The 56716-nt window shown below is 71.8% G+C and carries 55 protein-coding genes, 2 tRNA genes and 1 pseudogene (1 of these 58 cut by a window edge); 31 read left to right on the top strand and 27 right to left on the bottom strand.

Annotated features, from left to right (window positions below):
• The 3 genes in view from E1212_RS17420 to E1212_RS17410 are tightly spaced (at most 2 nt apart) and all read right to left on the bottom strand, a layout consistent with a single transcriptional unit that may run on beyond the window.
• Positions 1-387: the start of a choice-of-anchor M domain-containing protein gene (locus E1212_RS17420; RefSeq protein ID WP_131984695.1), read on the bottom strand. 585 nt of this gene lie to the left of the window's left edge; 387 of the gene's 972 nt are visible here — the first part of the coding sequence; the start codon lies at positions 385-387; the stop codon falls past the left edge of the window.
• Complete coding sequence (locus tag E1212_RS17415; protein ID WP_131984693.1) at positions 384-2006, bottom strand: anchored repeat ABC transporter, substrate-binding protein; 1623 nt, start codon at positions 2004-2006, stop codon at positions 384-386. The genes E1212_RS17420 and E1212_RS17415 overlap by 4 nt, the downstream gene beginning before the upstream one ends.
• A gap of 2 nt (positions 2007-2008) precedes the next feature.
• Positions 2009-5245: a choice-of-anchor M domain-containing protein gene (locus E1212_RS17410; RefSeq protein WP_131984691.1), complete on the bottom strand. Its 3237-nt coding sequence runs from the start codon at positions 5243-5245 to the stop codon at positions 2009-2011.
• Positions 5246-5371: 126 nt separating this feature from the next.
• On the opposite strand from E1212_RS17410, the pseudogene E1212_RS31140 reads away from it, so the two are divergent.
• Positions 5372-5570 (top strand): annotated as a pseudogene (locus E1212_RS31140) (50S ribosomal protein L31); the annotation flags it as partial.
• Between the two features lie 186 nt (positions 5571-5756).
• Positions 5757-5954: a hypothetical protein gene (locus E1212_RS30455; protein ID WP_131984689.1), complete on the top strand. Its 198-nt coding sequence runs from the start codon at positions 5757-5759 to the stop codon at positions 5952-5954.
• 99 nt (positions 5955-6053) lie between these two features.
• Here the strand turns inward: E1212_RS30455 and rpsN are convergent, their stop codons facing one another.
• From rpsN to E1212_RS17370, 6 genes are read right to left on the bottom strand one after another with little or no spacing between them, the layout of a single operon-like run.
• Positions 6054-6359, bottom strand: coding sequence for a 30S ribosomal protein S14 (rpsN, locus tag E1212_RS17395; RefSeq protein WP_131984687.1), 306 nt, complete (start codon positions 6357-6359; stop codon positions 6054-6056).
• Positions 6360-6362: 3 nt separating this feature from the next.
• Positions 6363-6527 (bottom strand): 50S ribosomal protein L33, encoded by a 165-nt coding sequence (gene rpmG / locus E1212_RS17390; protein WP_131984685.1) that lies wholly within the window; start codon positions 6525-6527, stop codon positions 6363-6365.
• Positions 6528-6764 carry a 50S ribosomal protein L28 gene (gene rpmB / locus E1212_RS17385; protein WP_131984683.1) on the bottom strand — a complete coding sequence of 79 codons (237 nt, stop codon included), beginning with the start codon at positions 6762-6764 and terminating at the stop codon, positions 6528-6530.
• 18 nt (positions 6765-6782) lie between these two features.
• The gene (gene rpsR, locus E1212_RS17380) at positions 6783-7022 is read right to left on the bottom strand and encodes a 30S ribosomal protein S18 (protein ID WP_131984681.1); all 240 of its coding nucleotides are present in this window, start codon (positions 7020-7022) and stop codon (positions 6783-6785) included.
• Between the two features lie 5 nt (positions 7023-7027).
• The gene (gene ykgO / locus E1212_RS17375) at positions 7028-7150 is read right to left on the bottom strand and encodes a type B 50S ribosomal protein L36 (RefSeq protein WP_131984679.1); all 123 of its coding nucleotides are present in this window, start codon (positions 7148-7150) and stop codon (positions 7028-7030) included.
• Between the two features lie 22 nt (positions 7151-7172).
• Positions 7173-8249: a CobW family GTP-binding protein gene (locus E1212_RS17370; protein ID WP_131984677.1), complete on the bottom strand. Its 1077-nt coding sequence runs from the start codon at positions 8247-8249 to the stop codon at positions 7173-7175.
• A gap of 120 nt (positions 8250-8369) precedes the next feature.
• Between E1212_RS17370 and E1212_RS17365 the strand changes: the two genes are divergently transcribed.
• From E1212_RS17365 to E1212_RS17335, 7 genes are all read left to right on the top strand, one after another.
• Positions 8370-8813 (top strand): TetR/AcrR family transcriptional regulator C-terminal domain-containing protein, encoded by a 444-nt coding sequence (locus E1212_RS17365; RefSeq protein WP_131984675.1) that lies wholly within the window; start codon positions 8370-8372, stop codon positions 8811-8813.
• 407 nt (positions 8814-9220) lie between these two features.
• The gene (locus E1212_RS17360; protein ID WP_131984673.1) at positions 9221-10048 is read left to right on the top strand and encodes a carbohydrate ABC transporter permease; all 828 of its coding nucleotides are present in this window, start codon (positions 9221-9223) and stop codon (positions 10046-10048) included.
• Positions 10045-11346 (top strand): ABC transporter substrate-binding protein, encoded by a 1302-nt coding sequence (locus E1212_RS17355; protein ID WP_131984671.1) that lies wholly within the window; start codon positions 10045-10047, stop codon positions 11344-11346. The genes E1212_RS17360 and E1212_RS17355 overlap by 4 nt, the downstream gene beginning before the upstream one ends.
• A 2-nt stretch (positions 11347-11348) precedes the next feature.
• The gene (locus E1212_RS17350) at positions 11349-12356 is read left to right on the top strand and encodes an ABC transporter ATP-binding protein (RefSeq protein WP_131984669.1); all 1008 of its coding nucleotides are present in this window, start codon (positions 11349-11351) and stop codon (positions 12354-12356) included.
• Positions 12353-13234: a carbohydrate ABC transporter permease gene (locus tag E1212_RS17345; RefSeq protein ID WP_131984667.1), complete on the top strand. Its 882-nt coding sequence runs from the start codon at positions 12353-12355 to the stop codon at positions 13232-13234. The genes E1212_RS17350 and E1212_RS17345 overlap by 4 nt, the downstream gene beginning before the upstream one ends.
• Before the next feature lie 23 nt (positions 13235-13257).
• A complete protein-coding gene (locus tag E1212_RS17340) occupies positions 13258-13752 on the top strand; it encodes a hypothetical protein (RefSeq protein ID WP_131984665.1) in 495 nt (164 codons plus the stop codon).
• Between the two features lie 132 nt (positions 13753-13884).
• A complete protein-coding gene (locus tag E1212_RS17335) occupies positions 13885-16272 on the top strand; it encodes a WD40/YVTN/BNR-like repeat-containing protein (RefSeq protein ID WP_203416947.1) in 2388 nt (795 codons plus the stop codon).
• Positions 16273-16507: 235 nt separating this feature from the next.
• Here the strand turns inward: E1212_RS17335 and E1212_RS17330 are convergent, their stop codons facing one another.
• On the bottom strand, positions 16508-17260 hold the full coding sequence (locus E1212_RS17330) for a class I SAM-dependent methyltransferase (protein WP_203416946.1): 753 nt from the start codon (positions 17258-17260) through the stop codon (positions 16508-16510).
• Positions 17257-17508: a type B 50S ribosomal protein L31 gene (locus tag E1212_RS17325; protein WP_131984663.1), complete on the bottom strand. Its 252-nt coding sequence runs from the start codon at positions 17506-17508 to the stop codon at positions 17257-17259. Before E1212_RS17325 ends, E1212_RS17330 begins: the two co-directional genes overlap by 4 nt.
• Before the next feature lie 363 nt (positions 17509-17871).
• On the opposite strand from E1212_RS17325, the gene E1212_RS17320 reads away from it, so the two are divergent.
• The 3 genes from E1212_RS17320 to E1212_RS17310 are packed head-to-tail and all read left to right on the top strand — an operon-like array spanning position 17872 to position 22470.
• Complete coding sequence (locus E1212_RS17320) at positions 17872-20706, top strand: M14 family metallopeptidase (protein WP_131984661.1); 2835 nt, start codon at positions 17872-17874, stop codon at positions 20704-20706.
• Between the two features lie 7 nt (positions 20707-20713).
• A complete protein-coding gene (locus tag E1212_RS17315; protein WP_131984659.1) occupies positions 20714-21733 on the top strand; it encodes a permease in 1020 nt (339 codons plus the stop codon).
• The gene (locus E1212_RS17310; RefSeq protein WP_162605522.1) at positions 21730-22470 is read left to right on the top strand and encodes a TIGR03943 family putative permease subunit; all 741 of its coding nucleotides are present in this window, start codon (positions 21730-21732) and stop codon (positions 22468-22470) included. The genes E1212_RS17315 and E1212_RS17310 overlap by 4 nt, the downstream gene beginning before the upstream one ends.
• A gap of 823 nt (positions 22471-23293) precedes the next feature.
• Here E1212_RS17310 and E1212_RS17305 read toward each other — a convergent pair.
• Positions 23294-23500 carry a hypothetical protein gene (locus E1212_RS17305; protein ID WP_131984655.1) on the bottom strand — a complete coding sequence of 69 codons (207 nt, stop codon included), beginning with the start codon at positions 23498-23500 and terminating at the stop codon, positions 23294-23296.
• A gap of 258 nt (positions 23501-23758) precedes the next feature.
• On the opposite strand from E1212_RS17305, the gene E1212_RS17300 reads away from it, so the two are divergent.
• The gene (locus tag E1212_RS17300) at positions 23759-24226 is read left to right on the top strand and encodes a site-specific integrase (RefSeq protein ID WP_131984653.1); all 468 of its coding nucleotides are present in this window, start codon (positions 23759-23761) and stop codon (positions 24224-24226) included.
• Here the strand turns inward: E1212_RS17300 and E1212_RS17295 are convergent.
• The 4 genes from E1212_RS17295 to E1212_RS17280 all read right to left on the bottom strand — a co-directional run bounded on the left by E1212_RS17295 (position 24224) and on the right by E1212_RS17280 (position 26930).
• Positions 24224-24296, bottom strand: a tRNA-Glu gene (locus tag E1212_RS17295). The two genes, E1212_RS17300 and E1212_RS17295, sit on opposite strands and share 3 nt — an antisense overlap.
• An 89-nt stretch (positions 24297-24385) precedes the next feature.
• Positions 24386-24457: transfer RNA gene (locus E1212_RS17290), tRNA-Gln, on the bottom strand.
• 96 nt (positions 24458-24553) lie between these two features.
• A complete protein-coding gene (gene gltX, locus E1212_RS17285) occupies positions 24554-26083 on the bottom strand; it encodes a glutamate--tRNA ligase (protein WP_238992385.1) in 1530 nt (509 codons plus the stop codon).
• Between the two features lie 64 nt (positions 26084-26147).
• Complete coding sequence (locus E1212_RS17280; RefSeq protein WP_131984651.1) at positions 26148-26930, bottom strand: fumarylacetoacetate hydrolase family protein; 783 nt, start codon at positions 26928-26930, stop codon at positions 26148-26150.
• A gap of 102 nt (positions 26931-27032) precedes the next feature.
• Between E1212_RS17280 and E1212_RS17275 the strand changes: the two genes are divergently transcribed.
• Both E1212_RS17275 and E1212_RS17270 read left to right on the top strand, forming a co-directional pair.
• Positions 27033-29150 carry a TRAP transporter permease gene (locus E1212_RS17275; RefSeq protein WP_131984649.1) on the top strand — a complete coding sequence of 706 codons (2118 nt, stop codon included), beginning with the start codon at positions 27033-27035 and terminating at the stop codon, positions 29148-29150.
• Entirely contained in the window at positions 29147-30151 is a 1005-nt protein-coding gene (locus E1212_RS17270; protein ID WP_131984647.1) for a TAXI family TRAP transporter solute-binding subunit, read from the top strand. The genes E1212_RS17275 and E1212_RS17270 overlap by 4 nt, the downstream gene beginning before the upstream one ends.
• A gap of 90 nt (positions 30152-30241) precedes the next feature.
• Here E1212_RS17270 and E1212_RS17265 read toward each other — a convergent pair whose 3' ends face one another.
• From E1212_RS17265 to E1212_RS17250, 4 genes are read right to left on the bottom strand one after another with little or no spacing between them, the layout of a single operon-like run.
• A complete protein-coding gene (locus E1212_RS17265; RefSeq protein WP_131984645.1) occupies positions 30242-31279 on the bottom strand; it encodes an NAD-dependent epimerase/dehydratase family protein in 1038 nt (345 codons plus the stop codon).
• 16 nt (positions 31280-31295) lie between these two features.
• Positions 31296-32621 (bottom strand): hypothetical protein, encoded by a 1326-nt coding sequence (locus E1212_RS17260; protein ID WP_131984643.1) that lies wholly within the window; start codon positions 32619-32621, stop codon positions 31296-31298.
• On the bottom strand, positions 32618-33814 hold the full coding sequence (locus E1212_RS17255; RefSeq protein WP_131984641.1) for a sensor histidine kinase: 1197 nt from the start codon (positions 33812-33814) through the stop codon (positions 32618-32620). The genes E1212_RS17260 and E1212_RS17255 overlap by 4 nt, the downstream gene beginning before the upstream one ends.
• Positions 33811-34512, bottom strand: a complete 702-nt coding sequence (locus E1212_RS17250; protein WP_131984639.1) for a response regulator transcription factor — start codon at positions 34510-34512, stop codon at positions 33811-33813. Before E1212_RS17250 ends, E1212_RS17255 begins: the two co-directional genes overlap by 4 nt.
• 113 nt (positions 34513-34625) lie before the next feature.
• Here E1212_RS17250 and E1212_RS17245 point away from each other — a divergent pair, with 113 nt between their 5' ends.
• The 9 genes from E1212_RS17245 to E1212_RS17205 all read left to right on the top strand — a co-directional run bounded on the left by E1212_RS17245 (position 34626) and on the right by E1212_RS17205 (position 41312).
• Entirely contained in the window at positions 34626-35267 is a 642-nt protein-coding gene (locus E1212_RS17245; RefSeq protein WP_131984637.1) for a TIGR04282 family arsenosugar biosynthesis glycosyltransferase, read from the top strand.
• A 23-nt stretch (positions 35268-35290) separates the two neighbouring features.
• Positions 35291-36439 carry a molybdopterin-dependent oxidoreductase gene (locus E1212_RS17240; protein ID WP_203416945.1) on the top strand — a complete coding sequence of 383 codons (1149 nt, stop codon included), beginning with the start codon at positions 35291-35293 and terminating at the stop codon, positions 36437-36439.
• Complete coding sequence (locus E1212_RS17235) at positions 36436-36858, top strand: hypothetical protein (protein ID WP_131984635.1); 423 nt, start codon at positions 36436-36438, stop codon at positions 36856-36858. Before E1212_RS17240 ends, E1212_RS17235 begins: the two co-directional genes overlap by 4 nt.
• Positions 36855-37445, top strand: coding sequence for a methyltransferase domain-containing protein (locus tag E1212_RS17230; RefSeq protein WP_131984633.1), 591 nt, complete (start codon positions 36855-36857; stop codon positions 37443-37445). The genes E1212_RS17235 and E1212_RS17230 overlap by 4 nt, the downstream gene beginning before the upstream one ends.
• The gene (locus tag E1212_RS17225) at positions 37445-38110 is read left to right on the top strand and encodes a glycosyltransferase family 2 protein (RefSeq protein ID WP_420814390.1); all 666 of its coding nucleotides are present in this window, start codon (positions 37445-37447) and stop codon (positions 38108-38110) included. The genes E1212_RS17230 and E1212_RS17225 overlap by 1 nt, the downstream gene beginning before the upstream one ends.
• Complete coding sequence (locus tag E1212_RS17220) at positions 38107-38865, top strand: S-methyl-5'-thioadenosine phosphorylase (RefSeq protein WP_131984631.1); 759 nt, start codon at positions 38107-38109, stop codon at positions 38863-38865. The genes E1212_RS17225 and E1212_RS17220 overlap by 4 nt, the downstream gene beginning before the upstream one ends.
• A complete protein-coding gene (locus E1212_RS17215) occupies positions 38865-39500 on the top strand; it encodes a redoxin domain-containing protein (RefSeq protein WP_131984629.1) in 636 nt (211 codons plus the stop codon). Before E1212_RS17220 ends, E1212_RS17215 begins: the two co-directional genes overlap by 1 nt.
• Positions 39497-40387, top strand: a complete 891-nt coding sequence (locus tag E1212_RS17210; RefSeq protein ID WP_131984627.1) for a cytochrome c biogenesis CcdA family protein — start codon at positions 39497-39499, stop codon at positions 40385-40387. Before E1212_RS17215 ends, E1212_RS17210 begins: the two co-directional genes overlap by 4 nt.
• 61 nt (positions 40388-40448) lie before the next feature.
• Positions 40449-41312 (top strand): 3-methyladenine DNA glycosylase, encoded by an 864-nt coding sequence (locus E1212_RS17205; RefSeq protein WP_131984625.1) that lies wholly within the window; start codon positions 40449-40451, stop codon positions 41310-41312.
• A 219-nt stretch (positions 41313-41531) separates the two neighbouring features.
• Here the strand turns inward: E1212_RS17205 and E1212_RS17200 are convergent, their stop codons facing one another.
• Entirely contained in the window at positions 41532-42581 is a 1050-nt protein-coding gene (locus E1212_RS17200) for a lipoate-protein ligase LplAB (RefSeq protein ID WP_131984623.1), read from the bottom strand.
• Positions 42582-42680: 99 nt separating this feature from the next.
• Between E1212_RS17200 and E1212_RS17195 the strand changes: the two genes are divergently transcribed.
• Both E1212_RS17195 and E1212_RS17190 read left to right on the top strand, forming a co-directional pair.
• Positions 42681-43331 carry a Pr6Pr family membrane protein gene (locus E1212_RS17195; RefSeq protein WP_131984621.1) on the top strand — a complete coding sequence of 217 codons (651 nt, stop codon included), beginning with the start codon at positions 42681-42683 and terminating at the stop codon, positions 43329-43331.
• The gene (locus tag E1212_RS17190) at positions 43288-45825 is read left to right on the top strand and encodes a DEAD/DEAH box helicase (protein ID WP_203416943.1); all 2538 of its coding nucleotides are present in this window, start codon (positions 43288-43290) and stop codon (positions 45823-45825) included. The genes E1212_RS17195 and E1212_RS17190 overlap by 44 nt, the downstream gene beginning before the upstream one ends.
• Here the strand turns inward: E1212_RS17190 and E1212_RS17185 are convergent.
• Positions 45803-46162 (bottom strand): hypothetical protein, encoded by a 360-nt coding sequence (locus E1212_RS17185; RefSeq protein WP_131984619.1) that lies wholly within the window; start codon positions 46160-46162, stop codon positions 45803-45805. The two genes, E1212_RS17190 and E1212_RS17185, sit on opposite strands and share 23 nt — an antisense overlap.
• A 123-nt stretch (positions 46163-46285) precedes the next feature.
• On the opposite strand from E1212_RS17185, the gene E1212_RS17180 reads away from it, so the two are divergent.
• The 4 genes from E1212_RS17180 (at position 46286) to E1212_RS29540 (ending at position 48280) form a co-directional block, all read left to right on the top strand.
• The gene (locus E1212_RS17180) at positions 46286-46603 is read left to right on the top strand and encodes an ArsR/SmtB family transcription factor (protein WP_203416942.1); all 318 of its coding nucleotides are present in this window, start codon (positions 46286-46288) and stop codon (positions 46601-46603) included.
• The gene (locus E1212_RS17175; RefSeq protein ID WP_131984615.1) at positions 46600-47118 is read left to right on the top strand and encodes an SRPBCC domain-containing protein; all 519 of its coding nucleotides are present in this window, start codon (positions 46600-46602) and stop codon (positions 47116-47118) included. Before E1212_RS17180 ends, E1212_RS17175 begins: the two co-directional genes overlap by 4 nt.
• 34 nt (positions 47119-47152) lie before the next feature.
• The gene (locus E1212_RS17170; RefSeq protein WP_131984613.1) at positions 47153-47965 is read left to right on the top strand and encodes an alpha/beta fold hydrolase; all 813 of its coding nucleotides are present in this window, start codon (positions 47153-47155) and stop codon (positions 47963-47965) included.
• 159 nt (positions 47966-48124) lie between these two features.
• Positions 48125-48280: a hypothetical protein gene (locus E1212_RS29540; protein WP_162605521.1), complete on the top strand. Its 156-nt coding sequence runs from the start codon at positions 48125-48127 to the stop codon at positions 48278-48280.
• Here the strand turns inward: E1212_RS29540 and cimA are convergent.
• The gene (gene cimA / locus E1212_RS17165) at positions 48273-49865 is read right to left on the bottom strand and encodes a citramalate synthase (RefSeq protein WP_131984611.1); all 1593 of its coding nucleotides are present in this window, start codon (positions 49863-49865) and stop codon (positions 48273-48275) included. The two genes, E1212_RS29540 and cimA, sit on opposite strands and share 8 nt — an antisense overlap.
• Positions 49866-50048: 183 nt before the next feature.
• Between cimA and E1212_RS17160 the strand changes: the two genes are divergently transcribed.
• Positions 50049-50531 (top strand): GNAT family N-acetyltransferase, encoded by a 483-nt coding sequence (locus tag E1212_RS17160; protein ID WP_131984609.1) that lies wholly within the window; start codon positions 50049-50051, stop codon positions 50529-50531.
• 152 nt (positions 50532-50683) lie between these two features.
• On the opposite strand, the gene E1212_RS17155 is transcribed toward E1212_RS17160, so the two are convergent.
• The 4 genes from E1212_RS17155 to E1212_RS17140 form a co-directional block, all read right to left on the bottom strand.
• Positions 50684-51778 (bottom strand): branched-chain amino acid aminotransferase, encoded by a 1095-nt coding sequence (locus E1212_RS17155; RefSeq protein WP_131984607.1) that lies wholly within the window; start codon positions 51776-51778, stop codon positions 50684-50686.
• A gap of 46 nt (positions 51779-51824) precedes the next feature.
• Positions 51825-52619, bottom strand: a complete 795-nt coding sequence (locus tag E1212_RS17150; RefSeq protein ID WP_131984605.1) for a glycerophosphodiester phosphodiesterase family protein — start codon at positions 52617-52619, stop codon at positions 51825-51827.
• A 162-nt stretch (positions 52620-52781) separates the two neighbouring features.
• Positions 52782-54686 carry a CocE/NonD family hydrolase gene (locus E1212_RS17145; RefSeq protein WP_203416941.1) on the bottom strand — a complete coding sequence of 635 codons (1905 nt, stop codon included), beginning with the start codon at positions 54684-54686 and terminating at the stop codon, positions 52782-52784.
• A 186-nt stretch (positions 54687-54872) separates the two neighbouring features.
• The gene (locus E1212_RS17140) at positions 54873-55916 is read right to left on the bottom strand and encodes a 3-isopropylmalate dehydrogenase (RefSeq protein WP_131984603.1); all 1044 of its coding nucleotides are present in this window, start codon (positions 55914-55916) and stop codon (positions 54873-54875) included.
• Positions 55917-56716 lie beyond the last annotated feature (800 nt).

Here is a 56716-nt window from a genome sequence, read left to right as displayed (position 1 = left end):
CACGCCCGGCTGCTCGGCCTGCGGCACGACGTGGACGTCGGCGCCCGGCTCAGCCGGGAGGAAGGCATAGTCCGGATTGTCGGGCACGGTGGTGAGGGAGGCGTCCGTGACCTGGAACACGGTGTTCGGCATCGCGCGCCAGACCGGCGGCTCGGCGTGGTCGTCGTGGACCAGCAGCGTCCACTGGCCGTCGACGTAGCGCGGGCCGATGTCGACGTGGCCCTCGCTGAGCACTGCTTGTTCCGTCACGATCGCCTGGTCGGGATCGATCTGCTGGTCCAGGTCGGGGTCGTCCGTGGCGACGGCGGACGCCGCGCTCAGGGACACCGTCAAGACGGTCAGAACGGCACCGGCCGCCGCGCGGGTAGCCCGGGTTCGTAGCGTCATCCGATTCTCTCCACTGGTTCGGACAGGCAGGAGCGCAGCGACTCGGCGTTGAATCGCATCATCTCCACGTAGCTGGTGACCTCGTCGTCGAACGTGTCGCCGTAGATCTCGCAGACGGCGACGCCGAGGTCCTCGGCGACCTCCGTGAGCGTCGACGACCGGGTCACCAGGTTCGGCTCGAGGAAGACCGCCGGGATGCGCAGGTTGCGGATCGTCTCGGCCAGCTTCCGCCGGTCGGCCAGGCTCGGCTCGGTGGCCGGGTTGGGCGTGACGAACCCCGAGATCTGCACGTCGTAGGCCGCACCCAGGTAGCCGAACGCGTCGTGGGTGGTGACCAGGTGCCGTCGCGACTCCGGGATCGTCGCGATCGTGCCGCGGACGTCGGCATCGAGCCGCTCGAGCTCGCCGATGTAGCGCGTGGCGTTGTCGCGGTACTCGCGGGCGCCGTCCGGGTCCACCTGGATCAGCGTGTCGCGCATCAGCTCGACGTAGGAGATCGCGTTGCCGACGTCCTGCCACAGGTGCGGGTCGATCTCGCCGTGCACGTGCCGGCCGAGGACTGCCTGGGGCAGCTGGAAGATCGGGTCCCCGGGCCGGCCGAGGAACCGGAACCCCTCGTCGGCCGGGATCTCGTGCAGCGCCTTGTTCGGCACCTCGATCACGGTCGTGGCCGGGTCGAAGACCTCGGCGTGCGCATGACCGTCACCGCCGTGCGGATCGACCAACAGGTACAGCTCACCGGTGTCGATGTCGACCGTCACGTCGGCATGACCGCCGTTCAGCACCTCCGCGCCCTCCATGCCGGGGACGGAGTGGGGGTCGACGCCGACGGCGAACGTGAAGGTCTGCTTCCCGAGGTCGACGGTGCGAGCATCCGGCTCGGGGGCCAGCGCGGCCCGCATCGTCAGCCGGTATATCCCGGGCTCGGTGAACGCCCAGCTCATGTGCGTGTGCGCGTCGGGCGGCAGGGTCGCGGTGTCGTCGCGGTATCCGTCGGAGGCGTCGAACCCGTCGGTGGAGTTCACGTAGAACTCAGGGTTGCCGAACGACTCCGTCAGGTACGCGACCAGGTCTCCGGGCCCGTCGACGCCGGTGCCGCTGACGTAGACGTCCGAGGCGCGGCTCGCGCCGTACTGCTCCCCCGTCCCGCGCACCCGCATGCCGAGCCAGATCGTGTCGAGGGCGACGTTCTCGACCAGCGGGATGATCTCGGCCGCGTACTTCACCGCCCCCTCGGCCAGGGAGATGTTCGGCACCTCGTCCGGCAGGTTGGCGTCGAGCGCCTTGATGATCGCCTGCTGCTCCAGCAGCAGGTAGTTGCTGAACGCGACGTCGGCGTAGACCACGTTGCGGATGTCGCGCAGGCTCGGCTCGTACGAGTGCGGGTCCGCCTGGTCGGGCACCAGTGAGCTGACGTTCACCCGGTCACCGCCCACGTTGCGTACCAGGTCGGCCAGCAGCCCCGTCGTGGTGACCACCTGCACCCGGTCGTCGCTCGCGCTGAGCGTCGACGGCGCCGCGCACCCGGTCAAGGCGAGCGCCGCCGCGGCGAGCGTGGCGGTGATGGCGGCCGGCCCGGCTCCGCGTCGACCGGGCCGGCCGCTACTGCGCACGTCCATCCCTAACCGCGAGCCACACGACGATCGCGCAGGTACGCCGCGGTCGCGACCGCGCCGGCCGCGACAAGCAGACCACCCAGAACCGTCAGCCCGGGCAGGCCCGACGAGCCGGTGCTCGCCAGGTCGCAGTCCTCGCCGGCAGCCAGAGTGGTCGCCGACGGCGACGGGGTCGGTGTCGCGGTGGAGGTGGGCGTTGGCGTCGGTGTCGTGTCGACCTGCGTCACCGCCGGCGCGGCACGGTTCACCGCCGGCGCGATCACGCCGCCCGTCCCGGCGGCCGAGGCGTTGCGCGCCCCACTCAGGTCCCCGACGGTGAACGAGTACTCCACCGGGCCGGTGGTGACGGCCTCGCCGCCGGCCAGCGTCCCGGCGGCCTCGAATGTCAGCGTGTAGTCGCCCTCCGCCGAGAACGCCCAGTTGGCATGCACGTGCTGGCCGACGCTCTGCTGCCGCGCCGGCAGCGACTCCTCGGAGCTGAAGATCCGGGTGACGCCGCCGAAGCCCGCGCTCTGGAACACCTCCACCGTCCCCGGCCCCTCGGCGCCCACCAGCGTGAAGTCGACGGTGTCGCCGGCGAACGCGCCGGCTGCCAGTTGCTCCGTCGACCAGCCGGCCCAGACCACGTCCGGGTTCTGCGTCTCAGGGATCAGCCACAACGGCGCGCCGGCCGCGCCGAGGAACGCATACGTGTCCCCGTCCGGCACGGTGCTCGCCGCCGCCGGACCGACGTGCACCAGCACGTCCGCCGGGTCGTAGAACGTATGGTCGTTCGCCGATCCCACCTTCGCCTCGAGCGACAGTGCCGACCCTTCCAATCGCGGCGACAGCAGATCGACGTGCTCGGTGCTGAGCACGACCGGGTCACCGGACTGGCCGCCGCCGGGGGTCTGTGACCCGCCGCCCGGCGTGTTCGACGCCCCAGGCGACGCGCTCGTACTGGGCGTGCGCGGCACACAGACCGCGCCGCTCGGCTTGGTCGTCGGCCTCGGCCCGTTGCCGGCGTCACCACCGGCATCCGAGCCGTCACCACCGGAGTCTGCGCCGCCGTCACCAGAGTCGGCACCGTCGTCGCCGCCGTTCGCGTCGCCGTCGTCCGCTCCACCGGAGTCGGTCCCGTCGTCGCCGCCGTTCGCGTCGCCGTCGTCCGCTCCACCGGTCTCAGTACCGTCGTCGCCGCCGTTCGCGTCGCCACCGCTCGCGTCACCTCCGCCGTCGGTCCCGTCCTCGTCGCCCGGATCGCCCGGGTCGCACTCCAGGTCACCGACGACCACGGCGTAGTCCACCTCCCCCGTCGCGACAGTCGTCCCATCCGGGAGGGCGCCGCTCACCTCGAAGGTGAGCGTGTACTCGCCCAGCTCGGTGAACGCCCAGTTCGCGTGCACGTGCTGGCCCACGCTCTGCCGTCGTGGCTCCAGGACGTCGGTCGAGCTGAAGATCCGTGTCGGCGCCGCACCCAGGCCGGCGGTCTGGAACACCTCGACCTCGCCCGGCCCCTCGGCGTCGATCAGCGTCATCTCGACCGCATCGCCCTGCAGCGAGCCCGGCGTGAGCTCCTCCGTGGACCAGCCCGCCCAGACGATTTCCGGGTTCTGTGTCTGCGGGATCATCCACAGCGGGTCGCCGGCCTCGCCGAGGAACGCGAAGCCCTCGCCGGCCGGAACCTCGATCGCCGCCTCCGGGTCCTTCACCTGCACCATGAGATCGGCGGGGTCATGGAACGTGTGGTCGGCCGACGTTCCGACCCGGGCGCGCAGGTCCAGTCGCGACCCCTCCAAGACCGGCGAGAGAAGATCGACGTGCTCGTCGGTCAGTACCGTCCGTGGGTCTTCACACTGGCCCGGCGGGTCCTCGCCCGGATCCTCGGTGCCGTCCTCCGCGCCCGGCTCCTCCGTCCCGTCCTCCGCGCCCGGATCCTCCGTCCCGTCCTCCGCGCCCGGATCCTCCGCGGTGACCGTCAGGGTGTGCGGGGCGGACTGCGCGACGAACCGGCCGTCGCCGGTGTAGAGCGCCGCCCGGTACTGCCGGCCGCCGTCGGCTGCGGCGGCGACGAAGGTCAGCGTGTCAGTGGTCGCGCCGCCGATCGGCTCGAAGTTTAGCGCACCCGGCGCCCGGGTGGACCACCGGTACGCGCTCAGTTCGGTCGCCGGGTCCTGGCTCACGGTCAGGGTGACCTCGTCGCCCGCCGCGACCGCGCCCGGCCCGGTGACCGTCAGGGTCGGCGTGGGCGGATCCTCACCGGGATCACCGACGGTCAGCGTGGCCGGCGCGGAGGTCGAGCTGGCATAGAACTGGGGCTCCTGCGACACGTACGTGGCCGTGATCCCATGGTCGCCGGGCGCGTCGAACGTGACGGGCAAGGTGGCGCGGCCGTCAGCCAGTGCCGCCCACCCGAGCGACGTCTCCCCGTCGTGGAACTCGACGTACCCGCCCGGTGCGGGCGGCGCGTGGTCGCCGGTGTCGGTGGCCACCGCGGCCTCGAGGACGACCTCGTCGCCGGCCGCCGCCTCCGCGGGCACCTCGAGCGTCGTCGCCGTCGTCGCGGGCTCTGGCAGCGTGCCGTTGCTCCCTCCGACGACCCACGTGTACTCGACCGGCTCCGACGTCACCGCCTGGCCGCCGACCGTCGCTCCGGCCGTGAAGGTCAGCGTGTAGACGCCTGGCTGGGTGAACGCCCAGTTCGCGTGCACGTGCGCGTTGACGGCCTGGCGCAACGTCTTGTGGTCCTCGTCGGAGCTGAAGATCCGGATGGGCTCTCCGAACGGGCCGGTCTGGAAGACCTCGACATCGCCGGGTCCGCGCGCGTCGGTCAGCATGATGTCGACCGCGTCGCCGTCGACGATCCCGGTGCCGATCTCCTCAGTGCTCCAGCCGGCCCAGAGGACGTCCGGGTTCTGGGTCTGCATGATGACCCACGCGGCGTCGGCGCCGATGAACTCCACGTACTGCTCCGGAAGTCCCTCCACGCGACCGAGGTCGGAGAGCTGGTACACCAGGTCATCCACCTCGACGTGCTCGACCGGCGGGCTGATCTTCGAGTTGACGGTCAGACGTTCGCCGTCGAACCCGACGTTGATCGCATCGACGTGCTCCGTCGTGAGCACCCTGCGCTCGTCGGCGGGCGGCGGCGGACCCGGCTCCGCGCCGGCCTGGTGTGCCGCCACCCCGGACGCGACGACGAGTGCGGCCGCGCCGGCCGCAGCCGTGATCTTCCGGGCCATGAACCGTTGCATGACGGACATCGACTCCCAAACAGGTCATGAGTGAGTTGGCGCTACTATAGATAACGATTCTCAGTTTTGTCATCCTCGGCGCGATCCTTGTGATCCGGGCGCAGCCGTTACGATAACTGTTATCGTTACCGAGCAGTGCGCCGACGTCAATTCCCCAGGAAGCAGGGGTCTCATGAAGGAGGGATCCACCCCGAGTACGGGCCGGTCGTGTTCCGCCACACCAGCGCCGGGGTGGCCTTCCTGACCCGCTCGACCATCACCTCGGACAAGACCGTCGTCTGGGAGGACGGCCGGACGTACCCCCGTCGTCGACGTCGACATCTTCTCGGCCAGCCAGTTCCGCCGCCGCTACACCACACCTCGCCGCAGTTACCCGACCGGTATGGGGCGGTCCTCGCCCTGAACAGCATCGGCCATCTCGACCCCTTGCCCGCGCCGGATTCTGGGCGATGCACGCCCAGCGCCTCGCGCCCGACGCGAGGCGCTGGTCAACCTCCAGCCCCCGCCGGAGGCCGTCGAGGTGCCCGCCACCGCTTTCGCGACCGTCACGCTCGGGCGGCTCACCTACCCAGGCTCGGGACGCGCCGAGCCCGCGGGAGCCGGCCAGGTCATGTGGTACATGACCTACCGCACGGTCGACGACGAAGGGACCGTGAGCGAGGAGCACGTCTCCTACGGTGGTGGGTGTTCTCCGAAGCCGGCCTGCAAGACGAAGTGACCGCCGCCGGCCTGCTCGCGGAGCCCGTCGGCCCTGAGGCGATGGCGATGTTCGTCCTGCGTCGAAGCGCCTGACCGGCTTTGGTTCGGCCCCGTCAGGTCACCAGCTGGACTTGGTGACGCCAGGCAGCTCGCCGCGGTGCGCCATGTCGCGCAACCGGATGCGGGACAGCCCGAACTTCCGGTAGACCGCGCGGGGCCGGCCGTCGACCTGGTCGCGGTTGCGCAGCCGGGTGGCGCTGGCGTCGCGGGGCTGACGGGTCAGCGCCCGCCGGGCGGCGGCGCGCTCGTCGTCGGTGCTGTCGGGGTCGGCGATGATGCGTTTGAGCTCGGCCCGGCGCTCGGCGTACCGGGCGACGACCTCGCGGCGGCGTTCGTTCTGGACGATCTTGCTCTTCTTCGCCACGGATCAGCGCTCCTCGCGGAAGTCGACGTGCCGGCGGACGACGGGGTCGTACTTGCGCAGCACCATGCGGTCGGGGTCGTTGCGGCGACTCTTCCGAGTCACGTAGGTGTAGCCCGTGCCCGCGGTGGAACGCAGCTTGATGATCGGCCGGATGTCGTTGCGGGCCATCTACAGCCGCTCCCCTCGGGCGATGATCTCGGCGACGACGGCCTCGATGCCGCGCTTGTCGATGGTCTTGATGCCCCGCGCGCTCACCGTGAGCGTGACGGTGCGTCCCAGCGACGGCACCCAGTAGCGCTTGCGCTGGATGTTCGGGTCGAACCGGCGCTTGGTGCGCCGATGCGAGTGTGAGATGGAGTGACCGAAGCCCGGCTGCGCTCCGGTCACCTGGCATCGTGCGGACATGCAGGGTCCCTTCTGTGGTCAGCGTCCCGACGGGTACGGCAGCAGGGCCATCTCCCGGGCGTTCTTGATCGCCTTGGCCACCGCTCGCTGCTGCTCCGGCGTCAGCCCGGTGACCCGGCGGGAGCGGATCTTGCCGCGCTCGGAGACGAACGCCTTCAACAGCTTCACGTCCTTGTAGTCGACGTAGGTGACCTCGGCGGCGAGCAGCGGTTTGGGGCGCTTGCGGCGGCCTGACGGCGGCGGCTTCCTGGTCGCCATCGCGGTCAGCCCTGCCGGGCCTTGAACCGCGGGTTCAGCTTGTTGATCACGTAGACGCGGCCACGGCGTCGGACCACCTGCGAGCCGGGCTTGTTCTTGAGCGACTTGAGCGAGTTGCGAACCTTCATCTCCTGCCTTCCGTTGGATTCGTCAGAGCGGGCTGCGGATGTCGCCCAGCCAGGCCTCGAAGCCGTCACCGGCGGCCTCCCAGTACATGCCGCGGCCGCGGGCCTCGTCGTCGGTGAGCAGGCAGCGCTCGAACGCCGCGGCGACCTCGTCGCGGCCGTCGTCCATCCCGGTCACGACGATGCGAGTGAACGGCCGGCGGCGGCCCCACGGTTCAGCCACACCGATGCTCAACTGACCACCGGCGCCGTCCCACACGCACGCGACCGTCGCCCGCGTCGGCAGCCAGAAGCAGCCGCGCGACCTGCGCGGGCCGCCACCGATCGCCTCGATGTCCTCGTACAGCCGGTCCGGGTGGAACGGCCGGCCCGACCGCAGATCCAGCCTCCACACGTGCGCGCCATCGAACGCCGGCAGCGGCCCGTTCCGCACCTGGGCCGCCCAGGCCTCGGCGGCGGCGTGCTCGTGGATGCCGCCCAGCAGCCGGGCCGGCTCCAGCACGTCGCCGTCGGCGAGCACCGCCGCGCCGGGCCGGGCGAGCGCACGGACCAGCTCCAGCTCCGCGTCATCGGCGGCGCCGACGATGGTGACGGCGTCGGCGTACTCCAGCTGGGCCGCGCCGACCTCGGCCACGCCGCGGCGGTCGTCCGCGGCGGTGTGCGTGCCGCGCTCGCACAGCAGTTCGTCGCCCAGCAGGTCGTCAACCAGCCGATCGCCGTCGACGGCACACAGGACGCCGGCGATGCGCACGTGCCGCAGCCGCACGTCACCGGCGACGACGCGGCAGACCTGCTGCGCCTCGGCGCCGGCCGGCAGGTGCGCGACGATGACGCCCCACCGCCCGGCGTGCGCCAGCCGGGCCACGGTCGGCGCGACGTCCTCGCGCACGGCGCAACTGACGCACGCGTGCTCGAGGTCCACCTCCTCCTGCTCGACCACGCCGGTCACGTCGCTCACGGTTCTGAGCAGCCGACTCCGCTCGACGTCGATGCGATGGTGCACGACGACGGCGTCGGGCAGATCCCACTGCAGCGTGATGGTCGCCGACGCCATCGCGTCCGGATCGACACCGGTCACCAGGACTACGGGTGTGATGCGCATCCGCAACTCTTTCTAACGATAATCAACCTCATTAAGTGAAAATGCTAGCACCCTTGAAGACGACACCGGGCCGAACCGCGTCAGGCCTCGCGCGGCAGGGTGCGCCCGACGAGCCCATCGATGAGGGTGACTCGGCAACACTCAGCGTCGAGCGCATCGTCACCGCGGACGCTGCGCCAGTACCCCGGCATGGCGGCGTGGCTGATGTCGAACGGGCCCGCCGGGCCGGAGGCGTACCGCCTCCTGGACGACCTCGCCTCGGCACTCGTCGACGCCGGATTCGACGACGACACCGTCGCGCGCGGCACCGCTGCGATCATGAGCTGGACCTTCTCCCGGACGGCCATCGAGGACGACGCCGATGCCCGCCGGCGCGAGCCACGGCCGAGCCGGGCCAAGGCGTTCGTCGCCGGCCTGGACGACGTCGACCCCGCCGCCCATCCGGCGGCAGCGCGGGTCGGACGGACGTTCTTCACGCTGCCGATGCACGCAATCTTCGACAGCGGCCTCGACTGGATCCTCGCCGGTCTCGCGACCGAGCTCACCGCACGTCCGGCGACCTGAATCCGCCAGCCAGGGAACCGCGGGGCGGTGGTCAGGAACGTAGCCACGGGCGCATAGCTCTGCTGGGACCAGAACGGTGCCGCCAAGGCGATGTCGGAGACGTAGTGCAGCGCCATTCAGGGCGGCTGCGGCAGTGCCCGCGCCCAGGCCAGGGCCTGGGCGGTCAAGGCGGCCGACAAGGTTCCATCGGCTGCTCCACTGTCGTCGGCGGCGCCGCCCACGACGCAGTCGACGATCGCCCCGGCACTGAGCGCCGGGGGGACGCTAGAGCCGAACCGAGCGGGTAGCCGGCCTCGAGCATCACGGGGAGCCGGCGGTTGAGCCCGAGGACGACACCCTGACGTCGAATGTGACATATTGCGCGCCATGCCCGCCCGCCGCCGCGTTCGCCCGACGGGCCCGCGCCCGTGAGCCGGGTGGCGGGGCGGTTCGTGCTGCCGGCGCTGGTCGCCGCTCTGTTCGCGGCGCCGTTGTGGTTCATGCTGACCGGGTCGCTGCGCCCGGCCGGGCTGCCGCCGCCGCGGACGCTGGAGCTGTGGCCGCCGGAGGCGACGCTGGATGCGTACCGGCGGCTGCCGGAGCTGATGCCGCTGTTCCGGTACCTGGCGAACTCTGCCATGGTGGCCGCCGTCGCGGTGCCGCTGACAGTCCTCACCGCGGCCCTGACGGGGTTCGGCGTCCGGTTGCTCCCGCCGTCGGCGCGGCGGAAGGCGGTCGTCGCGCTCGTGGTGGTCCTGCTGGTGCCGGTGACCGCGGTATGGGCGACGCGGTTCGAGGTGTTCCGGCTGGCCGGCGTCACCGACACGATCGTGCCGCTGCTGGCGCCGGCCCTCCTCGCTGTCAGCCCGTTCCTGGTGCTGCTCTACGCCTGGAGCTTCGGCGGTGTCCCGGACAGTCAGCTGCAGTCGGCGCGGCTCGAGGGGGCCGGCTGGCTGACCGTCTGGCGCCGGGTGGCGCTGCCACAGGTGCGCCCGGCCACCCTCGCCGTCGCGGTGCTGGCGTTCACGTTCCACTGGGCCAACTTCATCGATCCGTTGCTCTACCTGCACAGCGGCGATCGCTACACGTTCCCGCTGGCGCTGCGCTTCCTGCTGCTGCTCAACCCCACCGACTGGCCGCTGCTGATGGCCGGCTGCGTCATCGCGACCCTGCCCTGCGTGGTCGTGTTCCTGCTCGCCCAGCGCGTGCTGCTGAGCGATGATCCCCTGGCCGCCCTACGGAGAGGACGCCCATGACCCGCACCCGCCGAACGGCCACGGCCGTCGCCTTGGCCGGGTTGGTCGCCGCCGCCTGTGGCTCGGAGCCGGGGAACGGGGACGGCCGCAGCGACGGCGCGGACCGCGAGATCACGGTGACGCTGTTCGGCGACGCCGAGGAGGTGGCCGGGTACACGTCCCTGGTGGAGGCGTTCGAGGCCTCCAGCGACGTCGGCGTCACGCTCTCCCCCGTCGCCACACAGGACGACCTCATGGCCCGGCTGACGACGGCGTTCGCGGGCGGCGCGCCACCGGACGTGTTCCTGCTGAACTTCCGCCGCTACGGCCAGTTCGCCGCCCAGGACGTCATCGAACCGGTCCAGGACTACCTCGACGACAGCGAGGTGCTCGGCGAGGACGACTTCAGCCCGCGGGCGCTCGACGCGTTCCGGTTCGACGGCGAGGAGCTCACCTGCATGCCGCAGAACCTCTCGTCGCTGGTCGTCTATTACAACCGAGACCTGTTCGAGGCGGCCGGGCTCGAACCGCCGGCCCAGGGCTGGACCTGGAACGACTTCCTCGCGGCGGCCACGGCGCTCACCGGCGGCGGCACATACGGGGCCGGCGTCGAGCCGTCGGTCATCCGGGTCGCGCCGTTCGCGTGGTCGAACGGCGGCGACGTCGTCGATGACCCCGACGAGCCGACCATCTTCACGCTCACCACAGACCCCGCCACTCGCCAGGCCGTCGACTGGTTCCTCGACCTGCAGCTCGTGCACGGCGTCGTCCCGCCCGACGCCGAGGAGCAGAGCGAGTCCAGCGAGGCCCGGTTCCTGCGGGGCACCCTCGGCATGTACCTGAACAGCCGGGTCGCGGTGCCGACGCTGCGCTCCATCGAGGGGTTCGAGTGGGACGTCGCGCCGCTGCCCGTCGCGCCCGGCGGCGAGCCGGCGTCGATCCTGCACAGCGACGCCTACTGCATGAGCGCCGGCCTGGACGACCACGCCGCGGCCTGGGATTTCATCGAGTTCGCCATGGGCGTGGAGGGCCAGACCATCCTCGCCGCGTCCGGCCGGACGGTGCCCTCGCGGCTCGACGTCGCGAGTTCCGACGTCTTCCTCGAGCCCGCCGAGCCGCCGGCGTCGTCGCAGGTGTACCTCGACATCGAGCCGTACCTGCGTGCCACCCCGCGCATCGCCACCTGGTCGCGCATCGAGGCCGAGGCGAACGACCTGCTCGCGGAGGTCTTCTACGGCCGGGTCGACCGCGAGGAGGGCCTGCGGCGGCTCGAGGACGAACTGCGCCCGCTGTTCCAGCAACCCGCAGTCGGGTCCTGACGATGACCGACGGCGGCGGACTGCGGCTCACCGGGCTGGTCAAGGCGTACGGCCCGGTGCGCGCCGTCGAGGGCGTCGACCTCGACGTCCCAGCGGGCGAGCTGGTCACCGTCGTCGGGCCGTCCGGCTCCGGGAAGTCGACGATGCTGCGGCTCATCGCCGGGCTGGAGCGGCCGGACGCCGGCATGGTCGCCGTCGGCGGGCAGGACCTGCGCGACGTCCCGCCGCACCGCCGGTCTGTCGCCATGGTCTTCCAGGACTACGCGCTGTACCCGCATCTGACCGTCCGCGAGAACATCATGTTCGGCCTGCGGGTCCGCAAGGTGCCGAAGGGCGAGGCCCGGCGCCAGGCGGGCGCGGCGGCGGAACGACTGGGCATCGCCGATCTGCTCGACCGCTACCCCGACCAGGCCTCCGGAGGTCAACGACAGCGGGTCGCGCTCGCCCGCGCGCTGGTCCGCTCGCCTGCGGTCTACCTGCTGGACGAGCCGCTGGTCAGCCTCGACGCGCAACTACGGCTCAGCACCCGCGCCGACCTGCTGGCGCTGCACCGCCAGATCGGCTCCACCACGCTGCACGTCACGCACGATCAGGCCGAGGCGATGACGATGGGCGACCGCGTCGTCGTCATGGACGCCGGGCGCATCCGCCAGGCCGGTCCGCCGCAGGAGGTGTACGACGCGCCCGCCGACACGTTCGTCGCTGGGTTCCTCGGCAGCCCGCCGATGAACCTCGTCCCCGGCGGCGGCGTCCTGGGCGGCGCCGCCGGAGGCACGGTCGGCGTCCGTCCCGAGGACCTCGCCCTCGACCCGGCCGGCCCCATCGAGGCGACCGTCGACGCCGTCGAGACCCTCGGGAGCGAGGCGGTGCTCCTGACCCGGTGTCCCGACGGTCTCCGGCTCGCGGTCCGCACGCCGCCCCGGCTGAGCCTGCGCCCGGGCGACACCGTCCGGCTGCGGTTCGACCCGGACCGGCTGCACCGCTTCGACGCCGCTGGGCGGCGCGTGTGACCCGTGCCAAGGGCGAGCGGTCGCTGTCGGGCTGGGCGTTCCTCGCGCCGTACGCCGTCGCCGTCGTGCTGCTGATCGCCGTCCCCGCCCTGCTCAACGTCGGCTACGCGTTCACCGACCACACGGGGCTGACCCGCGACCCGCAGTTCGTCGGCCTGGACAACGTGCGCCGGCTCGCCGACGACGCGTTCCTCGCGGACAGCCTCGAGGCGTCGCTGTTCCACGTCGCCCTGTCGGTGCCGCTGCGGCTGCTCGCGGCCGTCGGGCTCGGGCTGCTGCTGGCGGCTCCACGGCCGGGCGGGCGGTGGTTCCGCACCGCCGTCTACCTGCCGACCGTCGTCCCGGACGTCGCGCTGGCCGTGCTGTTCCTGTGGGTGCTCAACCCGTTGTACGGGCCGCTGAACCAGCTGCTCGGGCTGTTCGGCCATCCCGGCTACACCTGGCTCTCCGACCCCACAACGGCGCGGGTCGGGGTCGTGCTGATGCTGCTGTTCCCGATCGGCGAGGGGTTCGTGGTGGTGCTGGCGGCGCGGCGGCTGCTCGACGGACGGCTCTACGAGGCGGCCGCGCTGGAGGGCTGCGGCCCGTTCGGGCAGCTGCGGCGGATCACGCTGCCGCTGCTGGCGCCGGTGCTGGTGCTCCTGGCGGTACGCGACACGATCCTGACGTTGCAGGTGAATTTCGTGCCGGCCTACGTGCTGACCGACGGGCGGCCGGCCAATGCGACCCTCTACCTGCCGGTGTACATCTTCGACCAGGCCTTCGAGTTCTCCGGTTTCGCCTACGCCGCGCTCATCACGATCCTGCTCATGCTGATCACGGCGGCGATCATCGCCGTGCAACTGCTCGCGGTGCGGCGCTGGCGAGTGTTGCGGTGACGGCGATGTGGCAGGCTGCGGCGATGACCCCGCGCCGGACCGCAGCCGTCGCCGTCGCCGCCCTCACCGCGATCATGGCCCTGACGCTCGCCGGGTGCGGGAGCTCTGGGGACGACCCGGCCGGTCCGGGCGACCCCGGCGACGCGATGCTGGCCAACCTGCCCTCGTGCGACCGGGTGCCGCTGGACGAGGCACCCGAGACGGACGACACGGTCGACGGGCTGGTCCTGCCCGACGGCGCCCGGGTCACCTCAGTCGTCGAGCAGGGCGCGCTCGTCACCGTCGAGGGGTCGATCCGGATGACGCCTCTGGACCTGCGCGCGGACTACGAGAGCCGGTCCGACATCGAGCTGCTGCGTATCGAGGACGAGGTGTTCGAGACCGAAGTGCTGCTGCAGTCCCAGGGACGGCGGATGTACCTGCGGGCGACTGCCCTGTGCGCCGACGGCACCGCGCTCATGGCCGTGGTCGGGCCCGACTCTGAGGACGCCGGGCTGCCGGAGTTCCAGAGCGACTGACCGCGTCCTACATCTGTAGGACCCGTCACCGTCTCTCCTCGTACATCGGCCGGTGACAGCACTCACCACAATGACTATCGTTCGCACTCAAATGCCCCGAGTCACACGCCCGTGCGGAGAGGGAGCCCCGGCATGATCGCCAGACTGGCCCGCTATCGCCGAACCGTCAGGGCCGCGGCCGTTGCCGCGCCCGTCGCCGCCGTCTCGCTCGTCGCCGCCATGGTCTACGGCGACGAGCAACCGGCCACTCTGAGCACCAGCACCGCCACCGGACCCATGGAGCTGCCCGACGAGTGGATGACGGCGCAGCGGCTGAGTGATGGCAGTACCGAGCTGTCCACCGAGGTCTACACCGAGGCGCGTGCCGAGGCTCGCAACGTCGATATCCGCACCCGCAGCATGTACCGTCCCCTCGCCGAGCGGCAGTGGGAGTTCTTCGGCCCCAGCGACATCGGCGGCCGCGTCGTCGACATCGCCATCGACCCGCAGGTCGACGACCAGATCTTCATCGCAGCCGCGTCCGGTGGCCTGTGGCGCTCCAGCGACGCCGGCATGACCTACGAGGCCGTCTGGCCCGACGACTGGGTCCAAGGCATGGGCGCGGTCGCCATGACCAGCGAGGGCGTGCTCTTCGCCGGCACGGGCGAGCCGCAGCCCGGCGGCGGCTCCATCACGTTCGGCGGCGACGGCATCTACCGCTCCCTCGACCGCGGCGGCACCTGGGAGCACGTCGGCCTGGCCGACAGCCACGCCATCGCCCGGTTCGCCGTCGACCCCAGCGACGAGGACCGCATCTTCGCCGCCGCGGCCGGCAACCTGTTCGTCCCCGGCGGCGAGCGCGGCGTCTACCTCACCGAGGACGGCGGCGACACCTGGAATCGGGTGCTGGCGCCACTGAACGAGACCACCGGCGCCACCGAGGTCGTCATCGACCCCACGAACCCCGACCGCGTCTACGCGGCCATGTGGGACCACCTGCGCGAGCCGCACCAGCGCACCTACGGCGGGCCCGGCTCCAGCCTGTGGCGCTCCGACGACGGCGGCGCGACCTGGGAGCGGATGACCAACGGTCTACCCACGGACCCCGACCAGGGCCGCTGGGGACTGGCCCTCGCCCCGAGCAACCCGGACCGGCTGTACGCGTACGTCGGCACGGCGCTCGGGCCGTTCCGGGCGTTCTTCCGATCCGACGACGGCGGCGACAGTTGGCAGCAGACGCCGGTCACTGCGGCACAGGCCTCGCAGTCGACGTTCAGCTGGTGGTTCGGCAAGCTCTTCGTCGATCCTGTGAACCCGGACCACGTCTTCCTCGCCGGTGTCGACCTGCGCGAGTCGACCGACGGCGCCATGTCGTTCGGGATCTCCGAGGGTCCGCACGCCGATCAGCACAAGATGGCCTGGGACCCGAAGGTGCCGAACCGGGTCTACCTGGGCAACGACGGCGGCATGTACCGGTCCGACACGAACGGCGCCTCTGAGTCGTGGGTCAAGGCCACCTATGAGCCGTACACGCAGTTCTACTCCGTCGACGTCGCCGAGACCGACCCCCGGCTGAAGGTGGGTGGCGCCCAGGACAACGGCTGCAACCGCGGCTACAACGGCGTCGGCGGCAGTTGGGACGCGATCGGCTGCGGCGACGGACTGCAGGTGATCATCCACCCGGAGAATCCGGCCATCGTCTTCGGCTGCAGCCAGTACGGCTCGTGCTACCGGTCGGAGAACAGCGGCGGCACGCCGCGGCCGAACTTCACCAGGCTGACGACCTCGGACCGCCGCAACTGGTTCACCCCGCTGCAGTTCGACCCGAGCGACCCCAACGTCGTCTACTACGCCGGCAACCGGCTGAACCGCTCGACCGACAACGGCCGCACGTGGACAGTCATCAGCCCCGATCTCACCGACGGCGGCCCCAACGACGACGACGGCTACCCGTGGGGCACCATCACTGCCGTCGCCGCCGCCCCGACCGACGGCGACACCATCTACGTCGGCACCGACGACGGCAACCTCTGGTGGACCGACGACCTCGGCGCCACCTGGAACCAGGTCGACGAGGACCAGCTGCCCGGCACCTGGGTGACGCGCATCTCCGTCAACCCGGCCGACGAGGACATCGCCTACGCGACGTTCTCCGGGTTCCGCGCCGGCAGCGACCGCCCGCACGTCATGGTCACCGAGGACGGCGGCGCCACCTGGACCGACATCGGGCAGGGACTGCCGGACGCGCCGGTCAACTCGGTGGTCGCGACCACCGACGGCCTGCTGCTCGCCGGAACCGACGTCGGCGTGTACGTGTCGGCGTGGAACGGCGGCGAGTGGGCGGCGCTCGGCACCAACCTGCCGAACGCGCCGGTCATGTACCTGCGCTACCACGAGCCGACCCGCCAGCTCAGCGTCGCCACCTTCGGCCGCGGCATCTACCAGGTCGACGTCCCCACCTGCCGCGGCTCGTCGACCCGGCTGCCGTTGCGCGACCCCGGCGTCGGTGTTGGCGGCGTACTCGCGTCGTGCCGCCAGTGATGTAGCGCCGACGGCGTTCAGCCCCTCGCGGGAGACCGCGAGGGGCTGAACTCGTCATGCGCCGGGCGGCAGTGAGCGACCGACGAGGTCGTCGAGGAGCCGTTGCAGGTTCTCTGCGAAGTGGTCACTCGGCGGACCCCCGGCAGCTGCGAGATGACCGGCGCGGCGATCCCGCACAGCCGGGCGATCGTCACGCCCAAGGTGGCGCTCGCGGACGTCCCGGACGAGGGTTCGCTCATCGACCGGCCGGACGGCGACCGATGTAGACGCCGGCCTCGGGCGGTCCCAGGTGCTCGGCGTGCAGACCCGCCACCGAGAGCTCGTCGCGCAGCCCCGCCTCGGACAGCACCCACCACGAGTACGAGACCCGCTCCTCCGCGACGGTGACGCCGTCCTCAACCGTGCGGTAGGTCATGTGCCAGGTGACCTGATCGGCCGCCGTCGGGGCGGCGCGGCCGGAGCCGAGGTACCTGCGCCGTCCCACCACCACCGCCGATGCCGGCGTCTCCATCACCTCGACGGCCTCACTCGGTGGCTGCAGGTTCACGACGAGGGGCCCGCCCGGGGCGAGCCGCCGCGCGAGACTCGTCCAGAACACCTTGCGCGCAGTGCGATCCAGGTGGCCGATCATATTCATCGCCAGCACAGCGGCGAACGGCTCCGGTGTCCGCACCGCGTCCAGGTCACCCCCGACGACCGTCACCCGTTGCCGCAGCCGCTCGTCGGAGCCGACTCTGGCCATGAGCACGGCGCGCATCGCCGCCGAGGGCTCGACCGCAATGATGTCAGCCGTCGGCAGCGCGGCCGCGACGGCCAGGACTCCGCGGCCGGTTCCCGCACCCAGGTCCACGATCGGCCCTGAGTCAGGGTCGACGCCCTCCAGTCCCGCCGCGACCAGAGGGCCGAACATCCGCCATGGATCAGCCAACAGGACGTCGACGTACTCGGCCGAGTGCCGGTACTCGTCGCCGCCCAGGATGCCGGTCACGTCGAACGCGATCCGAAGCGCCGGCGGAACTTCTCCACCTGGCCCGCAGTGTCGAGGATCTTCGCCCGGCCGGTGTAGAACGGATGGCTCGACGACGAGATCTCCACGTCGACGACAGGGTAGATCTGCCCGTCCTCCCACTCGATCGTCGTGTCCGACGTCGCGGTCGAGCGGGTCAGGAAGGTCAGGCCCGCACTGCTGTCGCGGAAGACCACCGGGTGGTAATCGGGATGGATGTCCTTCTTCATCGCGCCTCCTCGTCGATCACCACCCTAACGGTTCATGACTTTCATTCTCAACAGTGTCCCGACGCGCGCCCGCATGCCTCGATCTCGACATCGACGCCGTCGGCCTTGTGGGTGCGCGCCATGTCGACGATCGCGGGCCGCGCCACCCGTCAACGGGAGCAGGAGGCTCGAGACCTGGACAAGGGGAAGCCCAGGCCGTTACAGTCCGATCGTCCCATCGGGCCGAAGTGTCACATTTCATACCCCCTTACTGACTTCGAGGCACGCGGCAAGGGAGAGCGCCCCGGGCCGGGTCTCGAGACCCGGAGGTGGATCGTGGCTCTCCCCGCTCTCCCCCGCCGCAGCGTGAGTATCGCCACCGCTGTGGCCGTCCCCGTAGCACTCCTCGTCGTTCCGCTAGCGATGCACGTCACGGCGAACGAGCCTGTACCGGAGCTCAACGCCGAGACGGTGCCGTCCGACGGATTCGAGCTTCCCGAGATCGTTCCCATCACGGTCGACGACCGCACGGCGCTGGACCAGCTGGTCGCCACAGGCGTCGATCTCGCCGAGAAGGTCGACGAGACCGATGACGGCCTGCGTGTGGAGGCCATCGTCACGCCGTCGGAGCAGCAGTGGCTGACCGACGCCGGGTTCGCAGTCGGCGAGCCGGTACTCACTGAGGAGGACTTCGCCGAGCTGCAGGCGGAGCGTGAGGACACCGTCGCCGAATCCGAGGTCGCCGAGGAGGCCGCACTCGACGTCGGCGACGACCTGCGCGTACAGAGAGCGGCGTGGTTCGAGAACATCGGCGAGACGTTCATCCAGGTCGAGGTCTGGTCCGAGGCCGGCTCGAGCTCGGCGAACGTCCTGCTCGAAGTGAGCCTCGACGCCGGCCCGGGCACGCCGATCGGCGCTGGAGGGACATTCAACCTCTCGCGCTTCGTCGACGCCGGCCACTACATGTACCACCGCACGAGCACGCCGATGCCGGCCGACCCGGTGCCGTCGCGGATGCGCGTGCGCAGCCTCGTCGACGGCCACGTGGTCGGCCAGGTCGAACGTCCGCTCACCGAGTTCCTCGACGGACAGTACCCGTCCGGTCGCGGCGCCCCGAGGGAGTGGGGCTACCTGGCGACCGGCTTCGTCGACCACTACGTCGACGCGACCGAGGCGACGGCGAAGATCGAGTCGCTCGCGGCGGAGTTCCCCGATCTCGCCGAGATCATCGAGCTGCCCCACCAGACGAACGGCTACCGGCGGCCGGCCCAGGCCCTGTTCGCCGAAAAGATCGTTGTCGACGCGCCGTCCGCCGCCGCGGGCGAGTACGAGGCGGTCGCCGCGAACTTCGGGCGCCACCCGGCCGTTCAGGGGATCGCGGGCGAGCTGACGCTCGCCGTCGACGGCACCGGCGACCCGGCCGATGGGTGTGAGCCGCTCGTCGGCTTCCCGGCCGGTGGCATCGCCGTGGTCGACCGCGGCACCTGCAACTACGCCGTCAAGGTCCTCAACGCTCAGGCGGCGGGCGCGGGCGCGGTCGTCGTCGTCAACAACGTTCCCGGCGATCCGGTCACGATGACGGGTTCGGCGCCGGCGAACACCATCCCGTCGGTGATGATCTCGATGGAGGCCGGCGGTGTCGTCAAGGCCGTGCTGCCCGCGTCCGGCCGGGTGCACGGCGCACCCAACGAGCACCGCGTCGGCGTCGACTCGCGCACGTGGGGGCACGAGGGCGGCAACGACCTCTCGGTCGAGCTCGCCGACCCCGGCGCCGCCGACCGGCCGCTGACGGTCGACGTCGACGGCGACGCCGTTCGCGTGCAGCTGGCCACCGATGCGGCCGGTGCGGTCAGGAGCACGGCGGCCGAGGTCGTCGCGGCCCTGAACGCTCACCCGGAGGCGAGTGAACTGGTGCGGGCGTACACCTGGCGGGGGGACGAGGGCACTGGCGTGGTCGCGCCGGCACAGCGACGGATGCTGACCGACAACCTGTCGGCGCCGGACACGGTGTCGCGCGACCCGTTCACGGTCAAGGCGATCCGGATCGGCACCGACCGCGACGGCTCGCAGACCGGCGTGCTGCTGTACTCGCAGGAGCACGCCCGAGAGTGGGTGACGCCGCTGGTCGCCCTCGAGACCGCCGAGCGGCTGCTGCGCAACTACCGGTCCAACCCGTTCATCCGGCAACTGGTCAGGAACCTCGACATCTTCATCATCCCGACGGTGAACCCGGACGGGACCCACTACTCGATCCACGACTTCACCCTGCAGCGGCGCAACATGACGAACCATTGCGCGGTCACCGGCGCGTCGGACCTGCGGGCGCGCAACGGCTGGGGCGTGGACCTGAACCGGAACTTCCGGGTCGGCAACTGGGAGCAAGGCTTCTCCGGCGCCTCCGGGTCGTGCACGAGCGACGTATACAGCGGGCCGACGCCGCTGTCCGAGCCGGAGGCGCAGAACGAGATCTGGCTGGTGGAGAACAACCCGAACATCCGGTTCGCGATGAACACCCACACCCACGGGGGCTACTTCATGTGGTCGCCGGGCGCCTACCGGCTGCCCACCCGCGACGGGCTGGAGCGGCCCAGCTACGGCGTCGAGAGCTACTTCTACGAGGCTTCCGACGTCATCCTCAACCGGATCAAGGAGCACCGCGGCACCAGCGTCTGGCCGAGCCGGGTCGGGCCGATCAGCGACGTCCTCTACTCGGCCGCCGGGAACTCCGCCGACGACCACTTCTACAACAACGGCATCTTCGCCTGGAGCTTCGAGGCTGGTTCTCCGACCTGGACCGGTAGCGGCTGGTCGGACGTCGGGTTCACACCGCCATACGAGGAGGGCCACGAAGAGGCGATGGAGTTCTCCCACGGCTGGCTCGGCATCCTCGAAGTGGCCCAGATGCACAGCCTGGACAATGTGCTGCCCAGGTCGACAATCGAACCGGGCAGGGGCAGCTACGACGCGCCGGTGGACGTCACGTTCGAGCTCAGCGAGCCGTCCGACGTCTACTACACGCTGGACGGCAGCAGGCCGACGTTCGACTCGCCGCGGATGGAGTTCACCGGCCCGCGCCAGGGTCAGGAGCCGATCACGATCGACGAGACGACGACGGTCAAGTGGTTCGCCGTCGACGCGGCCGGCAACATCCAGAACAACTATCAGCCGGGCGGAACCCGCGACAACTACCAGCGGGCCGTCATCCGAGTCACGGACTAGCCGGCGGATGCCCGGAAACGGACCAGCACAACGGCAGCGGCGGCCCCGGCGCCTCACGGCGCCGCCGCTGCCCGCTCCGGAGCGGTACGCGCCGGAGCTGCTCATGCTCGCGCTCCTCGCCGCGGTCGTCGCCCAGTCGTGGGCGGCGACCGCGCTGGACCACCCGGCCGTGCAGACCTGGGCGACGATCTTCGTGTCGATCACCGTCCAGGCCCTGCCGTTCCTGGCGCTCGGAGTGACCGTCAGCGGCGCGATCGCGGCCTTCGTGCCGTCGTCGCTGATCGCCCGGCTGCTCCCCGACCGGCCGTTGGTGGCCGTTCCGGCGGCCGGGGTGGCCGGGGCGGTGTTCCCCGGCTGCGAATGCGGGTCGGTGCCGGTGGCCGGGCGGCTGACCGCGAACGGCGCGGCGCCCGCGGCGGCGTTCGCGTTCATGCTGGCGGCGCCGGCCATCAATCCGGTCGTGCTGGTGGCAACGGCGGTCGCGTTCCCGGGCCGACCCGACATGGTAGTGGCCAGGCTGCTGGCGTCGTTCGCGACGGCCGTGGCCGTCGGCTTCCTGTGGGCGAGGTTCGGACGGCGGGAGTGGCTGCTCCAGCGGCGGCCGCATCCTGTCGCGGCCGGTTCCACGCGATGGGAGGTGTTCGCCGGAACGGCCAGGCACGACTTTCTGCACGCGGGTGGCTGGCTCGTCGTCGGCTCCCTCGCGGCCGCGACGCTTCAGGTCGTGGTCCCGCGGTCGATCATGACGTCCATCTCCGAGACGGAGTGGCTGGCGGTCGTCGTGCTCGCCACGCTGGCGGTGGTGCTCGCCATCTGCTCCGAGGCCGATGCCTTCGTCGCGGCCAGTCTCTCGCAGTTCTCGCTCACGGCGCGGCTCGTGTTCCTCGTCGTCGGGCCGGTCGTGGACATCAAGCTCATCGCGCTGCACGCCGGCATCTTCGGCCGGAGCTTCGCGATCCGATTCGCGCCCCTGACCTTCGTCACCGCCGTGGTCAGCGCCCTGGGCGTCGGGTGGTGGCTGTTGTGAGAGCGCTCGACGAGCGGGCCCAGGGCATCCTGCTGCTGGCCATCGCCGCGGTCTCCATCCGCCTCGGTCTCACCGACGCCGCGCTCGCCTTCGTCAAGCCGGGGCTGCAGCCCGCGCTTCTCGGCACCGGGATCGGCCTGGCCGTCCTCGGCGCCCATGGGCTGCGCCGCGCCTACCGGCGTCCGCCCGAGGCCGACGTGGCACATCCCGGCGCACACCACGACCACGCCCCGGGCGTGGCCTGGATGCTGGCGATACCTCTGCTGACGCTCCTGCTCGTCGCGCCCGCCCCGCTCGGCTCGTTCGCGGCGGCCCGGCAGGGAAGCACACCACCGGCGATGTCCCCGGCCGGCTTCGCCGAGCTACCCGAGCCGCGCGACGGCGCCGTCGATCTCTCGCTCCGCGACTACGTGGGGCGGGCGCTCTTCGATCCGGCGACCTCGCTGGACGGTGTGCGAGTGCGGCTGATCGGTTTCGTCACTCCGCCCGAGGACGATGCTGACGGTAGCTATCTGCTCACCCGGTTCGCCGTCAACTGCTGCGCCGCCGACGCCCTCGCATTCACCGTCGAGGTGCTCGGCGACGAGGCCCGGCCGACAGAGACCTGGCTCGAGATCGAAGGCCGGTGGCAACCGCGCGACGGGCACGAGCCGGGGACGGCGAGCGCGGAGCCGCCGTTGCTCATCGCCGACCGCATCACCCCGATCGACCAGCCCGGTGAGCCGTACGAGTACTGATGTCAGATCGCGGTGAAGGTCAGGGTGGTCTGGTACACGCCGGGGACGGTGGCCGTGGGCACCCGCAGCTCTTGGTCGGCGACCGCGGGCCGTCCCCACCACCGCGGTCTGTCTTCACGACTGGGCCGTCGCCGCGTTCACGACCGAGGGCCGTCTTCACTACCCGGAGCGGTCTTCACTACCGCGGACCGTCTTCACTACCGCGGACCGTCTTCACCACCGCGGACCGTCCCCACCACCCGGAGCCGTGTTCACTACCCGGAGCCGTCTTCACCACCGCGGACCGTCTTCACTACCCGGAGCCGTCTTCACCACCGCGGACCGTCTTCACCACCGCGGACCGTCTTCACTACCCGGAGCCGTCTTCACTGCCGGGAGCCGTCTTTCGCGGGCCTTCTGGCGGCGCCGAAGACGGTTGGCGATAGTGAAGACGGCCGGCGGCAGTGAGGTGGGCCGGGCGGCGGGCGGCTGCTATCGCGAGGAGGCACGTTCAGCGCCAGAGCGGGCAAATTCCCTCCTGACGCTGCGTCGTAGGCGGGTCACTGCCGCCCTGGCCGTAGCACTCGCCCTCGACACCCGGCGAACGCCGCATCACGAGGCGTTGCCGCTCTTCCCCCGTCCTCCGTGATAGCTGCCGGCCAGGCCGCGTGCGTGCGGGTCAAGCGGTCCTCGATGGCGCGCAGCGCCCACTCGGTCCCTCGAGGCGCGCACACGCAGCTCAGAGCATGGGCAGCAGGGGACGGGCAGCCCCGGCCAACTCGGCACGAACACGGCCTCGGACCCCGCCGAGCTGCGCCGTCCCGGTTCCGGCACCTTCGGCGCCTCAGCCCAGGAACGAGCCCGCGAAACCTCCGGCACGGGCATCGGCCAAGGACCGCCACGCGTCGTCGTCGGGCACGCCGTTGAGGGCGCGGTCGTCGAGCACGATGACCAGGTCGTCGTCTGACAACAGACGGTGGTGGCCGCTCAGGTTGCCGTACCTGCGCGCGACCTCGAGCGCCGGCGCGCCGTCGTCGAAGCCCTGCAGCACCGGGTGAGGCAGTCGAGGTGGCCGCTGCGAAAGTAGACGACGCCGTCGTCGCCCCCTCGAGAGGCGGCGGATCGCCGGCGACCACCGGCAACGCCGGGCCACCGTCGCCGGGCACGGCGACGCAGTCGGCACCCGCGTCGACCACGTTCCCGACCGCGAACCGCGCCAGGGCCGACATCGCGACCTCATGCCCCTCGAGGCCGGGGGAACCGCAGGTCGTAGGTGACGCAGTAGAGCCTTTCGGTGGAGAACCGGTGCATGGTCGAGGGTGCCGGGTCGGCAGTCGGTTCGTCGCGCCTGTTCGTCGGCGAACGCAGCACTGACCACCTGCCCGCGTTCACCGTGTTCCGAGTCTGCAACCGCGCCCGCGGGGCAGTCTTCGGGGCCGAGGCGAAGCGCCTGCCGGTTGCGCTTCACCCCTACGACCTCCGCCATGCGGCCGTCTCCACCTGGCTCAACGCCGGCGTCACACCGACCCGGGTGGCGGAGTGGGCCGGCCACTCGGTCGACGTCCTGCTCGAGATCCACGCCACATGCGTCGACTGCGACGCGGACCGGCATCGTCAGCGGGTCGAGGAGGCGCTGGGCCGGCCACGGAGGGCCCCAGAACTTGGCCACGTCCTTCCCAGGAACGACCGTGGAGAGCCGCCTACAGCCGGGGAGGGCTGGACAGACGAAAGCGCCCCTCACCTGGCGTTTCCGCAGGTGAGAGGCGCTTCTTTGTAGCCCCGACGGGATTCGAACCCGCGCTACCGCCTTGAGAGGGCGGCGTGCTAGGCCGCTACACAACGGGGCCGTTGCGACCGAGGTCGCGAGGTGAAACTGTACCCGAGCCTCGCTCCGACTCCAAACCGGCTGGAGATCGTCGCCGGGGCGTGCCGGGCGCTGGGGTACCAGGACTCGAACCTAGACTAACTGAACCAGAATCAGTCGTGCTGCCAATTACACCATACCCCACTGGATCGGGCGGGTTTCCCGCTCGACCGCCCGGTAAGGATAGCGGTCGGAGGCGGTCCGATCCAAACCGGCAGGACGGCTGCCGGCGACCGTGATTCAGGCCACTCGGGCCAGCGCAGCGTCGAGGCGCGCCAGGGTCCGTTCGCGGCCCAGCAGCTCGAGCGACTCGAACAACGGCGGCGACACGCGGCGCCCCGTCACGGCCACCCGGACCGGCCCGAAGGCGTGCTTGGGCTTCAGTCCGAGCTCGTCGATCAGCGCTGCCCGCAGGCCCGCCTCGATGGTCTCCGTCGTCCATTTCTCGTCCTCGGCCAGCCGGGCGCGAGCGGCGACGAGCACGGGCCGCGCGTCCGCCGTCAGCACCTTGGCGACGGCGTCCTCGTCGAACGCGACCGGGCCCGGCGCAAAGAGGAAGCCGAGCATGCCGACCGCTTCGTCGAGCACCGTCATCCGCTCCTGGACGAGCGGCGTCGCCGCGCGCAGCAGGTCGAGCGACTCCGTCGGCACGACGGAGGGCAGTACGCCCGAGGCCTGCAGATACGGGACCATGCGCATGGCGAGGTCGTCCGGCGACAACCGCCGCAGCCACACACCGTTGATGGCCTCGGCCTTCTTGAGGTCGAACCGCGCCGACGCCGAGTTGACCCGCGTGACGTCGAAGGCGGCGGCCATCTCCTGCATGGAGAAGACCTCGCGGTCCTCGCCGATGGACCAGCCGAGCAGCGCCAGGTAGTTGAGCAGGCCCTCGGGCAGGAAGCCGCGGTCGCGGTAGAGCTGCAGCGACGACTGCGGGTCGCGCTTGGACAGCTTGCGGTTGCCCTCGCCGGTGACCAGCGGCAGGTGCCCGAACCGCGGCAGCGGGCCGGACGCGACGCCGATCTCGCGCAGGACCTGGTGCAGCACGAGCTGCCGCGGCGTCGACGACAGCAGGTCCTCGCCGCGCAGCACGTGGGTGATCCCCATGAGGGCGTCGTCGACGGGGTTGACCAGCGGGTAGAGGGGCTGGCCGTTGGCCCGGACGATGACGTAGTCGCCCAGGTTGAACCGGTCGACGGTGATCTCGCCGCGGATGAGGTCGACGAAGGTGATGTCCTGGTCGGGCATCCGCAGCCGCAGCACCGGCTGCCGCCCCTCGTCCTGGTACGCCGCGATCTGCTCGTCCGTCAGCGTCCTGCAGGTGCCGTCGTACCCGCTCGGCCGGCCGGCGGCCCGGGCGGCCTCGCGCCGCTGGTCGAGCTCCTCGGGCGTGCAGTAGCAGTAGTAGGCGTGCCGGGTCTCGAGCAACTGCGCCGCGACGGAGGTGTAGGTGTCGTGCCGCAGCGACTGCCGGTACGGCGCGTACGGGCCGCCGATGTCGGGGCCCTCGTCCCAGGTCAGTCCGAGCCAGCGCAGCGCCTCGAGCATCGCCTCGTAGGACTCCTCGCTGTCGCGGGCGGCGTCGGTGTCCTCGATGCGGAACACGAACGTGCCGCCGAAGTGGCGCGCGAACGCGGAGTTGTAGAGGGCGGTGCGGATCACCCCCACGTGCGGGTTGCCCGTCGGCGACGGGGAGTAGCGCACGCGGACGTCGGTGGGGGCGACGTCACCGAGCACGAGAGCGTCCGACGAGCCGGCGCCGTCAGTCACAGCAGATCACCTTGAGTTCTCGATCACGAACGAGCAGCAGGACGGGATGCACCGCAGGGTACCGTCACTCCGCGGCGACGACCGGGTTCGACAGGACCCCGATCCCCTCGACGGTGACGGTGACGTGGTCGCCCGCCGTCATGGGACCGACGCCCGACGGCGTGCCGGTGAGGATTACGTCGCCGGGCAGCAGCGTGAAGGCCGCGCTCACGTACTCGATCAGCGTCGCCACGTCGAAGACCATCTGCGACGTGCGGCCGTTCTGCCTCTCCTCGCCGCCGACCCGGCAGCGCACCGCCAGGTCGCTCGGGTCGAGGTCGGTCTCGATCCACGGCCCCAGCGGGCAGAACGTGTCGAAGCCCTTGGCCCGGGCCCACTGGTGGTCCTTCTTCTGCAGGTCGCGCGCGGTGACGTCGTTGCCGCACGTGTAGCCGAAGATCACCTCGGACACGCGGTCGCGCGGCACCGACTTCGCGATGCGCCCGATGACGACGGCGAGCTCGGCCTCGTAGTGCACCTCGCTGGTCTGCGGCGGCAGCACGATGGGCTCGTCGGGCCCGATGACCGACGTGTTCGGCTTGAGGAAGAGCAGCGGCTCCTCGGGCAGCGGGTTGTCGAGCTCGGCCGCGTGGTCGGCGTAGTTGCGGCCGACGCCGATGACCTTGCTGCGCGGGATGACGGGCGCCAGCAGCCGCACGTCGGCGAGCGCCAGCTTCTCCCCCGTCAGCTGCGGCGACCGGTAGAGCGGGTCGCCCTCGAGAACCGCGATGACGGTCTCGCCGCTGTCGTCCTGTCCCACCGCGCCGAAGCGCGGGTCGTCCCCCGTCGTGAACCTCGCGATGCGCACGGTGGTGAGCGTATCTCGCCCCGGAACCGGCCGTGTTCCGGCCGCGGACCACCATCCGGGACACTAGCCATGAACCGGGCGTCACACCTAGGGTCATGATGCATGACCGACGCCTCGACGACGCGGCACGCCGGCGGTGAAGCCCCGGTGACGAGGGACGTCGGCGAGCTCATGGCCCGCTACGACGAGGAGTTGCCCGCTCGGCGGCTTTCGGGCCGCGTCGCGCCGGCGGTCGGCGTGTGGTGCTTCGGCGTCGCGCTGTTCGTGCTGCACCAGGCGTTCTGGCCGCTGAGCCAGGGCAACCAGTACTACCTCATGCTGTTCCTGGCGTTCGTGCTGCCACTGATCTTCATCTGCTACCGCCCGGTGACGCGACGGGCGCGGGAGGATCTCGCCACGCCGTTGGAACAGCGGACGGACAACCCGGGCCCGCTCGACTGGGCGCCGGCCGCCGTCGCGCTGGTCGCGTGCCTCTACCCGGTCCTGCCGCTGACGCTCGGAGACTCCGGCGGCGGGTTCGACGCGTTCCTCGACCGGCAGGGGTCGCTGACCGGCCTCGACGTGCTCATGGGCGCGATCGTGCTGGTGCTGGTCATCGAGGCGACCCGGCGGACGACGGGGTGGGTGCTGCCGATCGTCTGCGTGGCGTTCCTGGCGTACGCGTACTACGGCGGCTTCCTGCCCGCCGACCTTCCGGGGAGCCACGCCGGCATCGACTTCGACCAGATCGTCAACGCGCTCTACAACGACCCGAGCGGCTTCTACGGCGTCCCGCTCGACGTCTGCGCGACGTACATCGTGCTGTTCACGATCTACGGCGCCGTCCTGGACCGCACCGGCGCCGGGCAGTTCTTCATCGACCTCAGCTTCGCGGTCTTCCGCCGCTCGCGCACGGCGCCGGGACGGACGGTGGCGCTGTCGGGCTTCCTGCTGGGGACGGTCTCGGGGTCGGGTACGGCGACGGCGGTCGGCCTCGGCGCGGTGACGTGGCCGGTGCTGAAGAAGGCCGGCTACCCGCGCGAGAACGCCGCCGGCATGCTGGCGGCGTCGGGCATCGGCGCGATCCTGTCGCCGCCCACGCTGGGCGCGGCGGCGTTCATCATCGCCGAGTACCTCGGCCGGTCCTACCTCGAGGTGCTGGTCTGGGCGCTGGTGCCGACACTGCTCTACTACCTGGGCATCTTCCTGGCGATCGAGATCGACGCCCGCAAGGCCGGCGTCGAGGCCGTCGACGTCGAGCGGAAGAACCCGTGGCGGCTGCTGGCGCGGTCGGGGTACCACTTCCTGTCGCTGGGCATCATCGTGCTCTTCCTGGCCGTCGGGCTGACGCCGTTCCGTGCCGTCGTCTACGCGACCGCCGTCGCCGTCGGGTTCGGGGTGATCGACGCCGTGGTCCGCCGGCGCGGGAGCGACTGGGGCGGCGTCGCCGTCGACACCGCGCGCGTCGTCTACCTCTCACTGTCCGACGGCATCCGCTCGGTCCTGCCCGTGGCCGCGGTGTGCGCCGCCGCCGGGATCATCGTCTCGACCATCACGAAGACCGGCCTCGGCCAGGTGCTGTCCGACCTGCTCGTCGACGCCGGGTCGGCGCTGACCGACGACCCCACCGTCGTGCTGATCCTCAGCACCGTCCTCGCCGCCGTGGCGATCCTCGTCCTGGGGCTGGCGGTGCCGGTGACCGCGTCGTTCATCATCAGCTGGGTCGTCATCGGCCCGGCGCTGTTCGACCTCGACGTCGCCGCGCCGGCCGTCGCGATGTTCATCTTCTACTTCTCCGTGCTGTCCGAGGTGTCGCCGCCGACGGCGCTCGCCGCGGTCGCGTCGGCGGCCATCACCGGCGGCCGGGTCATCGCGTCGATCTGGCAGGCCTGCAAGTACGCGCTGCCGGCGTTCCTGGTGCCGCTGGCGTTCGTGCTGACGGACAACGGCTCGGCGCTGCTGCTGGAACGCCCGGCCGGCGACGTCGCCTGGACCGTCGCGGTGTCCGCGGTCGCCGTCGCCGCCCTGGCCGCGGCGGCGGGCGGCTGGCTGCTGCGGCCGGCCGGGCCGGTCGAGCGCGCGCTGTGCTTCGTCGCCGCCTGCCTCCTGCTCTACCTGCAGCCGGTGTCGATCGCCGTGGGCACCGCGGTGCTCGCCGCCGCCGTCGTCGTCAACCTGGTCGTCCCCCGCAAGCCGCGGCCGGAACCGTCATCCCCCGATCGAGAGGAAGTCCCGACATGAGAGCTCGCGTCGTCACCCGGCTGGTCGTGGGACTGCTCGCGACCGGCCTGACGGTGTCCGCCTGCGGCGGCCGCCAGACCACCTCACCCAGCGACGACGGCGACGGCGGCGACGCGGCCGCGTGCGAGGCCGGGTCGGGCCGCATGACCATCGCGACCGGCAACTCGACCGGCGTGTACTACGTGCTCGGCGGCGGGCTGGCGCAACTGATCGGCGACGAGACCGACATCACCGCCACGGCCGCCGAGACGGGCGCGTCGGTGCAGAACGTCCAGCAGCTCGTCGCGGGCGACTACGACCTCGCCTTCTCACTGGCCGACACCGCCGCCGACGCGACCGAGGGCACCGGCTCGTTCGACTCGCCGCAGCCGGTGGCGGCGCTGGGACGGATCTACCCCAACTACACCCAGGTCGTCGTCCGCGCCGACGCCGGCATCGCCTCGATCGAGGACATGGCCGGCAAGACGATCTCGACCGGGTCGCCGAACTCCGGCACCGAGGTCATCGCGAACCGCCTGCTCGAGGCCGCCGGCCTGGACCCGGCGAGCGACGTGCGGGCGCAGCGCCTGGACCTCACGAAGACGGTCGACGGCATGAAGGACGGCTCGATCGACGGGCTGGTGTGGTCCGGCGGCCTGCCCACCGCCGCGATGACCGACCTGTTCACGTCGATGGGCGACGACATCGCCTTCGTCGACGTCACGCCGTTGCTGCCGGCGCTGCAGGAGATCAACCCCGTCTACACGGAGGGCGAGATCCCTGCCGATACGTACGGGACGGCTGCGGCGACGCCGACGGTGGTCGTGCCGAACGTCCTGCTCGTCCGCGACGACCTCGACGACGGGACCGCGTGCGCGCTGACCAAGCTGGTCTACGAGAACGTCGAGGCGCTGACGCAGGTGCACCCGGCCGCCGCCGACATCGATCTGGCGGTGGCGACGCAGATCGACCCGATCCCGCTCCACCCCGGCGCCCAACGGGCCCTCGACGAGCTGGGGTGAGTGAGCGCTGTGCTCGCGACGCCGGGGACGGCTCTGTACGGTCGAGGCGGTGAGCCCGCCGTCTGATCCGTCGGCGCGACCGGGGAGCGCTCAGCGCCGGAGCGGCGCGTGGGCGAACCCGGCCATGCCGGCGGCGAAGCCGGTGCGTGCCTCGAAGCCGAGCGCCCCGGCGGCGCGTTCGGGGGAGGCGACGACGTGGCGGACGTCGCCCAGGCGGTACTCGCCGGTCACGACGGGCGACGGCGCGTCCGGGCCGAACGCCGAGCACAGCGCCGTCGCCATCTCGAGGATCGTGTGCGGCTCGCCGCTGGCGACGTTCAGGGCACCGCTCCACCGCGTCGCCAGGGCCAGCACGTTGGCCCTGGCGACGTCGGTGACGTGGACGAAATCGCGGACCTGGCCGCCGTCCTCGAACACCCGTGGCGCGGCGCCGCCGGCCAGGGCGCTGCGGAAGATGCTGGCCACACCGGCGTAGGGGGTGTCGTGCGGCATCCGCGGCCCGTACACGTTGTGGTAGCGCAGCGCGCACACCGGTGCGCCGGTCTCGCGGCCGTACACGAAGGCCAGCTGCTCGGTGTGCAGCTTCGTCGCGGCGTAGACGTTGCGCGGATCCGGCGGGGCGTCCTCGTCCACGCGCCACCACGCCAGCGGTGCACCGCAGGCCGGGCACGGCGGCTCGAACCGTCCGGCGTCGAGATCGGCGGCCGACCGTGGCCCGGGCGCCACCACGCCGTGCGTGGAGCAGCTGTAGCGGCCTTCGCCGTAGACGACCATCGACGACGCGACCACGAGCCGGCCGGTGAAGCGCCGCCGCCAGAGCGCGCGCAGCAGCACGGCGGTGCCGAGGTCGTTGTCGGCGACGTAGTCGGCGACGTCGTCCAGGTCGACGCCGAGGCCGACCCGGGCGGCCTGGTGGCAGACGGCGTCGACGTCGCCGGCGGCGTGGGCGACGGCGTCGGCGTCGCGCAGATCGGCGACTCGCAGGTCCACGCCGTCGGGCAGGTGCGCGGGCGGCTCGGTGTGGGCGATCAGCGAGTCCAGGACGACGACCTCGGCGCCGTCCTCGATCAGCTGGTCGACGACGTGCCCGCCGATGAACCCGGCGCCACCGGTGACGAGGACCCGCATCACATCTCCTTCGATCTCACCACGGGGAGCGCAGTGCGGCCTGCAGGACGACGGCGATGGTGACCTGCAGCGCGAGCCAGCGCCGGGCGTCCTGCGGCGACGACACCAGGGCGGCGCCGGCCAGCAGGACCAGCGGCATGAACGGCTGCCAGATCCGCTCCGTCTCGGCCGACGACAGCCCGGACAGATCCGCGAGCAGCACGACCGCGAGCCCGGAGCCGACGACCTGCCACGCCCGCCGATCCCGCAGACGGGCGAGCCGGGCCAGTCCGGCCGCCGTCGCGGGGCCCACCGCCAGCGCGAACACCGCCAGATTGGCCAGCAGGAAGTACTCGTACGGCCGGACGGCGCCCACGCCGGCGTAGTACTGGACGCGCGTCGCCGCGAGGCCGTCGATCCACCAGAACCCCCAGAGCAGCGGCAGGGCGACGACGACGGCGCCGGCCGCGGCCGCCACCACGAGCGTCGCGGGACGACGCCGCCACAACGCGACGGCCGCGATCGGGACGGCGAGGAGCGCGACGCCGTAGGTGAACAGGAGCGAGAGCCCGAACACGGCGCCACCGCAGGCGGCCAGCGGCCACCGCCGGCGATCGACGCGTCCCGTGGCGAGCACGACCAGGGCGACTCCGGTCAGCGCGATCCCGCCGAACACGACGTCGGCGTTGGTGTGCCAGACGGCCGCCGGCACCAGCACGACGAACGGTGCGGCCCGGCGGGCGAACCGCTCGGACACCACGTCGCGCGCGACCACGAGTGCCGCGACCGCCGCTGCGGCGACGCCGGCCATGGCCAGCGCGGTCTCCCACCCGGGCCCGGACAGTCCCGCACGCGCGGACGCCCACAGCGTCAGCACGAGGCCCGGCGGATGCGCCTGCAGGTGGACGGGGACGGCGTCCTGGTGCTCGACGTAGCTGCGCAGGAACGCCGCCGGCCCGCCGCGATCGTCGACCAGACCGATGTGCCGGCCGTACTCGCGCCCGATGTCGGCGAACCCGCCGGCGCCGTCGACCGCGGCGAGCACGAGGCTCCACCCGATCGCCAGCGCGGCCGTCGCGACGAGCACCCGCCGCCACGGCCACCGCGCGGCGATCGACGGCAGCAGCACCACGGTCGCGGCGCCCACCAGCACCGGCGGCAGCAGTCGCCAGGTAGCGACCGGATCCCAGCGACCGTAGAACGGGATGGCATCCAGGTGCAGGTCCGGCTGGTCCGGCCGGGAGAGCCCCCAGACCCGGGCCACGATGAGGATCAGCGCCCAGGCACCCAGGGCCACGACGACGGCGCGGCGGCCCGTGGCGCGAGTGGTGGCCGGGCGTTCGCGCTCGGCGAGCGACGTCACGCCGGGAGCCGGACGGTGAACCGGCAGCCGTGCTCGTGGTTGGCGACCTCGACGGAGCCGGCGTGCGCCTCGACCAGGCCGCGCGCGATCGCCAGCCCGAGCCCGCCGCCGCCGTCGTCGCGGCCGCGGGCGGCGTCGCCGCGGAAGGCGACGTCGAAGACGCGGTCGAGGTCCGGTTCCGGTATGCCCCCGCACTCGTCGATGATCTGGAGCACGGCGCCGCTCTCGTCGTGACCCGATCGCACCACGACCCGGCCGCCGGCCGGGGTGTGCCGGATCGCGTTGTCGAGCAGGTTGTTCAGCGCGCGGGAGAACTCACGGGCCGACACCTCGGCGATCGGCAGATCGTCGAGCTCCTCGACCAGCCGCACGCCCCTGACCGAGGCGTGCGAAGCGGCGCCCGCCAGCGACTCGGCGACGGCATCGCCGATCGACACCAGCTCCGGTCCCAGCCGCACGGTGCCGCTGTTGATCCGGGACAGCTCGAACAGGTCGTCGACCAGAGCCGTCAGCCGTTCGGCGTCGCCGCGGATCTGCCGGTGGTAGCGCCTGACGGTGGCGGTGTCGTCGGCGACCTCGTCGTCGAGCGCCTCCGCCATCGCCCGGATCGTCGCGAGCGGGCTGCGCAGGTCGTGCGACACCCAGGCGATGAGCTCGCGCCGCGACGCCTCGAGCGCCCGCTCACGCCGTCGCGACTCGTCCAGCCGGGCGGACACGTCGGCGAGCTCGGCGGCCAGGGTGGCCAGCTCACCCGGCCCGGTGACGCGCCCCGGGCCGTCGCCGCCATCGACCATGGTGCGGGCCAGGTGCCCGACCTGCAAGGTCGCGGCGCCGATGTCGTCGCCGAGCTGCAGCGCCGCGCCGACCGCCATGGCCGTCGCCACCGCGACGACGATGAACAGCGCGATGAGGTCGTGAGTGGAGATGAACATCGCCAGCGCCGCGGCGACGACGCCGGCCACCGTCACCAGCAGTGACGAGACCGCGACCACGAGCGCCTGGGCGCGCACCGGCCGGCCGCGGAACCGGCGCAGCACCGTGGCGCCGGCCAGGACCGCCACCCCCGAGGCGAGCGCCGTCACCGCCACCAGGACCACGAGGTCGCGAGCCGGGATGCCGCCCGCGACGGCGATGATCCCGGCCGCGACCAGGCCGGTGGCCAGTACGGAGACGGTGGTGACCTGCCGGGTCATGGCTCGAACCGGTAGCCGACGCCGCGGACGGTGAGCAGGTGCCGCGGCGCGGACGCGTCGTCCTCGATCTTCTCCCGCAGCCGCCGCAGGTGGACGGTGACGGTGGAGGTGTCGCCGAAGCGCCAGCCCCACACCGCCTCGAGCAGTTCCTCGCGCCGGTAGGCCCGGCCCGGATTGGTCATGAAGTGCACGAGCAGATCGAACTCCTTGGTGGTGAGGGCCACGAGCTCGCCGTCGCGGCGCACCTGGTGGGCGACCAGGTCGACCTCGCAGCTCGCGCCGGTCAGCCGCCGCGCCGTTGCCGACGGGGTGACGCCGCCGGTCGCGGCCCGCCGCAGCACGGCCTTGACCCGGGCGGACAGCTCGCGGGGCGAGAACGGCTTGGTCACGTAGTCGTCGGCGCCGATCTCGAGGCCGGCGATGCGGTCGCTCTCCTCGCCGAGCGCGGTCAGCATGACGACGGGGATCGGTGCGACGAGGCGCAGCCGCCGGCACACCTCGAGACCGTCGAGTCCGGGCAGCATGAGGTCGAGCACGATGAGGTCGGGCAGGGTGTCGAGCGCCTTCGCCAGTCCGGCGGTGCCGTCGGAGGCGTAGTCGACCTCGAAGCCGTCGCGGCGCAGGTACCGGCCGACCACCTCCGACAGCGCCGGGTCGTCGTCCACCACCAGCACGCGCTGGCCCGGTCCGGGATCCATGGCTCCACCATGCCACTGCCGGTGACCGCTTCGCCCCAGGTCGCACGGGTACGGTGGCAGAGTTTCGCGCTTTGTAAGAATCATGACCGCCGGTCGTCCCTACGGTCGGAAGCGTGACATCCACCCACGTGCTCGTGGTCGTGAAGGAGCCGGTTCCCGGCCGCGTCAAGACCCGGCTCTGCCCGCCGCTGGACCCCGTCGAGGCCGCGCGGGTCGCCGAGGCGGCCCTCGCCGACACCCTGGACGCCGTCGCCCGCTGTGGTGCCGACCGGCGCGTCGTCGCCCTCGACGGCAAGCCCGGTCCCTGGCTGCCCGCCGGGTTCGAGGTCGTCCCGCAGGTCCGGGGGACGCTCGGCGCCCGGCTCGCGGCGGCCTGGCGGCGGGCCGGCGGGCCCGGCCTGCAGATCGGGATGGACACGCCGCAGGTGACGCCGTCGTTGCTGGACGATGCCCTGGGCCGGCTCGTCGGCGGCGGCCCGCGCACGGCGCTGCTCGGGCCGGCCGAGGACGGCGGCTGGTGGGCGCTCGGCCTGCGCCGGTGGTGGCGCGGCACCTTCGACGGCGTGCCCATGAGCACCGCGCACACCGGGGCGCGGCAGGCCGACCGGCTGCGCTCGCTGGGGCTGGCGGTGACCCTACTGCCCGTCCTGCGCGACATCGACACGGCGGCCGACGCGGTCGCCGTCGCGGCCGCGGCGCCGGACACGCGGACCGCCGCCGTCGTCCGGTCGCTGCTCGCCGGGGCGGCGCTGTGAACCCACCGCGCCCGCTGCGTGCCGTGGCCACGGCACGCGACGAGGCGTTGCGGCGGCCGGCGCACGACGCCCGGACCGCGGCGATCCTGGGCATCGCGCTCGGCGCCTGTTTCCTGGTGTGCTTCCTGACCGGCCTCTACTCGCATCTGCAGCAGCACCCCGTGGGCTGGCTGCCGATCCCGCCGCGGCCCGTGTCGCTGTACCGGGTCACCCAAGGGCTGCACGTCGCGACGGGCTTCGCCACCGTGCCGCTGCTGCTGGCGAAGCTGTGGTCGGTGTATCCGCGGCTGTTCCGCTGGCCGCCGGTGACCGGCGCCGCCCAGGCCGCCGAGCGGCTGATGCTGGTGCCGCTGGTGTGTGGCGCGGTGTTCCTGCTCTTCTCAGGGGTGGCGAACGTGTCGCGCTGGTACCCATGGGACTTCTTCTTCCCGGCCGCCCACTACTGGGTCGCCTGGATCACGATCGGCGCTGTGGTCGCGCACCTCGGCGCGAAGGCGGCAGTGGCCCGGGCGGCACTGCGGCGCGGCGGTGCGGGAGCGCCCGCGGTGGCGGCGGAGCCCGGTGGGCTGGGCCGGCGCGGCTTCCTCGGCGCCGTGGCCGTCGCTGCCGGGGTCGTCACGGTCACCACCGCCGGCCAGACGGTGGCCCCGCTGCGGTCGCTGACGCTGTTCGCGCAGCGCCGTCCGGACATCGGGCCGCAGGGTGTGCCGGTGAACCGCAGCGCCGTGCAGGCCGGCGTCGTCGACGCCGCGGAGGACCCGGGCTTCCGTCTGAGGGTCACCGGCGACGTCGCGCGGCCGGTCGAGCTCACCACGAGCGACCTCGACCGGATGGCCCGTCGCGAGGCCGAGCTGCCGATCGCCTGCGTCGAGGGCTGGAGCGCGTCGGCCCGGTGGCGGGGCGTATCGGTGGCCGGCCTGCTGGCCGCCGCGGGCGTCGACCCGGACGACGGCGTCACCGTTCGGGTGGAGTCGTTGCAGGCCAGGGGGCGCTACCGGACGTCGGAGCTGAACCACCTGCAGGTCCGCGACCCCGACACCCTGCTGGCCGTCGCCCTGAACGGCGAGCGGCTCGACCTCGACCACGGCTACCCGTGCCGGCTCATCGGGCCGAACCGGGCCGGCGTGCTGCAGACGAAGTGGGTGCACGAGCTGGTGGTGAGTCGCGCATGACGCAGCGGTCGCCGTCGGGGCCGTTCTTCTGGACCTGCCTGGTGGCCGGGGCGGGCATCGTCGGCTACGGCCTCGCCGGGGCCTGGGTGGACCGTGCCGACACCCGGCCGGCCGACCTCGCCGTCTGGCTGGCCGGGTCCGGCATCGTGCACGACGCGCTGCTGGCGCCGGCCGTCGTGGCCGTCGCGCTGGCGACCCGGTGGCTGCCGGACGTCGCGCGGCTGCCGGTGCGGCTCGGGCTCGCCCTGAGCGCGCTGCTGACGCTGCTGTTCTGGCCGGTCGTGCGTGGCTGGGGCCGGTCGCCGTCGGTGCCGAGCGCGCTGCCGCTGGACTACGGCCGCAACCTGCTGCTGGTGCTGGCCGGGGTCTGGCTGGCCGTCGGCGTGGTCGTCGTGGTGCGGGCGAGGAGAGCGCGATGACGGTGTTGATGCGCGGCCGCGACGGGTCGGCGCAGCCGCTCGCCGTCGCCGACTGGACCGCTCCGGCCACCGCGGCCGAGCGGACGCTGCTGGCATCGCTGCGCGGGCCGGTCCTCGACCTGGGCTGCGGTCCGGGCCGGCTCGTCGTCGCGCTGGCCGAGCTCGGCGTGCCCGCCCTCGGCGTCGACGCGTCGGTGCACGCCGTCGACCAGGCGCAGGCCCGCGGCGCCACGGCGCTACGACGATCGGTCTTCGACGCCCTGCCGGCCGAGGGGCGTTGGCAGAGCGTCCTGCTGCTCGACGGCAACGTCGGCATCGGCGGTGCACCGGCGCAGCTGCTGCGCCGGGTCGCCCGGCTGCTGGCCGGAGACGGGAGCGCCGTGGTCGAGGTCGCGCCGCCCGGCTCCGTCACCCGGTGCGGCGAGGCCCGGCTGGAACGTGGCGACGAGATCAGCGGCTGGTTCCCGTGGGCGTGGGTGTCGGCCGACGACCTGGTCCGCATCGCCGCCGCGGCCGGACTGCGGCTGGCGGGCTGGCACGTGGCGGCCGGGCGCTGGTTCGCCCGGCTGGGCCGGGTGGTGGCGTGATCGACGTCGTGCTCCCGGTGCTGGACGAGGCCGCCGCCATCCCGTGGGTGCTGGGCCGGATGCCCGCCGGCTATCGCCCGGTGGTCGTCGACAACGGATCCGCCGACGGATCCGCCGACGTGGCGGCCGGACTCGGGGCGGTCGTCGTCACCGAGCCCAGGCGCGGGTTCGGTGCCGCCTGCTTCGCCGGCCTGACGGCCGCGACGTCGGAGGTCGTGTGCTTCATGGACTGCGACGCCTCGCTCGACCCGCGGGACCTGCCGCTCGTGTCGGGTCCGATCGTCGCGGACGAGGCCGACCTGGTGCTCGGCGCCCGGCGCGGGCGGTCCATGGCGCCGCATGCTCGGCTGGCCAACCGCTACCTGGCCCGCCGGGTGGCCGCGTACACCGGCGCCCGCGTCACCGACATCGGGCCCATGCGGGCGGCCCGGCGCGACGCGCTGCTCGCCCTGGGCCTGGTGGACCGCCGGTCGGGCTGGCCGCTGGAGATGGTGCTGCGCGCCGGACGGGCCCGCTGGCGCATCGCCGAGCGGCCGGTTCCGTACCGTCCGCGCACCGGGAAGAGCAAGGTCACCGGCACGGTCGGCGGGACGGCGCGGGCGGTACTGGACATGCAGCGACGGCTCACCGAGACTCGTCGCCTGATCCGAGGGGAACAGCAATGACACCAGACGTCGGGATCTTCGGCGGCTCCGGCCTCTACACGCTCCTGGACGATGCCGAAACGGTGCAGGTCGACACCGCGTGGGGGCCGCCGTCCGCGCCGGTCACCGTCGCCGTCGTCGATGGCGTCGGCGTCGCGTTCCTGCCCCGGCACGGCCCGCACCACGAGCTGCCGCCGCACCGGGTGAACTACCGCGCCAACGTCGACGCGATGCGCCGGCTCGGGGTGCACACCCTGGTGGCGCCGTTCGCGGCCGGGTCCCTGCGTCCGGAGATCCGCCCCGGTGAGGTGGTCGTCGTCGATCAGCTCGTCGATCGGACCTGGGGCCGGGCCGACACCTTCCACGACAGCTTCGCCGATGGCCCGCAGCACATCTCGCTCGCCGACCCGTACGCGCCGCGGGTGCGACGCGCGCTGCTCGACGCCGCCCGGTCCACCGGTGTGACGGCGCACGACGGCGGCACCGTCGTGGTGATCAACGGGCCGCGCTTCTCGACCCGCGCCGAGTCGGCGTGGCACCGTCAGGCCGGCTGGCACGTCGTCAACATGACCCAGTACCCCGAGGCCGCGCTCGCCCGCGAGGCCGGACTCGACTTCGGTGGCATCGCCCTCGTCACCGACTACGACACCGGCCTCGACGGCGACCCCGACGTGGCGCCGGTCGGCCAGGAGGAGGTCCTCGAGGTGTTCCGCTCCCACGTGGACCGCATGCGCGCCCTGCTGTTCGCCGCCGTCGCCGGCCTGGCGGTGCGCTGATGGGCGCCCGCGCCGGCCTGCTCGCCGTCGTCGTCCTGCTGACCGGGTGCGGTGCGGCGGAGACGGACGAGCCGGAGGCGGCGCCGTCGCCGTCCTCGGCGGCGCCGTCGTCGCCCTCGGCGCCGCCGTCGATGCCTTCGGCGCCACCCTCGATGCCTGCGGAGCCACCGTCGCCGACGGCGTCGCCGACACCGACGCACACCGCGACGGTCGTCGTGCCTGAGGAGCTGGACTTCACCGCTCCCACCGTCGACGGCGGCACGTTCGAGGGTGCGAGCCTGGCCGGGCGGCCCGCCGTGCTCTGGTTCTGGGCGCCGTGGTGCCCGGTGTGCCGGCGCGAGGCGCCGCTCATCGCCGACCTCGCGACGCAGCACGAGGGCGACGTCGTCTTCGTCGGCGTGGCCGGGCTGTCCGGCGACCTGAACGCCATGGAGGACTTCGTCGCCGACACCGGTGTCGGCGGCATCGCGCACATCGACGACCGCGACGGCGACGTCTACAGCAGGTTCGGGGTCACCCAGCAGTACGACCTCGGACTCGTGTCGGCCGACGGGTCGGTCGAGGTGCTCCGCGGGCCGCTCGAGGCCAGCGAGATCGAGGCCGCGGTCGAGCGGCTCGTGAACACCGGACCATGAGCGGCGTGCCGATCGAGTTCGCCCTGCTGCTCGGGTCGGTGGCAGCGTTGAACCCGTGTGGGTTCGCCCTGCTGCCCACCTACCTCACCCTGCTCGTTGCCGACCGCGGGCTGCCGGGCACGTCCGCGGCGGTGCGGCGGGCCGCTCTGACGACCGCCGCGATGACGGCCGGCTTCGTCGCCGTCTTCGGGGCGTTCGGGCTGGTCGTGGTTCCGACGGCCGTGTCGGTCGAGCGGTTCCTGCCGTGGGTCACCGTCGTGATCGGCGTCGCGCTGGTGGCCCTCGGCGGGCGGCTGGTCGCCGGCCGGGAGTTGGTGCTCCGGACGCCACGGCTGCGTGGTGCGGCGCCCTCGTCGTCGGTGTGGTCGATGGCCGGCTACGGTGTCGCGTACGCCGTCGCCAGCCTGTCGTGCACCGTCGCACCGTTCCTGGCGCTGGCCACCTCGACCTTCGCGTCGTCGGGAGTGGTGGGCGGGCTGGTCGCGTTCGTCGCGTACGGCGTCGGCATGGGCCTCGTCGTCGGGATCCTGGCCACCGCTGTCGCGCTGGGCGGCGACGCGATCGTGCGGCGGGCGCGCCGGCTGCTGCCGTACGTCTCGCGGGCGAGTGGTGTGCTGCTGATCCTCGCCGGAGGCTACGTCGCCTACTACGGCGTGTACGAGCTGCGCGTGTACGCCGGCGGCGATCCCGAGGACCCGGTCATCGATGCGGCGCTCACGATCCAGGGCCAGGTCAGCGGTTTCGTCGCGGACCTCGGGCCGCGGTGGCTCGCCGTCATCGGTCTCGTCGCCGTCGTCGTCGTACTGGCAGCCGCTTCGGCGGGTCGGCTGACCCATGCGGCTCGTCGGAGCCGGCGACGGAGTGGACCCGGAGGATCCGGCCGTTGACCACGCCGGCCTTCGACCCGCACGCCGCGCCGCGTCGGAGGCGGAGCTTACGCTGGAGCGCGTGATCCTGGCGGAGGACGAGTGGCCGGCGCGGCAGTCGGCGCACCACGAGCGCGTCGACGCGCTGGTGGGCGACCACTTGGAGCGGCGCCGGGCCGGCCGGGCGCACCCCGTTCACGACTTCCTCTTCACCTACTACAGCTTCAAGCCGTCCCAGCTGCGGCGTTGGCATCCGGGCCTGGGCGTCGTGCTGGCCGGCTCGCCGCCGCACGCTGGGTGGGCCGGGTACGTCACGGAGGCCGGCGGCGTCACCGTCGGCCCCGCCGTGGTGCAGAAGCGGGCCGCCACCGTCTCGTGGGTGCGGGGGCTGCTGGCCGCGACGGCGTCGCGCCCGGCCCACACGGGCTGCTTCGGGCTGCACGAGTGGGCGATGGTCTACCGGACGACGCCCGGCGACGTCCGGCACGAGGCGTACCCGCTGCGGCTCGGCCATTCCGGAACCGATGCCGTGGTCGAGGCGCACCAGATCAGGTGCTCGCACTTCGACGCGTTCCGCTTCTTCACCGCCGCCGCGCGGCCGCGGAACGTGCTGGCGCCGACGCGCGAGCTGCAGCCCGTGCTCGAGCAGCCCGGGTGCCTGCATGCCGGGATGGACCTCTACAAGTGGGCCTACAAGCTGACGCCCCTGGTGCCGTCGGAGCTGGTGGTCGACGCGTTCGAACTGGCGGCGGAGATCCGCGAGCTCGACATGCGGGCCTCTCCGTACGACCTGGCCGATCTCGGGTTCGAGCCGGTGCGCATCGAGACCACGGAAGGCAAGCGCGAGTACGTGGAACGGCAGCGCGCCTTCGCCGGCCGCGGCGCCGTCATCCGCGAGCGGCTGCTCGCCGAGTGCGAACGGCTCGCTCACGCGGCCGTCCCCTAGGGTGTGTCTCCCAAGTCCATGGCCTACTGCGCGACGCCCAGGCGGCGCCTCGCTGCGTTCTCGTCGGTCGTCATAGAACCCCGCTATGACTCCCTCCTCGGCCTTGCGAGGCATCCGCCTGGACGCCGCTCGCTACGGCCGAGACTTGGGAGACACACCCTAGACCGCGAGCCGTCCGGGGTCGCCCGCGCCGCGTACACCTCAGGACGCGCGATGCGATCACGGGACGCGGGCGAGCCACTCCTGTGTGCCGAACTTCGACTCGACCAGGTCGGCGGCCAGCCGCAGCGTCTTGTCGTCCAGCGCGTCGTCGGTCAACCCGTAGCGCGAGCGGAACGTCGACACCATGCGGTCGATGACGTCGGCACGCGCCAGACCGGTCTGCGACCGCAGCGGATCGACCCGCTTGTTGGCGCTCTTCGTGCCCTTGCCGGACAGCTTCTCGCGGCCGATGCGCAGCACTTCCAGCATCTTCGACGCGTCGATGTCGTACGCCATGGTCACGTGGTGCAGCACGACGCCGCCGGCCAGCCGCTTCTGCGCCGCGCCCGCGATCTTGCCGGCCGGCGAGGTGATGTCGTTGATCGGCTGGTAGGTCGCCTCGATGCCGAGGTCGCGCAGCGCCGCGACCACCCACTCGTCGAGGAAGGCGTAGGAGTCGACGAACGACAGGCCGGAGACCAGCGATTCCGGCACATACAGCGAGTAGGTGATGGTGTTGCCGGGCTCGACGAACATCGCGCCGCCACCGGAGATCCGCCGCACCACGCTCACCGAGTGCCGCGCGGCCCCGTCCAGGTCGACCTCGTTGCGCAGCGACTGGAAGCTGCCGATGATCACCGCGTTCGACGCCCACTCCCAGACGCGCAGGGTCGGCGGCCGCTCCCCCGCGCCCACCTGCTCGGCCAGCACCTGGTCCAGCGCCATCTGCAGCGCCGGCTCCTGCGGCCCCTCGTGCAGGAAGTGCCAGTCGTGGTCGGTCCAGGAGGTCGCGCCGGCCAGCGCCCGGCGAACGGCCACGGCCACCGCCTCGGCGGAGAACCCGAGCATGACGACGCCGTCGCCGAGCGCGGCCGTCACCCGCGCGGCCAGCACCGCCGCCGGCGAGTCGGCCGCGAGACCCGTCAGCGCCGCGTCGATGCGCTCCAGCGCGTGGTCGGGCTCGAGGAAGAAGTCGCCGCTGATGCGGACGTGCCGCAGCACGCCGTCGGCCACCTCGAGGTCGGCCACCACCAGCTTGCCGCCCGGGACCTTGAACTCACCATGCATGCTCGATCCAACCTCCCGGTGAACGGCGGTGTTCCCCGCTACGCTCCGAGCATGCGAGGGTGGCGCACCAGTCCGACTACGGCCCGCACGTGGCATCTCGTGACCGTGCTGGTCATCGCCGCATCACTGATCACGCAGCTGGTGCTCGTGTTCCAGGGCACCAACGTGCTGGTCGAGGACGGCGAGGAGGCTCCGTCCACCGCCATGCGGGTGGCGAACTTCTTCAGCTTCTTCACCGTGCAGTCGAACATCCTGCTGGGCGTCGGCGCGGCGATCCTCGCGGCCAGGCCCGCCGCGGACGGGCGCGCGTTCCGCGTCCTGCGCATCGCCGGGCTCATCGGCATCGCCGTCACCGGCGTCGTCTACGTGACGTTGCTGCGCGACGTCGTCGATCTCGAGGGCGCGGCGGCCCTGACGAACGTCGGCTTCCACTACCTGGCGCCGCTGCTCGGCGTCATCGGCTGGCTGCTGTTCGGCCCGTGGCGGCGACTCGATGTGCGCATCGTCGTCCTCAGCCTGATCTGGCCGGTCGCCTGGCTGGTCTACACACTGATCCGCGGCGAGGCCACCGACTTCTACCCGTACCCGTTCATCGACGTGACGGAGCACGGCTACGGCCGGGTACTGCTCAACGCGGCCGGCATCACCGTCGTCTTCCTGACCGTCGGCTGGCTGTTCCTCCTCGGCGACCGTAGGCTCGGGAACCGTGCCGGATCCCACCCCGCTGACGACCTACCTCGAGCGCGCTGAGCACGATCCGGACTCCCTCTACGACGCCTTCACCACCTGGGCCGGCGAGCGCGGCTTCGATCTCTATCCCGCGCAGCAGGAGGCGCTGATCGAGCTGGTCTCCGGCTCGCACGTCATCCTCAGCACGCCCACGGGGTCGGGCAAGAGCCTCGTCGCGGTCGCCGCGCACTTCGCGGCCATGGCCGACGGACGGCGCACGTTCTACACCGCGCCGCTGAAGGCGCTGGTGTCGGAGAAGTTCTTCGCGCTCATCGAGATCTTCGGCGCGGCGAACGTCGGCATGATGACCGGCGACTCCAGCGTGAACCCGTCGGCCCCGATCATCTGCTGCACGGCCGAGATCCTGGCCAACATCGCGCTGCGCAGCGGCGCCGACGCCGACGTCGGCCAGGTCGTCATGGACGAGTTCCACTTCTACTCCGACCCGCAGCGTGGCTGGGCCTGGCAGCTGCCGCTGCTGGAGCTGACGAACGCGCAGTTCCTGCTGATGTCGGCGACCCTCGGCGACGTCGCGTTCTTCGAGAAGGACCTGCGACGGCGGACGGGTCGCGACGTCGCCGTCGTCACCTCGGTGCAGCGCCCGGTCCCGCTGACCTACCACTACTCGCGCGAGCCGATGCACGACCTGCTGGCCGAGCTGCTGTCGACGCAGCGGGCGCCGGTCTATGTCGTCCACTTCACCCAGGCGGCCGCTGTCGAACGGGCGCAGGCGCTGGTCAGCGTCAACGTCGCCAGCCGCGAGCAGCGCGACCGCATCGCCGCGGAGATCGGCGGGTTCCGGTTCAGCTCCGGGTTCGGCAAGGTGCTGTCGCGCCTGGTCCGGGCCGGCATCGGCGTGCACCACGCGGGCATGCTGCCGAAGTACCGCCGGCTGGTCGAGCGGCTCACCCAGGCCGGCCTGCTCAAGGTCGTCTGCGGCACCGACACCCTCGGCGTCGGCATCAACGTCCCCATCCGCACGGTCGTCTTCTCGGGCCTCACCAAGTACGACGGTGTCCGCATGCGGCAGCTCTCGGCCAGGGAGTTCCACCAGATCGCCGGGCGCGCCGGCCGCGCCGGCTACGACACGCTCGGCGAGGTCATCGTCCAGGCGCCCGAGCACGAGATCGAGAACCAGCGGCTGATCGCGAAGGCCGGCGACGACCCCAAGAAGCTGCGGCGCGTGGTGCGCAAGAAGGCGCCCGAGGGGTTCGTCTCGTGGGGCCAGGCGAGCATGGAGCGGCTGATCGCGGCCGAGCCCGAGCCGCTGACCTCCAGCTTCGAGATCAGCAACGCCATGGTGCTGGGCATCATCAGCCGGCCCGGCGACGCGTTCACCACCATGCGCCGGCTGCTCACCGACAACCACGAGCCGCCGTCGCGCACTCGCAAGCACGTGCACGACGCCGTCGCCATCTACCGCGCGCTGCTCGCCGCCGAGGTGGTCGAGCGGCTCGACCCGCCCGACGCCGAGGGCCGCACGGTGCGGCTCACCGTCGACCTGCAGCCGGACTTCGCGCTCAACCAGCCGCTGTCGCCGTTCGCGCTGGCCGCGTTCGACCTGCTCGACACCGAGTCGCCCACCCACGCGCTGGACCTGCTCTCCGTCGTCGAGTCCACCCTCGACGACCCGCGGCAGGTGCTGTCGGCGCAGCAGTTCAAGGCCCGCGGCGAGGCCGTCGCGGCGATGAAGGCCGAGGGCATCGAGTACGACGAGCGCATGGAGCTGCTCGAGGACGTCACCCACCCGAAGCCGCTCGAGGAGCTGCTCGACGCCGCGTTCACCATCTACCGGCAGAGCCACCCGTGGGTCGGCGACTACGAGCTGTCGCCCAAGTCCGTGGCCCGCGACCTCTACGAGCGCGCCATGAGCTTCGGCGAGTACGTCGCGTTCTACAGCCTGGCCCGCTCCGAGGGCCTGGTGCTGCGCTACCTCGCCGACGCCTACCGCGCCATGCGCCAGACGGTGCCCGAGGAGTCGCGCACCGAGGAGGTCGCCGACCTCGTCGAGTGGCTCGGCGAGCTGGTCCGCCAGGTCGACTCGTCGCTGCTGGACGAGTGGGAGGCGCTGCGCAACCCAGCGCTCCTGGACTCCGGCGACGACGGCGACAGCGGTGCGGTCCCGGTCGAGAACGCGCCCCGCCCGATCACCGAGAACCGGCGAGCGTTCCTGGTCAGCGTCCGCAACGCGCTGTTCCGCCGGGTCGAGCTGGCCGCCCGGCGGAACTGGTCCGGGCTGGCCGAGCTCGACTCCGGCGACGACTGGTCGGCGGACGACTGGGCCGACGCGCTGGAGCCGTACTTCGACGAGCACGCCGACATCGGGATCGGGCCCGACGCCCGCAGCGCGAAGATGCTCATCGTCACCGAGCACCCGGACCGCTGGGAAGTCCGGCAGATCCTCGACGACCCCGCCGGCGACCGCGACTGGGGCTTCACGGCCGTCGTCGACCTCGCCGAGTCCAACGCCGCCGGCTACCCCGTCGTCGCCGTCAGCGAGGCCGGCCGCCTCTAGGCGCGAGACGGCCGGTCGCCGCGAACCAGGTCGTCGCGTTCGGGCCGACGAAGACGACCGGGGCGATGCACGGCTCCGGCAGGTCGATCGTGTCCGCGACCCGCGAGTCCCCCCGGGTGTGCGCCGGGAACGGGTCAATGGCGGGCGGCGTCGCGGGGTGGTCACCGTCGCACGTCGGCGACCGGCGTGCGGTGCAGCGCTGCTGCGGGTTCGCCCACCGCACGCCGCGGGCGCCGAACACCGCCGGCACCCGGTTCGCCACCGTCGTCGGCAACACCGCCGAGAGCGCCTGGCCGGACACCGGCGCCGTTGATCTTGGAGAAACTGCGGAATCCATCGGACATATCGGACCCGGACTCCGCCGTCTCTCCAAGATCAACTCGGGCGGGCCCGGGCGGCTGACGCGGCCGGCACGGGCGCGACGTTGACATGTGACCATTTGGTCACCTATCGTTCGGTCATGACCGACGACCGGGTCTTCAAGGCGCTCGCGGATCCCACGCGGCGGTTCCTGCTCGACCTGCTCTTCACGCGTGACGGCCGCACGCTGACCGAGCTGGAGTCCGAGCTCGAGATGAGCCGATTCGGGGTCATGAAGCACCTGCGCGTGCTGGAAGAGGCGAACCTCGTGGTCACCCGCAGGTCGGGGCGGGAGAAGCTGCACTTCCTCAACCCGGTGCCGATCCGCGAGATCCACGACCGGTGGATCGACAAGTACACCGAGCGTCACACGACGGCGCTCCTGGAGCTCAAGGCCGAACTGGAGGACGAATCATGACCACCGCGGCGCAGACCAGCACGCAGGTGTATCGCATCTACATCAAGGCGACCCCGGAGGCGATCTGGGACGCCATCACGAAGCCGGAGTGGACGGCGCGCTACGGCTACACCGGCCTGGCCAGCTACGACCTGCGGCCGGGCGGCGCCTACACCGTCGCGCCGACGCCGGAGTTCAAGGCCGCCGCCGAGGCGCAGGGCTTCCCGTGCCCCGACGTCATCGTCGACGGCGAGGTGATCGAGGCCGAGCCGCCGCGGCGCCTGGTGACGACGTTCCGGATGCTGATGGACCCGGCCATGGCCGCCGAGGGCTTCACCCGCATCACGCACGAGATCTCGCCCGCACCGGACGGGAAGTCGTGCTCGCTGACGGTGACGCACGAGCTCGAGGGCGCGCCGCTGCTGGCCGCCCTGTCGCGCGGCGACAACGAGGCCGAGGGCGCCGGCGGCGGACACGCCTGGGTGCTCAGCGACCTCAAGAGCCTGCTCGAGACCGGCGCTCCGCTGGCCGGCTGACCGATCCCCACACCGACCTCACCAGGAGCACATCATGGACAACGTCACCTCCGCCGACGGCACCACGATCGCCTACACGACCCAGGGCGCCGGGCCCGCGCTCGTCCTCGTCACCATCGCCGGCGACGATCACCACAGTCTCGACGCGACCGCCGCGGCGCTCGCCCGCGACTTCACCGTCGTCGGCTACGACCGCCGCGGCGTCGGCCGGAGCGGCGCCGGCGAGCCGTGGGCCCTCGAACGCGAGGTCGAGGACCTCGCCGCGGTGATCCAGGCGGTCGGCGGTTCCGCCGCCCTCGCCGCCGGCTCCGGCGGGTGCGGGCTGGTCCTCGAGGCCGCGACCGCGCTCGGCGACGCCGTGAACGCGATCTACCTCTACGAGCCGCCGTTCATCGTCGACGACTCCCGCCCGCCGGTGCCCGCCGACTGGGTGGAGCAGGTGGAAGGCCTGATCGCCGCCGACCGGCGCAGCGACGCCGTCGAGCTGTTCATGACGCAGGTCGTCGGCGTCCCGGCCGAGTACATCGAGCCGATGAAGGCCGACCCGTCATGGCAGACGTCGATGAAGTACGCGCACGGACTGGGTCACGACGGGCGGATCCTCGCCGGCACCCAGGACGGGAAGCCGCTGCCGACCGACCGGTGGAGTGTCGGCCAGCCCGCGGTCGTCGCCGTGGGCGGGGACTCGGAGCCGTTCTTCCACTCCGCGGCCGCGGCCCTGGTCGCCCAGCTGCCCCGCGGGCGGTACGAGATCCTGCCCGGCCAGGACCACTCCGCGTTCTGGATGGCGCCCGATGTCGTCACGGCCTCGGTCGTCGCGGCTCTGCGCGCGACGGCGGCGAGCTGACGGAGCTGGTCGGCCCGTGATCGCTTCCATCGAGGCGATCATGGGCCGAACGGCTGATCTTGGTCGACGCGCCGGAATTCGATGCGACACGCCGGGCCGAAAGTGACAGACTTCACGTTGGCCATATTCGACGACGCACCACACGAGAAGGGAACGCGCGTGATCCGGGGGATCCTCGACCACGGCAGCAACGGCTGGCGGGTCGAACTGTACGACACCGAGCCTCTCCGCCGCACCATCATCGAGATCGACGAGCTGCCCACCTGGGCCGACGCGTCCGCCGTCCTGAACAGCGCGTTCAAGCTGGTCAGCTGATCGCCGTCCCTCCCCGGCGCAGCAGTCCGTAAGTGACGGCGTCGACCAGCGCCTCCCACGAGGCCTCGATGATGTTGGCCCCGACACCCACGGTCTCCCAGGACGTCTTCCCGTCCGTCATCTCCACGAGCACGCGCGTCACCGCGTCCGTGCCGTGGGCGGCGTCCAGGATCCGCACCCGGAAGTCGATGAGCTCGAGCTTGTCGATCTCGGGGTAGAGCGCGCCGATCGCGGTGCGCAGGGCGTGGTCGAGCGCGTTGACCGGACCGTTCCCCTCACCGGTCACGACGACGCGCTCGCCCCCCGCCCGCAGCTTCACCGTCGCCTCGCTGGTCGCGTCGCCGCCCGGCCGCGACTCGGTGATGACCCGCCACGACTCCACGTCGAAGTAGCTGACGCGACGGCCCTCGGCCTCTTCGCGCAGCAGCAGCTCGAACGAGGCGTCGGCCGCCTCGAACGTGTAGCCCGCGGCCTCGAGGTCCTTCACCCGCTGGGTGACCCGGGTGACCAGCTCGCGGTCGCCGGAGACGTCGTAGCCCAGCTCGCGGCTCTTCAGCTCGATGCTGGCGCGCCCGGCCATGTCCGACACCAGCAGCCGCATGTCGTTGCCGACGCGGGCGGGGTCGGTGTGCTGGTAGAGGTCGGGGTCGACCTTGATGGCGCTGGCGTGCAGGCCGGCCTTGTGGGCGAAGGCGCTGGCACCGACGTAGGGCTGGCGCGAGTAGGGCACGATGTTGGTCAGCTCGGAGACGGCGTGCGCGATGCGGGTCGACTCCTGCAGCGCCCCCGCGGGCAGCACGGTCAGGCCGCGCTTGAGCTCGAGGTTCGCGACGACCGTCAGGATGTCGGCGTTGCCGGTCCGCTCCCCCGTGCCGTTGACGGTGCCCTGCACGTGCGTGGCCCCGGCGTCGACGGCGGCGATGGAGTTCGCGACGGCGCACCCGGTGTCGTTGTGCGCGTGCATGCCCAGGCGGGCGCCGGTCCGTTCGAGCACGGTGGCGACGGTCGCGCGGACGTCGTCGGGCAGCATGCCGCCGTTGGTGTCGCAGAGGACGACGACGTCGGCGCCGGCCTCCGTCGCCGTGTGCACCACCCGCAGTGCGTACGCGGGATCGGTGCGGAAGCCGTCGAAGAAGTGCTCGGCGTCGACGAAGACCCGCCGGCCCTCGCCGGTCAGGAAGCCGACGGTGTCGGCGATCATCGCCAGGTTCTCGTCCTGCGTGGTGCGCAGCGCCCGCTCGACATGCCCGACGTGGCTCTTCGCGACCAGCGTGACGACCGGCGTCTCGGCGTCGAGCAGCGCCCGCACCTGCGGGTCCTCGGCCGCCGTCGTCCCCGCCTTGCGAGTGGCGCCGAACGCCGCGAGTGTCGCCGTCTCGAGGTTCAGCTCCGTGCGGGCACGGCGGAAGAACTCGGTGTCCTTGGGGACCGCGCCCGGCCAGCCGCCCTCGATGAACCCGACTCCCAGCTCGTCCAGGTGGCCCGCGATGGCCAGCTTGTCCTGCACCGAGAGCGACAACCCCTCCTGCTGGGCTCCGTCGCGGAGCGAGGTGTCGTAGACGTGGAACTGCTCGAGGTCGGTCACTGCTCTGTCCTCACGGGGTCGGCGAGCGCGGGTCGGGCGGACAAACAAAAAGACCCCTCGCGGATGCGAGAGGTCTGCGCGCCTGGCGTGGTGCTGGGTGCCGGCGCGCTCACGTAATAATCAGGCAGAAAGTCATCGCCCAGCAGTATGGCACAGTTCACCCGAGCCGTGGAGGCGGGATCCATGACGATGGTCGTCCGGCCGGTCGCGGAGGCCGACCGCGACCTCGTCGCAGGCCTCATCACCTCGGCCTGGGGCACCACGGTCATGGCCGCGCACGGTGAGCTCTACGACGCCGCCGACCAGCCCGGACTCCTCGCTCTGGCCGACGGCGACCCGGCCGGCGTCCTGACCTACCGCCGCGACGGCGACGCCTGGGAGATCACGACGCTGCAGGCGCTGCGGCCGGGCGTCGGAGCCGGGACGGCGCTGCTCGACGCCATCGCCGTGGCCGCGTCCGGCGCCGGCGCCCGCCGCATCTGGCTCATCACCACCAACGACAACACGCACGCCCTGCGGTTCTACCAGCGTCGCGGCTACGACCTCGTCGCCGTTCACCGCGACGCCGTCACCCGGGCCCGGCAGGCGCTGAAGCCGGAGATCCCGCTCGAGGACGACGGCATCCCGATCCGGCACGAGCTGGAGCTCGAGCTGCTGCTCCGATGATCGCTGGCAACCCGGCCGCAGTGGGGGTCGCGCGGTGAACCGGCCCTCGCCCGATCGAGCCCGGTGCTCAGCGCCCACGCTGAGGAGGACTGACGGCGTCCGCGTGCGCCCCGCGCGGGCGGTGAGCGGACGCCGTCACGTCAGCCGAGCGGTCAGACGACGCGGTGCATCCAGCCGTGGGGGTCGTCGGCGCGGCCGTACTGGACGTCGAGCAGGGCCGAGCGGATCTCCGTCGTCACCGGGCCGGGCTCGGTGCCGTGCGACAGTTCGCCGCCCTCCCAGGCCAGCCGGCCCAGCGGGGTGATGGCGGCGGCCGTGCCGCAGGCGAACACCTCGGTGATGTCGCCCGAGGCGACGCCGTCGCGCCAGTCGTCGATGGAGATGCGGCGCTCGTCGACCTTGTAGCCGCGGTCGGCGGCCAGGGCGATGATGGAGTCGCGGGTGATGCCCTCGAGGATGGTGCCGGTGAGCTCCGGCGTGACGATGGAGCCGTCGGCGTGCACGAAGTAGAGGTTCATGCCGCCGAGCTCTTCGACCCACTTGCTCTCGACCGCGTCGAGGAAGCACACCTGCGAGCAGCCGTGCTCGAGCGCCTCTTGCTGCGCGATGAGGCTGGCGGCGTAGTTGCCCGCGCACTTGGCCGCGCCGGTGCCGCCGGGGGCGGCGCGGGTGTACTCCGACGACAGCCAGATGTCGACCGGCTTCACGCCCGAGGCGAAGTACGCTCCGGCCGGCGACGCGATGACGCAGAACGTGACCTGCTTGGCCGGCCGCACCCCGAGGAACGCCTCGGAGGCGAACATGAACGGGCGCAGGTAGAGGCTGGTCTCGCCGCCCGACGGCACCCAGTCGGCGTCGGCACTGACCAGGAGGTCGACGGCCTGGACGAACGAGCCTGCGGGCAGCTGCGGCAGGGCCATGCGGTGCGCGCTGCGGGCCATGCGCTCGGCGTTGGCCGACGGGCGGAAGGTCCAGACGGAGCCGTCGGCGTGCCGGTAGGCCTTGAGCCCTTCGAAGATGGCCTGGGCGTAGTGGAAGACCGCCGTGGCGGGGTCGAGGGCGAGCGGCGCGTACGGGCGCAGGCCGGCGTCGTGCCAGCCGTCGGGCGTCCACGTGGCCGTGACCATGTGATCGGTGAAGTTCGTGCCGAACCCGGGATTCGCCAGGATCTCCGACCGGCGCTCGGGGGCTACGGGGTTCGACGTGAGGGTCGTCGAGAACTCCAGAGCCGGTGCGGTCGGTGTCATGGCGGTGCTCCTACATCGCAGAGATTACTAGGACGTCCAACCAACGCTACCGATCATCGCGTTCTGCGTAAACGGTGCGTGGCCAACGACCCTCGGCGATCATCACCTCGCGCAGCACGTCGGGCCGATCGGTGATGATCCCGTCCACACCCGCGCTGATCAGCCGGTGCATCACGACAGGGTCGTCGACCGTCCATACGATGAGGCGCAACCCCAGGTCATGGGCGCCTTCGACCAGACGGTCGATGAATATCGGGAGTCTACCCCAGCGCAACGGCACGTGCACGAAGCCGCCGTTGGCCACCCGGCGCGGCGGCGCGACCCGCCCGTGCGAGCAGGCCAGCCACGACACCAGCGACCGCCAGCCCAGCGCGCACGCCAACCCGGGTCCGAGGTCGGCCCGCAGCGACGACAGCCAGCCGTCCCACGCACCGGCGAGACAGACCCGCTCAACGGCGTTCGTGGCGCGCAGCACGCGGGCCAGCGGCTCCAGCGACTCCTCGTCCTTGACGTCGATGACGAACTTCGCGTCCGGGAACGCCATGAGGACGTCGTCCAGCCGGGCCACCGGGCCGGAACCGAACACGGACAGCCGGCTCACCTGGTCCCACGAACGGCGCTTGACCAGGCCCCGTCCGTCGGTGACCCGGTTCAGTTTGGCGTCGTGGAAGGCGAGAGGGACGCCGTCGGAGGTGATGCGGACATCGGTCTCGAGATACCGCAGCCCGAGGGCGTAGGACCGCTCGAAAGCGGCCAGGGTGTTCTCGGCAGCCAGCCCCGCCCCGCCCCGGTGGGCGATGGCCAGCACGTGGGGCTCCACTCCGTAACGAGTCAGGCTCACGACCCTTACGGTGACAGCCCCCAACGCGAAGATCGAGGGTGAAGTGCCTGATCACAGCAGGGTTCACAGAAGGTTCATCGGCACGGCAACCACGGGTGGCCTCGCGGTCGGCGTGGGCCCGCGGGAGGGGGCGCGGGCCCACGCCGACTGGCTCGCGAGGGCCTAGTCCAGACCGGCTGCCACAGCCGCCATCCGGCCGCCGACGATCGGCAGCTCGATGACGCTGCGCTCGGGCAGCACCGAGATGGTGGCGCGGTTCGGGTCGGCCTGGCTGCCGTAGTCGCGGTAGCTGCCGACGACGATGACGCCGATGCGGTGGCCCTCGGGGAACACGTAGTCCTCGGGCAGCAGCGGGAACTGCACGTCGTACGGCTTGCCGGGGATCAGCGCCGTCGGCGTGCTGTAGTCGTACAGGTTGACGCCGTCGACGATGCCCTTGGTGACGACCTCGCGCTGGGTGAGCGCGACCCGCTTGAGCACCTCCTTGTAGCAGGCATCCTCGGCGTAGCCGCCCCACGTGGCCGGCTCGCCCCAGCAGTCCTCGACGGTGCCGGTGAGGACGCCGTCGCCCTGGCGCTGGACCCGGGTGGCCGGCCCGTAGTCGACCAGGATGACGCCGAAGTTCGTGTCCGTGGTGCTCACCGTCGCGCCCAGCTTGAGCTCCGGCGTGCCGGAGATGTGCAGCGGCGCCTCCAGCGGGTCGGACAGGTACACCAGCCGGTTCGGCGTGACCGTCTCCTCGTTGGAGACCATGGCCGTCTCCCGCTGCAGCGGGTCGTCGACGAAGCTCAGGGTCGGGTCCGACGGGCGGTTCGGCGTCACCGACAGGCCGCCGGCGGCGCCGGCGTTCGGCTCCAGCCAGAGGCGCGTGGGCCGCGAGCCCGGGACGGGCCAGTCGTTCGCCGTCTCCCACACGTCCGGTGCCCGCTCGACGTCGACGATCGGCTCGTCCATGATCCCGTTCTGGACGTCGTACAGCCAGAAGTCGAACCACTTGTGGATCTCGTCGACCCACGCCTCGCGGCGGAAGTCGAACGGGTCGATGTGGCCGGTCTGGGTCAGCCAGAGCTTGCGCGGGACGTCGTGCTCCGCCAGGCCGTACCAGAGCTTGCTGAAGTGGTCCGGCCGGACGTTCTCGTCGTTGAGTCCGTGGACGAGGAAGACGCTGGCCTCGATCTTGTCCATGTCGCGGGTGAAGTCGCGGACGTGCCAGAACGGCGTGTAGTCGCCGGTCTCGTCGCCGTCGTTGTCCGACAGCCAGTCGCGCACCTCCTGGCAGTGCTCGCGCCGCTCCGGGTTGGTGACGAGGTTGGCGAGGTAGGCGAGGTAGTTGTTGCCGCGCTGGACGACGCCGTTGCTGCGGGTGTAGTCGTAGTAGCTGGCGATCGCGCTGATCGGGACGATCGTGGTCAGCCCGTCGACGCCCGACACCGCCGTGCCGTTGGCCAGCGTGCCGTCGTAGGACTTGCCGATGAGGCCGGTCTTGCCGTTGTGCCAGTCCACCACGACCGGGTCGCCGTTCTGGTCGACGCCGTCCGCCCGGCCGTTCAGCCAGTCGATGACGACCTTCGGCGACAGGTTGTCCGACGCCTCGTGAACCGTCGGGCAGCCGGTGGCGTTGTTCGTGCCGATCATGTCCATGAGGATCACGGCGTAGCCGCGGGGCACGAAGTAGTTGTCGTAGAACAGCGGCCAGCGGTCCAGCAGGCCGTCGCCGTCGAGGTCCACCTTGAGCTCGGACTCGTTGCCCCGGCCCAGCGTCGAGTAGTACGGGCTCGGGTCCATGATGACCGGGACCTTCAGGCCCTGGTCGCTGGCGGCCGGCCGCATGATGTCGACGGTGACGATGTCGAGCACGCCGTTCGAGTCGGAGTCGAACGGCGACGTGATGAAGACGCGCTCCCGGATCGCGTCGTCGTAGCCGAAGACCGGCTGGGTCACGCCGTCCTCGACCACGATGCTTGGCTCGTCGTCGGCGGCGCTCGCGCCGGCACTGGTGGCGACCGCTGCGGTCGCCATGAGCGCCAGGGCGACGGGTACCGCGAGCAACCTGCGGGCTCTGACCACGTCTGTCTCCCATGTCTGGAGGAGTCCGATTAGTGCTATGTCACATACAAGTGGGTGTGACAAGGGGTGTCAAGGTCGGACTTTTGGCGACATGAGGCGACGAAATACGCTGGTGATGCCGGTGTCACGGCATGCGAACGAGCCGGCGGGCCGTCCGGCCCGCCGGCTTCGTGCTGACGCGCGGTGTCAGGCGGTGACGCGGGCGGCGAGTGCGTCGCCGACCTCGGAGGTGCGGCGCTTCGCCGTCCCGCGCTCCCCCAGGTCGGCCGAGACGGCGTCGACGATCCGCGCGGACTCCGCCGTCAGCCCGAGGTGCTCGAGCAGCATTCCGACCGACAGCACCGTCGCCGTCGGGTCGGCGATCCCCTGGCCCGCGATGTCCGGCGCCGAGCCGTGCACGGGCTCGAACATCGACGGCGCGGTGCGGTCGGGGTTGACGTTGCCGCTGGCCGCGAGGCCGATGCCGCCGGTGATCGCGGCCGCGAGGTCGGTCAGGATGTCGCCGAACAGGTTGTCGGTGACGATGACGTCGAACCGTGCCGGGTCGGTGACGAAGAAGATCGTCGCGGCGTCGACGTGCAGGTAGTCGACGGCGACGTCGGGGAACTCCTGGCCGACGCGCTCGACCGTCCGCCGCCACAGGTGGCCGGCGTGCACGAGGACGTTGTGCTTGTGGACGTAGGTGAGCTCCTTGCGCGGCCGGGCCTGCGCGCGGGCGAACGCGTCGCGCACCACCCGCTCGACCCCGAAGGCGGTGTTGACGCTGACCTCGTTGGCGATCTCGTGCGGCGTGCCGACCCGCAGTGCGCCGCCGTTGCCGACGTACGGCCCCTCGGTCCCCTCACGCACGACGACGAAGTCGACCTCGCCGGGGTTCGCGAGCGGTGTGCTGACGCCGGGGAAGAGCCGCGACGGGCGCAGGTTCACGTAGTGGTCGAGCTCGAAGCGCAGCTTCAGCAGCAGCCCGCGCTCGAGCACACCGCTCGGCACTCCCGGGTCGCCGACGGCGCCGAGCAGAATGGCGTCGTGGCCGCGCAGCTCTGCGAGCACGGAGTCGGGCAGCGTCTCGCCGGTGGCGTGCCAGCGCTTGGCGCCCAGATCGTAGGTCGTGGTGCCGACCTTCACGTCGGCGCCGGCGAGCACGGCGTCGAGCACCTTCAGCCCCTCGGCGACGACCTCCGTACCGATCCCGTCGCCCGGGATGACTGCCAGATTGAGACTGCGCGACATGGCCCACACCGTACGACCGTCGTCCACATGATGGCACCCACGTCCCGCCATTCGGACGCGGGTGGCGTTCGCCGAGGTCAGCCCGTGGCTACGGCAAGGTCCCGTCGGCCGTACTCGCCGCCGTTGTCGCGGCGGTCGATGGCCTCCTGCACCGCGTGCCGGGTCTCCTGAGCCTGCTGCTGTTCTTCCGTCATGGCGGACTCCATTGATTTACTCGGTCGTCCTAGCATATGGAGCGCCGTGATCTCCGTCTCGCTTCATGGCAAGGAATCTCGCGAAGTGAGACGAGCAGAGTTGCCCGGGGTCCGTTGGGGAGCCGAGGTTGGCTGGGGTGATGGGGTGGGCTCCCCGTCCCCCTTGCTGCCCATTCTCTTAACCCCGGGCACCCGCCTCAAGTCCGCGCGCTCTGTGCTTGCGCGCCGCCGGGGTCGGGGCGCTTGGACTTGACCCGGGCACCCGGGGCCTAAGAACGGGCAGCTATCAGGGGGACGGGGAGACCCTGGGCACGCCTCACCGCTTCGCGTGCCCGTTTCGCCCGGTTGGCCCGGTTCGCCGGACTGTGCACCGCGATGATCATCGGCGATCCGCTACATCACCAGGCGTTCTGCCACATCACGAGGCATGCATGCCTGGTGAAGCGGCAGAGAACCTCGTGATGGCCCCGCGAAACGCGCCAAATCCCACCACGTGGACACCAGCAGCCTGCCAGGACCCCGCGCCCGTCGCCAGACTCCCCCCGTCCCCCTGATAGCTGCCCGTTCTTAGGCCGCGAAGCCGCGGGTCAAGCGGACCCCCAAGGG

Origin of the sequence: Jiangella ureilytica (assembly GCF_004348545.1) — a bacterium.
In the GTDB taxonomy this organism is placed as follows: Bacteria; Actinomycetota; Actinomycetes; order Jiangellales; family Jiangellaceae; genus Jiangella; species Jiangella ureilytica.
The sequence above is the reverse complement of the archived record's forward strand: the minus strand, read 5'-3'. Positions and strand labels throughout refer to the sequence as shown.

Coding starts and splice junctions, on each gene's coding strand:
- rpmG (WP_131984685.1), bottom strand. CDS start 6,527: ATGGCCCGCAACGACATCCGGCCGATCATCAAGCTGCGTTCCACCGCG.
- E1212_RS17300 (WP_131984653.1), top strand. CDS start 23,759: ATGGTCGAGGGTGCCGGGTCGGCAGTCGGTTCGTCGCGCCTGTTCGTC.
- E1212_RS17140 (WP_131984603.1), bottom strand. CDS start 55,916: ATGTCGCGCAGTCTCAATCTGGCAGTCATCCCGGGCGACGGGATCGGT.
- E1212_RS17335 (WP_203416947.1), top strand. CDS start 13,885: ATGATCGCCAGACTGGCCCGCTATCGCCGAACCGTCAGGGCCGCGGCC.
- E1212_RS17215 (WP_131984629.1), top strand. CDS start 38,865: ATGGGCGCCCGCGCCGGCCTGCTCGCCGTCGTCGTCCTGCTGACCGGG.
- E1212_RS17160 (WP_131984609.1), top strand. CDS start 50,049: ATGACGATGGTCGTCCGGCCGGTCGCGGAGGCCGACCGCGACCTCGTC.
- E1212_RS17410 (WP_131984691.1), bottom strand. CDS start 5,245: ATGTCCGTCATGCAACGGTTCATGGCCCGGAAGATCACGGCTGCGGCC.
- E1212_RS17200 (WP_131984623.1), bottom strand. CDS start 42,581: ATGCATGGTGAGTTCAAGGTCCCGGGCGGCAAGCTGGTGGTGGCCGAC.
- E1212_RS17350 (WP_131984669.1), top strand. CDS start 11,349: ATGACCGACGGCGGCGGACTGCGGCTCACCGGGCTGGTCAAGGCGTAC.
- ykgO (WP_131984679.1), bottom strand. CDS start 7,150: ATGAAGGTTCGCAACTCGCTCAAGTCGCTCAAGAACAAGCCCGGCTCG.
- E1212_RS17155 (WP_131984607.1), bottom strand. CDS start 51,778: ATGACACCGACCGCACCGGCTCTGGAGTTCTCGACGACCCTCACGTCG.
- E1212_RS17355 (WP_131984671.1), top strand. CDS start 10,045: ATGACCCGCACCCGCCGAACGGCCACGGCCGTCGCCTTGGCCGGGTTG.
- E1212_RS17340 (WP_131984665.1), top strand. CDS start 13,258: ATGACCCCGCGCCGGACCGCAGCCGTCGCCGTCGCCGCCCTCACCGCG.
- E1212_RS17170 (WP_131984613.1), top strand. CDS start 47,153: ATGGACAACGTCACCTCCGCCGACGGCACCACGATCGCCTACACGACC.
- E1212_RS17180 (WP_203416942.1), top strand. CDS start 46,286: ATGACCGACGACCGGGTCTTCAAGGCGCTCGCGGATCCCACGCGGCGG.
- E1212_RS17250 (WP_131984639.1), bottom strand. CDS start 34,512: ATGGATCCCGGACCGGGCCAGCGCGTGCTGGTGGTGGACGACGACCCG.
- E1212_RS17265 (WP_131984645.1), bottom strand. CDS start 31,279: ATGCGGGTCCTCGTCACCGGTGGCGCCGGGTTCATCGGCGGGCACGTC.
- E1212_RS17365 (WP_131984675.1), top strand. CDS start 8,370: ATGAGGGTGACTCGGCAACACTCAGCGTCGAGCGCATCGTCACCGCGG.
- E1212_RS17185 (WP_131984619.1), bottom strand. CDS start 46,162: ATGGATTCCGCAGTTTCTCCAAGATCAACGGCGCCGGTGTCCGGCCAG.
- E1212_RS17415 (WP_131984693.1), bottom strand. CDS start 2,006: ATGGACGTGCGCAGTAGCGGCCGGCCCGGTCGACGCGGAGCCGGGCCG.
- E1212_RS17370 (WP_131984677.1), bottom strand. CDS start 8,249: ATGCGCATCACACCCGTAGTCCTGGTGACCGGTGTCGATCCGGACGCG.
- E1212_RS17315 (WP_131984659.1), top strand. CDS start 20,714: ATGCCCGGAAACGGACCAGCACAACGGCAGCGGCGGCCCCGGCGCCTC.
- E1212_RS17270 (WP_131984647.1), top strand. CDS start 29,147: ATGAGAGCTCGCGTCGTCACCCGGCTGGTCGTGGGACTGCTCGCGACC.
- E1212_RS17235 (WP_131984635.1), top strand. CDS start 36,436: ATGACGCAGCGGTCGCCGTCGGGGCCGTTCTTCTGGACCTGCCTGGTG.
- E1212_RS17220 (WP_131984631.1), top strand. CDS start 38,107: ATGACACCAGACGTCGGGATCTTCGGCGGCTCCGGCCTCTACACGCTC.
- E1212_RS17325 (WP_131984663.1), bottom strand. CDS start 17,508: ATGAAGAAGGACATCCATCCCGATTACCACCCGGTGGTCTTCCGCGAC.
- E1212_RS17210 (WP_131984627.1), top strand. CDS start 39,497: ATGAGCGGCGTGCCGATCGAGTTCGCCCTGCTGCTCGGGTCGGTGGCA.
- E1212_RS17230 (WP_131984633.1), top strand. CDS start 36,855: ATGACGGTGTTGATGCGCGGCCGCGACGGGTCGGCGCAGCCGCTCGCC.
- E1212_RS17255 (WP_131984641.1), bottom strand. CDS start 33,814: ATGACCCGGCAGGTCACCACCGTCTCCGTACTGGCCACCGGCCTGGTC.
- rpsR (WP_131984681.1), bottom strand. CDS start 7,022: ATGGCGACCAGGAAGCCGCCGCCGTCAGGCCGCCGCAAGCGCCCCAAA.
- rpmB (WP_131984683.1), bottom strand. CDS start 6,764: ATGTCCGCACGATGCCAGGTGACCGGAGCGCAGCCGGGCTTCGGTCAC.
- E1212_RS17275 (WP_131984649.1), top strand. CDS start 27,033: ATGACCGACGCCTCGACGACGCGGCACGCCGGCGGTGAAGCCCCGGTG.
- E1212_RS17175 (WP_131984615.1), top strand. CDS start 46,600: ATGACCACCGCGGCGCAGACCAGCACGCAGGTGTATCGCATCTACATC.